We start from the raw sequence: 57,671 nt of genomic DNA on the forward strand, positions 1-57,671 counted from the left end.
GAATCTACAACTTTACGTCCATTTTTAGCATTAATAGACGCTTGTTGTACCCCTTCAACGGCAACTGAAGTGCTTTCAGAAATTTCATTAATGGTCAGTACCATTTCTTGAACCGATGTTGCCATCGTGCCTGTATGATCGGCTTGAACATGGAATTGCTCAATTACGTGTTGTAGCTCGTTATGCATACTAGACGTACTGTGAGTGAGCTGCTTAGACTTTGTTTGTGAACCAGAAATCAACGCTTCAAACTTATCTAATAACATATTGAAATGATTGCCAATAACTGAAAGTTCGTCTTTCTTGGTTAAGTTGGCACGCAATGACACATTGTTGGTTCGAGCAATCTCTTGAATGGCGAGGAGTAGATTCGCCACCTGTTGGTTAATAGTGCGCGAAATTTGGAAGATAAACACAAAAATTATTAAAACCACCAATGATGTGACCGTTATTTTTAGTGTTGCTATTTGAGCACTTGATTCGTTGGTTTGCGCTTCTAACGCCTCGGAAAATGCCTTGAATTGTTCTTCTACGGCATGTGACAAGTTACGCGTATCGCCAAGTAATCCTTCGTTATATTTAAGGCCGATCATTTTCGCCTGAGCGATATAACTTCTGGCTGCGGCGATCAGAGCTGTCGCATTGTTGGGCAACAAGTCAGGTGAGAGCACTCCTTGCGATACAGCGTTATCAAACTGGGACAAATTAACCAGTTCATCGCTCGATAAAGAAGGGCGAAGCGAGTCAAGTGCTTTGTTGTAGGCGCCAACAAGCTTTTCATTGCTAGCCAGTCCCAGCTGTTGATAAGCTTGCACCAGTTTATTAAAACCAGCTTGGTAGGCAGTAATATCGCGGCGCAGCTGTTGGCTAGAGGGGAGATCTTGTTCTTTTACAATAACAGCGAGTTTTTCTTCAAGATCGAAGAAAGTCTGTATGTTTTTGTTGAATCGGTCCAAATATTTTACGTCTTTCCTCAATAAGAAGTCTTTTTCGTTTCGTCGCAAATTCAAAAGCCGAATCTCTAGATCCGCTACTAATAGGCTGGCTTGATGGAGTTGAGAAGTGGTTTGGGCAAATTGCATGGTTGCAAAAACAATGGTTATGACACCAAATATGGCTACAACACCTAATGAATACAGTTTATTCTTGATATTCATAAGATTACCTTAGTTCGTTAATATTATTCATTGATTGGTATTAATCCAGATAGTAGTTGTTATTTATAGATGTATCAATTATCTCGACTCATTCTGCCCATGAATTTAAGTTAAATATCGAACTAGTTCGACTAAGAGAAGTAAATTTTGGAACGCATAGAAAAGTATCACGCATTAATATTTGATATGGATGGCACCTTGATTGACACCATGCCAGCGCATTTGCATGCATGGCGCTCGACCGCCGAGCATTTTAACTTTCCGTTTTCTCAGCAGTGGTTACATAGTTTAGGTGGGATGCCGAGTTATAAAATCGCGGCAGAGGTCAATGCGAAGTTCGGCTTAAACTTAGATCCTAAGCAAGTGTCACGTTTCAAAATGGCGGCGTTTGCTGCTATCGAACAACCGGGTGAGTTAATCGCTTGTACGTTGGAGGTCTTTGAGCATTTTTATGGTAACAAGAAATTAGCGGTCGGAACGGGAAGCCAGCGCGATAGTGCGATCAGGTTACTGACTATGAGCAACTTAATCGATAAACTCGATGCGGTTGTAACGGCCACGGATGTTGAACATCATAAGCCTAATCCCGACACATTTTTAGCAGCGGCAGAGCTTATTGGTGTAAAACCGGCGGATTGTGTGGTATTTGAGGATACTAAGCTTGGCTTACAGGCAGCGCATGCGGCTGGAATGGACTGCTTTTTGGTTGAAGCTAACGAGCTAGTGTTTTACCCACTAGAAAAATAATAAGAGCCGCGCAAGCGGCTCTGTATCATTAGCGATCCCAATAGGCTTCTTCAAGGCTATCTTCTCGCTCTGGTAGAGCTCTTGCGAGGCGAGGAGAGTGTTGGGTTAATACTTCATAGCTGACGCGGTTGGCGTACTTACAAATTTGCGACAACGACGAATAAGTCAGATATGGCTGATCGTGTTTCGATGAGTTTGGAACATTAACCTGATGATGGCTGTTGGCCGCCATATCATGCAATAGTGCAGACAGCGCTGCATCGCCCGCGCCATTGGTGTTCTTAATTTCCAAGGGACCACCGAGATACGGGCCAATGTGCGAATACACTTTTACTGGCGTTTGACAGTCAGCTTTGCGCATTGCACGACTAAATTCATATTTATTAAACTCAGGAATATTACCTGGAAGCAGCGGCAGCTCGGTTTCACGTTTGACGCTCTCTTCGGTGTAACCAGCCATGTATAAGCCAACCGCACCTGCAGTACAAAGCACCAGATCAACCCATTCAAGTGCTTTATCCGCAGCAAGTAGAGGATCTTTCTCTCCGGTGAGAGCTTCACTTTCTTCTTCGTTCATGGCAATAATCGAGATATTGTCCTTGATGTAATCTTGCCACCACTTGGCGTTTCCTTCGATCACCCATTTAGTACCTAACGTCAGAACAACAGGTACATTTTTCGCGTTGGCAATCTCAATGGCACGTGCGACCGCTTTCGGCATTGGATCTTCAGGTTTACCACGCATTAGATAAGAAGAAACCACTAAGGCTGAGGCTTTATCAAACACTTCTTCAGGAATGCTCTCAGGATGCAGTTGGTTCATGTGACCTTCGTTAATCGCGAAAGTACGTTCTCCGTTTTCAGAAATCAGGGTGTAGCAACGGCCAATAGACCCTTCAACCATTTGCAAATGGTTAAGGTTCATGCGCGAAGAGGTGCGACATAAATAGCGGTAAGCAAATGAACCCACTTCAATATTACGAGACATGACGCCGAGTAGCACAGACTTGCTATCAGCAAGAACCGAGTAGTTGTGCAAGGTATTTCCAATCGTGTCGCCAGGGTATTGGTGAGTGATTAGCTCGCGCTGAACAAGTTCTTCATATAACGCATCGGCTTTACTTTCTTCAAGAACCAGCGAATGGCCTTTACTCAGTTCATATTTGTTAAGAAATTCATCATCAACACGTGCTTCGATATCAACGATAGTTTGTCCTACACCCACGACAATAGGTCGATAAAGTTTTGGGGTCTGCTTGATCTGATTGACGAGTGGATCACGGGCGTGAGTAGGGAAGTAATGCTTAGATTTGCGCTGTCCGGGAAATTTCATGTTTAGAATAGAGTGAGAAATTTTCCCGGATGATATCACAAAAATGAAATGGTGCTTTCATATTTATTACATCAAAAGATGCCGATCATGTATCGACATCACTAAGATGTTATTTTTCACCTAGATACGAACCGTATGCTTTAGTGCCCCAAAGTGGAACCGTCGACAAGCTGTGTTTGAAGCTGCCAGAGGTCTCTTTAGTAGAGTAAGACAAATACATAATGGTCTGGTTTTCAACATCAAGAATACGGCGAATTTTCATGCTCTTGAAAAAGATACTTTTCGACTTCTTGAAAACCACTTCACCATCGTTTGACTTGTCGATTTTTGCAATCATCTCTGCTGTGATCTCGCCGGTTTGACGACAAGATATTGAGCTATCACTTGGGTCTGCAAAACTGAAATCGGCTTCAATTGACGCCACATGACAAGTTACGCCAGTGACGATTGGGTCTTGCATATGATTGAGCTTGATGTCCTTCATCGTGAAAAGACCTAGGCTGACGTCTCCCACTTCGTCGCCTGAACACCCCATTAGCGCGGTTACGAGAGTTGTGGCTATCAATACCTTTTTGAACATGATGGTTTCTCCAGATGATTATGAGCTTTGTTTTGTGCTCACTATATCAGGTTTTAGATACTGATCGACCTATGATGACTAAAAGACTTGTGACCTCAAGTGGTTATCGAGTAAGCTTCCAACACACTTCTTGAATTTTCAACAGGCTTAATTCCTATCATGTCGATACCTAAGATCGCTGAAATCAAAAACCAATGGCTTTATCAGCAAGTGGAGGTTGAATTTCCGACCAAAGAAAGTATCGCAGGAATGGCATTGTACAAAGACGACCTTTCTCACCGTGAATTTGTCGCTTTGTCATCCGATCAACCTTTGAGTAATGAGTTTAATCAGGACGATATTTTCCAAGTCGACTTTCATCGCTTAACCGTGATGTTTGCGTTGCTTCAAGCCAGTCGTTGGTCGCAAGAGCGTGAACAAGAGCTGATAGTTGAATTCCTTACTCAAATAATCTATTCACCGCCGTGTAATTTGTATATTGGATTCAGACAGGGTGAGCCAGTTGCGGCGGCGATCGTCACTTATGCTGATGAAAGCTTGTTGATCTCTGATCTGATCGTTAGCGCACACAGCGAAACGAGTGAGCAAGGATTTGTTGCGGCGCTGACCGCTAAGTTGTCAGATATTGTCGAGCAGGCTAACCAAGTTTTGCTTGAGGTGAGGCGTTAATCCATTCTCCTGCGACTGTTGTGCTAAATCGATCCCAGCCAAACAGTGATTTAGCCTAAACTTCTGAGCTTGAAACCGTGGATATCCAACAAACTGTTAAGCACATCATTTCATTGTCTTGTTTGTATCTTATTATTTGCTAACGGCAATAGATAGGATAATACGGATGACTGAGCCTCGGGCTAAATGCGTGATCTTCGATTGTGATGGAACACTGGTCGACAGTGAAAGACTGTGTTGCCTTGCTTTGTGCGCCACATTTAAAAAATTCAACGCCACACTAAGCATGGATGAAGCCATCAAACACTTCGAAGGTGGCAAGTTGGCTGATATTCTTAGCGCGACCAAGCAACGTCTCGCAGTAAACGTCTCTATAGATAAGCTTGAGCCGGTATATCGAGAGATTTTAGATGCGCTATTTGAACAGAAGCTTAAGCCGATGGATGGTGTGTTCGAGCTGCTTGATTATTTGCAGCGCCACGGTATCGAATATTGTGTGGCCTCTAATGGGCCGAAAGTAAAAATTAGACGAAGTTTAGAGCTCACCGGATTATTGCCTTATTTTGAAGACCGGATATTCTCGGCATTTGATACCAACAGTTGGAAACCTGAACCAGATTTAGTGCTATACAGTGCAATGACTATGGGGTTTAGGCTTGAGGAGTGCATCTATATTGATGATACCCCAAAGGGCCTTGAAGCAGGGATCCGAGCGGGTGTGAAAACCGTGCAATTAGTCGGTCTTAACGATAAAGGCCACGACCAAGCGATGCAGACCATCGACAATTTGCGGCAGTTAGAGCAAGTGCTTTAGCAAAACAATCTACACACCTAGTGGCACTGTAGACTGATAAACTTAATAGACTTGGTGCGATGCGTTAATTCAGTCGGTGCAGGGGGGATTTTACTTACGCTTTCAAAGAATGACCCGCATTCTGCACACAACATATTATCGCTTTCCGATAGTAAATATTCTTGGCTACCACATAGCGGGCAGCACAAGGTTGTTTGTTCGGTAGGGTTACCATTCATAGTCAAATTCTCAGCAGCAAGATAATAATAATCTAATCGTTAATTATTTTTAGCTTAGGCGAATCCAATGCCTAGCTTTTAATCATTCTATCTTAGTCTAATCGCATTCTAAAAAGTGCGTTTCACCGAGAATTAACTCAAGAATGGGAAGCAATTCATATATTAAAAAATGCTTATATACGTTACTTTTATGTTAACTGTTAAATCAATCTGCCCGCGAGTCACGCGGGCAACAAAAATCGAACTTAAGTACGTTCGGCCAAATACGCCGTGTAGTCGGGGATCTCGATGACCACTTCTTGCTCCATTAAATCCGATTCAATGATGAATTTAGCGGTCGCGCGATTGGTCGCGACAGGAATATTCCATACACTGGCGATGCGCAGTAGTGCTTTTACATCAGGATCGTGCGGAACGGCATTGAGTGGATCCCAAAAGAAAATAAGCGCATCTATTTTACATTCAGAGATCAGCGCACCAATTTGTTGGTCGCCGCCCATCGGACCACTAATCATGCTTTTGATTGCAAGCCCAGTCTCTTTACTCAGCATATGACCAGTTGTGCCAGTTGCGTAAAGAAAGTGCCCCTGAAGCTTATGTTTATTTTCTGTCACCCAGCGCAGTAGCTCAGGTTTGTAATTGTCGTGCGCAACAAGGGCGATATGTTTGTGTGCAGGTAGAGTGCGCGTTGTTTTTTCCATTTATAATTATTCCTAATTGTTTTCGTTATAGACGTAAAAGGTAGGTCGGTACTCTGAAGGTGATAAAGACTCGGAGATCACCTCAGGATTAAGTCGCAGTGGTGTTAGTGGTTCAATAATCGGCGCTGCTTGTTTTTCATATGGCAGGTCGCGTAGGTAATGGACCGCTTGTCGTATTGACAAACGACCTTGCTCAACCATTTTGTCGCTTGGGGCAAATTCTACCCGACTACGCAGTAATCCTCGGTAAACCCCGTGACTTAAGTAGGTTGAGACCAAACCAATTGACCCGCTGTTACCACTGCTTCTTAGTTCGCTGATAGCGGCTTCAATCGCGACGGCACTGCCGACAATGTAGCGTACATTGTTAACATCAATCGCTTGCTGAACAAGGTTACGTTGTAACTCCTTGTCATTGTCAGCCCAGTAAGTATCACTTACCACAATATCACTGTCTTTAATCGCTGCATAAAAGCCTTGTATCACGGGCTTGGTTCCACCGCTAGATTGTGGTCCGGGCAACAAGACAACAGAGGTAATACCGCTACCAGATGGGTGTTGGCTTTTTAAATACTCACCGGCGTAATAACCCATCCAATACCAATCGACACCAACTTCGCCCTTGACGATGGATCGATTGGATTTATCTGTAATGAGTTTATTCACGGTCGCGAATACGGGAATATCGTTGACCTCTTGACGCAGCGTGGTGGCAAACACATCCGGTGCCACTGTGCCGAGTATGATCGCGTCGGCTTGCCATTGGGTGCACAGTGCGAGTTGTTCTCTCTGTTTATCAATATTGGGGTAGCCACCTGCTTCTAACACGCGCAAATCAACACCTTGCTTACGCGCTTCATCAACCATACCGTAATTAACCGACAACCAATAGGAATCTTTCAGGTGTGGATAAACGGCGCAGATACGCTCGGCGGCATTTGTTGACACGGCAAAACAGGTCAACAGTAAGGTTGCCATTAGTCGAGAGTATAATTTAGTTGTGAAGATCAAAGGCATGCAGTAATTCGTTGGTAAAGGCAGCATAAACACTGCAAAATATAACCTATTATCGAAAAGTTAAGAAGTGATGAATCTCAATGTTACTCGCTAAAGCCAGTATTGGACGTAAGTTATTACTGGCCTTCCTTGCTATGGCGCTACTGGTGTTAACATCAGCGCTAATTGGTGTGTTTGGCTTTAGTTCGGTGGCGAAAACGGAGCGCAATGTCGTTAACTCAGCTATTCCGTCGATGCTAGAAGCGCGACAGGTATCTGTATTGAGCTCAAAAATCATCTCTTCGGTCCAAACGTTATCTAATGCAAAAACAGAAGTTCAGCGTCAACAATCGGGTAAAGAATTGTTTAACCGATTGGAGTCGCTATTAACGCACATTAAACAACTTGGCTCAGACTCATTCGACTCTGAGTTGCTGGCAAGGCTTGAGAATAACGTACAAGGTGTCATCGATACCTTAGCAAAACTGGGGATCGCAGTAGAGAAACGCTTAGTGTTAAATCAACATCTTGTCGTGAAAACCGAGCAACTACGTGATTTCGCGCAAGAGCTGGAGCAGTTAACTCGCACACAAGTTGCAAATACTTCAACGATTGCGGTTGCCAATGTGACCCATATTTATTCTCTGCTCGAACAGCAAGATGTTGAAGATGTTTATCAAGCACTCGATGCCTTGGTTGAAGTCGATCTCGACCTTGCAGAACGTTTGCACGAATTTCATCTGTTGGCATTTAAATTACTCAATCATATTGAAGAAACACGCACAGTGTCGGATATCAATCGTATCCGTACTATTGCCGATGAGTTCAAACACAACCTCAAAATTATGACACGTCGCGTGAACGCGGTTGAAGATCCGACGCGATCGATGCAAATGGTTGATTTACTCGTCAAGCTGCAATCACACTCGGACGTGTTTGATCTGCTTGTGCGTCGCGATGAAAATGAGCGCAATGCTCAACAATTAATGAAAGATACCTTGACGCAATTTACCACGCTCAACACAACAGTAAATAAGCTGGTTGATGAGTCGAATTTGGCCACAACGCGTGCGGTCGACGAATTAAAAACCACTCTCGACTACGCACAATTAACGCTCACTATTATTACTGTATTAGGCATGGTGATCGTCGTTTTGATCGTTTGGAAGGTCGTCTATGTCTCGGTCGTAAAGCGTCTTGCGGAGTATTCCTACGCGCTACTGTCTATTGCCAAAGGTCAGTTGCAAGTTGAGTTGAACATTAAGGGCAACGATGAGCTCGCGCATATGGGCCACGCGATCATCACCGCGAGAAACACCGCGAAAGCACTCAAGGTTGTTGCTGAAAGCGAAACAAAAGCGAAACGAGAGCTCCAAGAGCATAAAGAGCATTTGGAAGAATTGGTTGCAGAGCGAACTCAGCAGCTACAGCTGGCGAATTTACGTTTGAATGAAGAAGTTGAAAATCATGCACATGCTCGCAGGGCCGCAGAGCAAGCCAGTCGAGCTAAAAGCGCTTTCCTTGCCACCATGAGTCATGAAATCCGAACGCCTATGAATGGTGTGTTGGGCACCGCACAGTTGTTGAAAGATGCCGGTCTCAACCCCCAGCAAAGTTATTATGTTGATGTGATCAATCGTAGCGGAACTCACTTGCTGGCCATTCTTAATGATGTGCTGGATTATTCAAAAATCGAAGCTGGTCATTTAGAAATACGCCCAGTGAATTTTAATTTGTATGCGCTTATTGATGACATTACCCGTCTACATGATGGACGTGCGCAGGAAAAATCGATTGAGCTTAGTAATCTGATAGAAAGCGATGTTGCCAAGTTTTGGCTGGGCGATGTTAATCGAATTAGTCAGGTATTGAACAACCTCGTCGGTAATGCGATTAAGTTTACTGAAGGCGGTCATGTAGATCTCTATGTCGCATGTGATCCACAGGTGCCGCAAAATATTACGTTTGAAGTAAGCGATACGGGGATAGGTATCGCTGAAGAAGCATTGCCGACGTTGTTTGATGCTTTCACTCAAGCCGGACCGAGCCACGCGAGCAAAGGGGGGACGGGACTAGGGCTCGCAATCAGTAAGCGAATTGTAGAGGCAATGGGCGGGCAACTTTATGTTGAGTCAACACGCCATAATGGCAGTCGTTTTTGGTTTACTGTGCCATTGCAGTTAGGTGAAGAGGTACGAGAGGTTGAAGTACTCCGTGACTGCAGCATTAAAGCAAAAGTGCTGCTGGTGGAAGATAACCCGGTAAACTGCATGGTCGCAGAAGGTTTTCTTAACAGCATGGGACATGAAGTTAAAACCGCTGTTGATGGTGCCAGTGCGAAAGAGATGTTTGCCCGTGAATCATTTGACATTGCATTGCTTGACATCAATCTGCCAGATTGCAATGGTGTAGAACTGCTTGCAGAACTTAAACAGAATGAGAAGAGTGGGAACATTAACAGGGCAATACCAGTGATTGCACTCTCAGCACATGTTTACAACGAAGAAGTAGCAAGTTATTTATCGGCAGGATTTGATGGTTACCTGGCCAAACCTATTGATAAAAGTGCATTGTGCCAGCTTATTCAAAATAGTTTGGATGGCAAAAACTTACAGTTGGAACAAGATCGTCATCAACCAGTCAATGTAGAGGTGCCAACTGACACTGAGATCATTAACCCCAACGTGGTATTGGCGGATTTACAGGTGTTGGGTGAAGATAAAATGCGTGACCTTATTCAGTTGTTTGAACACGGGACAACGCAGATCTGCGCCGAGTTACAGTATGCTTACGATAATGGCAATGAACAGCAGGTCATTCAATTGGCGCATAAACTTAAAGGTTCTGCAGGCAGCCTAGGTTTGGGTGCGTTGTTTCAATTGTGTTTGAACATTGAGACGGCGTCACACCCTTTGAAAAGTTACCACGATCAGCAACACAATTTGCGCGAGCTTGTTTTTGCCTCTTGTCAGGCTTTACACAAAACATTAAACACAGAGGTTGAATGAATCATTTAGAGTCCAAACAACTGGTAATGAACCCCATCACCGCGAAAGATTGGTCACTGTTCGAAAGACTGCATCAAGATGATGAAGTGATTCGCTATGCTTTTGATAAACCGACGACTGACGAAATTCGTCAGCGTTTTGAATCGCGTTTGCCTGTATGGCGTTGGCCAGACAAACATTGGTTGTGTTTAGTGATTCGCGAGAAGACGACGGGAGAGGCGATTGGTGTGACGGGATTATGTGTTTCTGAACAAAACCAACAGCAAGTGGAAGTCGGCTATCTTTTGCTGCCAGAGTTTCATGGTAAAGGCTATGGGACAGAATCTCTGATCACGCTTATCCAACATGCAGCAAATCAACTACCGATAACAATCGTTAACGCCATTGTCACCGATGGTAATGTCGCTTCATGTAAAGTTCTTGAAAAAGCGGGTTTTTCTCTCAAAGAGCGAGAAAAAAATGCTTATCAGATTGGCGGCAAGTATTACGATGACCTGATTTATTGCTATCAGGTTTAATCAACAATGTCAGACCACGGTTAGGTGAACTTTTATTAACCTATGATCGTATTTTGTTGCGCTAAGATGGTAAAAAAGCAGCGTAAGCTGCTTTTTTACTTAGAGCTGAATTAGTGTTAGCTAATCGCAAGCTCAAGGATTTTGCGACTTTGGGTTAAATCAATCGCTTGATTCTCACCTAAAGCGACCATACCGTGTTGCTCTAATTGCTTAACAACAGTATCAACCGCTTCCTGCTTAGTACCCTGATAACCATTAAACTGAGTATCGACACCAAGCGACAAGTAGAATGCCTCTATTGCTTTAATGGTCTCTTCAGCTAGATTGTCAGAGTCAGCAAAGCCAAAGACATTTTTGCCCATTTGCTCAAGTTTGGCTTGCTTCACGGCAAACTGATTACGCAATAGCGAAGGTTGTACAATAGCCAATGATCTCGCATGGTCGACTGCCCAAAGAGCGGTAAACTCATGGCCGATCATATGCGTTGCCCAGTCTTGCGTAACACCCGAACCGATCAGACCGTTTAGAGCTTGGTTCGCTGTCCACATCAGGTTAGCGCGCCATTGATCGTTATCACGAGCGTCAAATTGTTCACCCAGTGTCTTTAAGTTACGCAATAATGCTTCAGCATAACCGTCTTGAACCATTGCACCGTGGTCAGTGGTCAGGTACTGCTCGCACACGTGTACCCACGCGTCAACGATGCCGTTGATCAACTGCTTTTCAGGCAACGTTTTCATTACATCAGGGTCCATCACGGCAAACTTAGGCTGCACATGAGGCGTCATAAACGGAAGTTTATCGTGAGTTTCAGCTTTGGTAACCACCGCACCCATATTCGACTCAGAACCCGTCGCGGGTAGGGTTAGAATTGCGCCAATTGGAATGGCTGCTGTCACTTGGTGTTTGCCAACCATAATGTCCCAGCCGTCACCGTCATATTTTGCGGCAGCGGCGACATATTTTGAACCATCGATAACAGAGCCACCACCAACAGCAAGAATAAAGTCAATGTCTTGTTCTTTGGCGATCGCGACAGCTTTGTCGAGGGTTTCTTTGGTCGGGTTTGGCTCGACACCAGAAAACTCAGACCATTGATGATGAGCAAGTGCTTGGCTGACTTGGTCATAAACGCCATTGCGTTTGATAGAGCCACCACCATAGATCACCAAAACTTTCTGATCGGTTGGAATCACCGATTCAATCGTTTTGATTTGGCCTTGACCGAAATGAATTTGTGTTGGATTTACGTAGGAAAATTGCATGGTAATTTTGCCTCTTGCTTCCGTGTTGGAATGTATTGTTTAACTTCATTATGCATATTAGTCTTGACTTTGGTCTAGATAAAGGTCAATTTCTCTGAATGTTTTGCCTATTTCTATTTTTTAATGAAAGAGAGTATTTACTTATGTCTTTGGCTGATTGGATGAAGCTCTATGTTGAGCAAAAAAATCTATCGAATTTAGAAGGGATCACCACGACGGAAATCGACGGCGTTCATTTCTACCGCAGCAGTCAAGGTAATCAACGTCAGCCTTTCGTTTATCAATCCGGTTTGATTGTTTTGGGCCAAGGGACTAAAAACATCTATCTTGGTAACCAACCTGTACATTATGGCCCCGATGACTATTTAGTGGTCGGTGTACCTATGCCGCTTGAGTGTGAAGCGATCACTGATAATGGTGAACCTTTGCTAGGATTGAGTATTGATATTGACGCACAAGTTTTACATCGGCTAGTTAATAAGCTTGAAACGCGAGGTTGCTACAATCCATGTAAAGACTCAGGAGCTAAGTCAGGTTTAAAATCAGTCGCAATGGACAATGAAATGCTCGATGTGTGTCAACGTTTAATGAAAGCGCTGTGTAACCCTATAGAGGCTTCAATCTTGGGCGATAGCTTAATGGAAGAAGTCACTTTTCGTGCGCTGATGAGTAAAGAAGGACACGTATTGTTTGACTTGGCGCGTCATGAAGGTCATTACGCGCGCGTGGCTAAAGCATTAGATTATCTGCATAGGAACTACACCAATACAGTCACAGTGCAAGATCTTGCCCAAACCGCCAATATGAGTGTTTCCGCGTTTCATCAAGCATTCAGAAGCGTCACATTGGCGTCACCGATTCAATACATTAAAAAAGTTCGTCTCAATAAAGCGCGTGAGTTAATTCAATTAGAAGGTGTAAAGGTGGGAGATGCGGCGCGTTTAGTCGGGTACAACAGCACATCGCAGTTCTCGCGTGAATTCAAACGTCATTTCAACTTAACACCAACCGAAAACAGTGTTGGTTAAAATAGGGAAATGGTTTTTAACACTCTTACTGTGTTTTTTTTCTTTAGTTTGAGTAGCATAAGCAAAGAGAATTATTCTCGTTACCCCTATAGGAGATCTAGTCAATCTTCTAGCTATAAGCCTCTTTATGTTGAAATGAAGAGGCTTATTTTTTATCGTTCGAATTAAATCGAATATTAGTTATCGATACAAAATAAGTGTGATGTTGTTGCAAATGAGATCACTCTGTTTGCGAGGCATTTTGGATTGTCACGATTCTTATCGTGTTATTTTCTCGATCTTATCTAATGTTATTTCACGAAGTGTTTTAAGTGTCCAATACGAAATTGAACAAATTTAATATTTCTAAACAATAACTTAAGGATAGAACAAAATGCATAAGTCAAAAGTGAACATGGCTAAGAGAGTTTTTACTCTGAGTACGCTTAGCGCATCGTGTTTGATGGCGTTCAACAGTTACGCAGCGATTGATTGCACCCCATTGGGTGATTGGGACTCAGCAACAATTTACAACACGGGTGATCAGGTCACACATTCAGGTCAAGCGTACCAAGCGAATTATTGGACGCAAGGAAATGATCCGCTACAAACCTCAGGTGAGTGGGGACACTGGAAGAATCTAGGCAGTTGTGACACAGGGGCGTCAAACCAAGCCCCAACGGTCAATTTAACGGCGCCATTAGCCAACGCTGCTTTTAGCGAAGGTGAGGTAGTGACACTATCGGCCGATGCGCTAGACACAGATGGCGAGGTGGTTAACGTTGAGTTTTTACTTGATGGAGTGGTGGTTGCACAAGCGAATAGTGCACCTTATGTTTCATCATGGGTTGCTAGCGTGGGCTCGCATCAAATTAGTGCAGTGGCTACCGATGATAAAGGTGCAACCAGTGTATTAAGTAGCGTTGACATTCTTGTTGATAGTGCAACGCCCGGTAACGAAGCTCCGAACGTTGAGCTTACTTTGTCTGCAACAGTTGTTGATGTCGGCAGTGTGGTTACCTTATCGGCCAATGCCGTTGACAGCGATGGCACCATTGATAAGGTTGATTTCTATGTTGCTGGCACACTAGTCGGCAGCGCAGCGGCAGCGCCTTATCGTTTAGACTACACCACCACCAGTTCTGGCACTGTGTCTGTTTATGCCAAAGCAACCGACAACGTAGGGGCGAGCACAAACTCGGTATCTGCAAGTCTCAAAGTTAATGGCTTACCAACGGTGTCAAACTGTCGCCCTGATGGCTTGTATCAAACTCAAGGTATTGATGTCCCTTACTGCACTACCTACGATGAAGAAGGTCGAGAATTAATGGGCGCCGATCATCCAAGGCGTGTCATTGGTTACTTTACCAGTTGGCGTTCAGGAGACGATCCTCAAGCGGCATATTTAGTCAAAGATATTCCATGGGAACAGTTAACACACATCAACTATGCCTTTGTTGGCATAGGTTCTGACGGTAAGGTTAACCTAGGTGATGTGAATGATCCGAATAACGCCGCAACGGGTAAAGAGTGGCCAGGGGTAGAGATTGACCCTACATTGGGTTTCAAAGGCCACTTTGGTGCGTTAGCGACCTACAAAAAACGTTTTGACGTCAAGACACTTATTTCTATTGGTGGTTGGGCTGAAACGGGTGGTCACTTTGGTGCAGATGGTAATCGTGTTGCTGATGGCGGCTTCTATACCATGACCACCAATGCTGACGGTTCAATCAACCATGCCGGTATTGAAAAATTTGCTGCATCAGCGGTTGAAATGATGCGCACTTATCAATTTGACGGCTTAGATATCGACTATGAGTATCCGACCTCTATGGCTGGCGCGGGAAATCCATACGATAAAGATTTCATGGAACCTCGTCGTCAATACTTGTGGGCATCTTATCAAGAGTTGATGAAAGTGCTGCGTGAAAAATTGGATGTTGCTTCAGCGCAAGATGGTAACCACTACATGCTGACTATTGCCGCACCATCATCGGGTTATCTGTTACGTGGTATGGAAACATTTGATGTCACGAAGTACCTCGACTACGTCAATATCATGTCTTACGACTTACATGGCGCTTGGAATGATCATGTCGGCCATAACGCAGCATTGTACGATACAGGCGAAGACTCAGAGTTAGCCCAATGGAACGTTTATGGTACGGCTGCATATGGTGGCATTGGTTACCTTAATACTGACTGGGCTTATCACTATTTCCGTGGCTCAATGCCAGCGGGCCGTATTAATATTGGTGTCCCTTACTATACGCGTGGTTGGCAAGGCGTGACGGGTGGCACCAATGGCTTATGGGGACGAGCCGCGCTTCCTGATCAAACTCAGTGTCCACAAGGTACCGGTGAAGGCGAAAAGAACAATTGTGGTAACGGCGCAATAGGCATTGATAACATGTGGCACGATACCGATCCGAAAGGTAACGAAATGGGGGCGGGATCAGGTCCAATGTGGCATGCGAAGAACCTCGAGAACGGTATTTTTGGTTCGTATGCTCAGGCGTATAATCTTGATCCTGTCAATAATGCCGATGATCGTTTAGTAGGGAACTATTCTCGCCACTATGACAGCGTAGCCGTTGCGCCTTGGCTTTGGAACGCAGAGAAGGGGGTATTCCTTTCTACCGAAGATCAAGCATCGGTATCGGTTAAAGCTGACTACGTTATCGACAAAGAAATTGGCGGCATTATGTTCTGGGAGCTGGCGGGCGACTATAACTGTTATGTACTCGATGCGAACGGTCAACGTGGCGCGGTTGATACCACTGAGCAAGCGTGTCAGAGCGGTAACGGTGAATACCACATGGGTAACACCATGACCAAAGCAATGTACGACAAGTTTAAATCAGCAACTCCTTATGGCAATAAAGTTGCAACCAATGCGATTGCAAGTGAAACGGTTGATATTTCTGTGGCAATTGGTGGCTTTAAAGTCGGCGATCAAAACTACCCAATCAATCCGAAAGTGACCTTTACTAATAATACTGGTCAAGCCATTCCTGGTGGGACTGAGTTCCAATTTGATATTCCGGTTTCGGCGCCAGACAATGCCAAAGATCAATCCGGAGGCGGGTTGGCTGTCATCGCATCGGGTCATTCACGATCAAATAACGTTGGTGGTTTAGACGGTACGATGCACCGAGTTGCGTTCAGCCTTCCGGCATGGAAAGAGTTACCCGCTGGTGGTAGTTATGAACTCGATATGGTGTATTACTTGCCAATTTCGGGACCGGCCAATTATTCAGTCAATCTCAGCGGGGTCGATTACGCCTTTAAGTTCGAACAACCGGATTTGCCTGTTGCCGATTTATCTGTAGGGAACGGTGATCCTTCAGGCGGTGACAACGGTGGCGATACCGGCGGAGATACTGGCTCTGGTAGTGTGACACCTTGGCAGCCTGGTGTCACTCAAGCGACGAACGGTGAAACCTATTCGTACAACGGTAAGTGTTTTGTCGCGCAAAATAGCCCAGGAACGTGGGAGTCACCGACTCAGTCAAACTGGTTCTGGAATGAGGTTCCTTGCTCGTAACACATTTGCTCGTAACTGGTAAATAAACACACGGCCTTGGTTTATCCAAGGCCTTTTTTTGCGGTATTAGAACTGGTAACTCTCAGGAACAACAACAATGCCGCTTTCTGAAATGTGGAAGCGTTTCGCGTCTTCGACTCGATTCAATCCAATTTCTGTATGCGCTGGGATCTTGACGTGTTTATCAATGATACAGTTAACTAATTTACACCCTTCACCAACGTTGACACTGTCAAATAAAATACTGTCTACGATCGTTGCGCTGTCTTCAATCTGCACGTTGGATGAGATAATTGAGTGTTGTACTGACCCGCCTGAATTAATCACACCACTGGCGATGATCGAGTTAATAAAGATGCCTTCATTCCCCGTCGCCGAAGAAACCGTACGCGCTGGCGGTAGTTGAGCTTCATAGGTTCGAATCCCCCAATTGGGTTGATACAGATTCATCGGAGGAACGGGTTCAAGTAAATCCATATTGGCTTGATAAAATGAATCTATCGTGCCGACATCGCGCCAATAGCAATCGCGCGCCACACGCCCTCGATCAGAGCAGAAGTTGTAAGCATAAACTTGTTGTTCATCAATTAGTTTTGGAATGACGTCATTGCCAAAATCATGTGACGATTGTTGGTCATTAGCGTCTTGGCGTAGAACCCGACGCAGGGTGTCCATTTCGAAGATATAAATCCCCATCGACGCTAAACACTTTTCACTATTATTGGGCATAGGTTGAGGTGACTGGGGCTTTTCACTGAAAGTTTCTACCCGATTTTGCTCGTTGATCGACAACACTCCGAATGACGACGCCTCTTTGAGAGGGACGGCCATCGAGGCGATGGTCAGTTTGGCGTCATTTTCAATGTGAGCCTTTAACATTTCGGCGTAATCCATACGATAAATATGATCGCCAGATAGGACAATCACATGTTTCGCCTCACTGCGTTCCAGTAACCACAGATTGTGATAGATCGCGTCCGCTGTCCCTTCGTACCATTTACCACCACCGCGCATTTGTGGAGGAACAACGGTGACAAACTCCCCGAGCTCTGGATTGAAAATAGACCAGCCATCGCGGAGGTGTTTTTGTAATGAGTGCGATTTGTATTGGGTCAGTACGAGAATTTGACGTAGCCCTGAGTGAAGGCAGTTAGTAAGGGTAAAATCAATGATGCGATATTTGCCCCCAAATGGAACAGCTGGTTTGGCACGGTCATCAGTTAGGGGGCTTAATCGTGAACCCATACCGCCAGCTAATATAACGGTGAGTACATCTTGCATGAGTATCTCCATATAGCGCGTCGAGGAAGGAATGTAGGTATTAAGCGTAGTTCAAGAATTGAGCCAACAACAAAACGACCTTGGCATAAGGGATAGAGCCAAGCGCAGTGAAAGCACTGATACTTTATGGTGCACTCGCCAGTGCAGGCGCACCAAACTTAAGCAATAGTATCGGCTTCGCTGGCTGAAAACACTGAAACTTGATTGCGACCGAGAGATTTTGACTCGTACAAAGCGATGTCGGCGCGTTTGTAGGTCTCTTGCGCTGAGGCTGAGATCTCTGTTAGTCCCACACTGATCGTGATGTTGAGTTCACTTTCTAAATTAATGGCGATGCGAATTCTATTTAACACCATTTCCGCTTCGTTCAATTCAGTGTGTGGCATAATGATCGCAAATTCCTCGCCACCAATACGAGCGACAAGGTCGGTTTCCCTGAGATGATGTTTTAGGCTAAGGGCTACTTCTTTAATGACCTCGTCACCCTTATCGTGACCATGTTTATCATTGATGCGTTTAAAGTGGTCGATATCAATCAAAGCCAAGGTCGAGGTTTCATGCTTTCTATAGCGTTTAATTCGAGAGACTTGAACTTGCATCTCTGAGTCAAATTTGCGGCGATTCCACAAGGAAGTCATCGAATCTTTCTCACTCAGTTCGCGCAAGCGATCTTCGAGTTCTTTACGATGTGAGATATCAACAAAAGAGGCAACGTAGAACTGAATCGTACCACGGCGGTCTTTAACGGTTTGGATTCTCAATATTTCTGTGATCAGTGAACCGTCACGACGTTTGTTGACCACTTCGCCTTCCCAAAGGCCTTGCTCTTCTAATACTTTCCACATGTTCATGTAGAACTGTTGTTGGTGTTTTCCTGAGGCAAATACGGAAGGTGGCTTGCCTTTGACATCGTTAAGGGTATAACCACTTACGCGAGTAAATTCGCTGTTGACCTGTATGATGCGGTTATTGCGGTCGGTGATAACAACGGCAGACATGCCGTTCATTGCTGCGCGGGCTATCTTACTGTCTAAACTATTTTTAATGTGGTTATGATTCCACGCAACGAATGTAAAACTGAGTAAAAACAAGATAATGAAGATAAAAGTGGCTTGAATGTAAAGATCTCTACTCTCTAAATCGGTGAACGCTTGAGCTTGAGAAAAATCGGTAGTAATGAAAAAAGTCAGTTTGTCGATGTTTTCAATATCGTCAAACATTGCTGTAGTGAAAGAGATCCAATTTTGGCTTGAACGAAAGGTGCCTGAATCACGCTCATTAATCATCTGCCACAGCTTAGGGTATTGCAGTGCTATGTTGGCTTGTTCATTGGCGGCAATTAAGTGGCCCATAATCCCCTGATTATTTGGAGACATAATGTAATAGCCATCTTTGTTGACAATATTAGGAAGATAATCGCTATTGCGTTTATACGCTAACCCGCGGTAAATACGTGTAAGATCAAGGTTCGCGATAAAGTAACCCGTGCGCTTGCCATTGCTCGAAAGCGGGTAGATCACCCGATAGGCTGGAGTAAATGGAGTGGTAATCTCCCCATATTCCGACTCAAGGTCAATCCCAAATTCACCCACTTCATCATTAGTTAATGTTTGAGCGTATTTAAAAAAGCTTCGATCTCCTTTAAATTGCAACTGTTGTAACGGGACGATTTCATCATCATTTTGGCTACTGTTGACCCGCACAACTTCCATTCCTTGCGCGTCAATAAAACGAAGATGGGAGAAATAACCTTGGGTACGAACAATGAGTAACCAAAAGTCTTGCAGCGCTTGGATGTTCTCTTGGTTTGGTTGTTGTAACACCTTATCTAACATACCGTTATTAGATAGATACTGTAATGAGGTGGAGACTTCTGTCAACGATGTTTGCAGTTCAGCTTTTGAGTACTCGAGCTTGTTACGGTTGAGCTGCTCGACGTATTGCTGCGTTTTAGTATCAAGTTGGTTGAATTGAGTATAAAAATAAAGAAATGGAACAAGTGCCAAAATAGAGAATACGACTAGGAACTGGAAAATGAGTTTGTATTGGCTTTTATTCATTGGGAAATAATCAGTTATTTGGCAGCAATATCAACATTATCTTAACTAAAATAGATTTAGATTGCTGTGAGCACGATTGAATATTGTGCGGTTAACCACGGTGGTTGTTGATTTGTGCTGGTACAGCCCTATTAGAAGTAAAAAAAGAGCACCTTCATAGTAAAGGTGCTCAAGCTAACCATCGGGGGACGAGGTCAGTTAAACGGTAGCCGTTGTTGCTTGTTTAGCGTCTGACTTATTCTTCAAGAACGCGTAGCCAAAGCCAGTTAAAGCAGTACCTGCCGCTATCGCAACTAAGTACATGACAACGGGCGTGATTGCATTTGGAATCAACAGAACAAACAAGCCGCCGTGTGGGGCCATTAATTTTGCACCAAATAGCATAGACAGAGCACCAGTTAGTGCGCCACCAGCCATACAAGCAGGGATGACACGCATTGGATCTTTAGCCGCGAATGGGATGGCACCTTCAGAGATAAAACAAAGTCCAAGTACAAACGAGGCTTTACCTGCTTCACGCTCACTTTGTTCAAATTTGTTTTTGGCAATAAATGTCGCCAGTCCCATACCGAGTGCCGGAACCATACCCGCAGCCATAATGGCAGCCATAGGTGCATAAGTTTGAGATGCAAGTAAACCGACGCCAAAGGCATACGCCGCTTTGTTTACCGGACCACCAAGATCGAAACACATCATTGCACCAAGCAACACACCCAACATGACTGCGCTGTCTGAACCCATATTATTAAGGAAGTCAGTTAAACCGTTCATGATGCCAGATACTGGGCCACCAACAACGTAGATCATGACAAGGCCAGTAAAAAGGGTTGCAACGAATGGAATGATCAAAATGGGTTTTAATGCTTCCATCGATTGTGGAAGACTGACTTTTTCCGCCAAGAGTTTTGCCGCATAACCAGCAATGAAACCAGCTGCAATACCACCTAGGAAACCAGCACCTGTTGAGCTCGCTAACATACCGCCAACGAGACCAGGAGCAAGACCTGGGCGATCCGCGATAGAGAAGGCGATGTAACCAGCAAGAACAGGGATCATCAGGGCAAACGCAGAACCACCACCAATCGTCATCAGAGCTGCGGCGAGAGTACCTTCTTCTTTAAAGGCTTCAATACCAAACACAAATGAGAGCGCAATGATCAATCCGCCAGCAACAACAACAGGTAGCATGTGCGAAACGCCGGTCATTAGATGTTTATACGCACCTTTATTCTCTTCGTTAGCGGTTGAACTAGCATTGCCAGTGTGTTGATAAACAGTTGCTTGTTCGAATGCTTTATCCATCTCTTCAGACGTTTTCTTGAGCGCAGGGCCCGTCTTGGTACGGTACATCTTTTTACCGTTAAAACGATCGAGAGGGACGTCGATGTCGGCGGCAATAATCACTAAGTCTGCTTCGGCAATATCTTGATCGCTAAGTTGGTTTTTTGCGCCAACTGAACCGCGAGTCTCGACTTTAATTTGGTGACCTCGACGTTTACCTTCTTCATTTAACGCTTCTGCTGCCATAAAGGTATGGGCAACGCCAGTTGGACATGCGGTGATCGCGACTATCTTTTTGCTACCACTGGTCGTCGAGGCTGGCGTGTTTTCAACGGTAGTAGCTTGCGCTAATACCTGTGCATCTTTGATCGCTTGTTGCAAACATTGGGTTGGGTCGGCGATGACTTTATCAATGCTGACTTGGTATACTTTCTTGCCAACAAAGCGTGATGTATCGACTACACGGTTAGCGGCAATCACGATCACTTCTGCATTATCAATCTCGCTTTGACTTAGCGTATTTTGTGCAACCACAGTCGATTGACATTCAATAGCTGCATTCCAACCAAGGGAAGCAACGGATTTTTCGAGTAAACCTGCAGCTAGGATGCTATTGGCAACCCCGCTAGGGCAGGCCGTAATAATGGCGATATTCATAGTGGTAACCTTTTGTTATCTAATTTCCGTTATGACTTGATGCTTGTCCAAGGTCGAACACTTTGGTTGCAAGCGTTACTTGTTCCAGCTCTTGTTGACTGGTTAGGCCTACACCAACTTGGCTAACTGCGATGGCAGATAGCGCAGTGGCGAAGCGCAGTAATTCGTGTTTTGGCATGTTTTGCATGTGTCCCCAGCACAAGCCAGCGACCAATGTGTCTCCTGCACCAACGGTACTGACCACATCCATACGTGGAGGTTGAGCGCGAATCCATTGCTGTTCATTTAGCCACATCACACCATCAGCACCCATTGAAACCACAATGTTTTCTATACCGCTGGTACTGAGTTGCTCAGCGGCTTTCTGGCATTCTTCCGGGCTAGACAAGTGCTGACCGAGCAGTTCGCTTAGTTCTTCATCATTGGGTTTAATTAGCCAAGGCTGGGCAGCAATTCCTGCGTGCAAAGCGGTTTTACTGCTGTCGAATAACACCTTTTTGCCTTGAGAGCGCAACAACTCGATCCACGCAGCGCATTGTTGAGGAGAGATGCCTTGCGGCAAGCTACCAGCAAAGACAAAATACTCATGTGACTTAGCAAGTTGCAGCAGTTTAGCTTCAAACTTGGCTGCCTCACCAGCTGTGACTTTAACGCCAGGAAAGTTAATGTCACTGACCTGACCACTAGACTCAACCAGTTTGACGTTAATGCGCGTCGCACCTTCAACCTCAATAAAATGATTTGTTGCACCGATTTGGTTAAACAGCTGGTGGAACAGTTCGGGGTTATCCTTGCCTAAAAAGCCGGTTACAGTGACTTGAGCGCCAAGATCGGCAAGAACTTTTGCAACATTGACGCCTTTACCTGCCGCGCGTAAATTGCTTTGGTTGACCAAACTTACTGTGCCCACATTTAGCGACTCAAGGCTACCAGTAAGATCAAGGGCAGGGTTTAGAGTAATAGTGACAACACGCTTAGTGTTTACCATGGTCATATACACCTCTCAACCTTCACCGAGACCAGAATTAATCGCGCAACCAATGGCCTCAAGCGCCTGAGCTGCATCATGCCCTTCTGCAGTAAATTGCAGTTGATGGCCATGTTTAACACCTAGAGCAATGACCTTCATCAGGCTCTTGGCGTTAACCGCTTTGCTATCGCCATCGAGGTTCGCAACGCGAATGTTAGATTCAAATTTCTTGGCTTCTGCGACTAACATCGCGCCAGGGCGAGCATGTAAACCGTGAGCGTTTTTAATTTTGAACGTGGCGATATTGTCAGTTGATTGATCGCTGCTACTGTGTTCAACCACTTCGCCCTTAAGCAGAGCAATTAATTGTTTTGCGTTGGCATCAATTAAGCTTTGCTGCTTTTGTTGGAACACAAGTTCAGTAATCCGTTGGAGAACGTCTAGGTGGGCATTATTGCAGGCAGCAAACGCGATAAGCGCGTGAACTTTTTGCCCTTGGTATTCACAATCATTGATCGTAGAAACAAAAGAGAGACCAGTGCGCAGAACGTGTTGATCACTGCCAATCAGCCATAAGCCCTTGCCAAGGTGAGTGGGCGACTTGGTCACAATGTCAGCAACGAAGGCATTTTCAGCGCAGCCAGTATTTTTAAGTAGGCTGCCGGCAACGGCGCACATTTGCACCATGTCACTGGCTGGGAACTGAAGCTGTATCAATGAAGCATCAAACTCAGCTTCAAATTGAACATCGCCGTTGAGTAGCGCGATAATTTCTTGCTCACTTTTTGCATCGCGTAAGCGCTGTTCGACACCATCGGCGCTAAGAACCTTCGTGAGCTGTTTTAAAATGCCTAAGTGTTCATCTGATTTGGCCGCAATTCCAATTGCAACATAAGCGACATTGCCGTCACCCCAATCAACACCTTGAGGAAAGTGATGAACGGCAACGCCCGTGGTGTTGACCATATTTCGAGTATCAGTGGTGCCATGGGGAATCGCAATGCCATTACCAAGAAAAGTCGAGTTCTGATTTTCACGATTCAACATACCGTCAACATAACCTGATTGGACGAGGTTCTTATCGGTAAGACTGCTTGCTATACGTTTGATTGCATCGAACTTGTTATCGGCGGCTTGCGACAACGTGATATCGCTTGTGTCTAATTTAAGCATGGGACTCTCCAGCTTGGTCAATAGTTATTCTTCTAAGTCTCTGCTCGTTAAGCAGGCTTAACTTCTGCTGTTCGTTCTAATCTTTACTCAGCCGCTAATTAACGGATAAATAGTTGGCTGAATCGATTCAGCAAAAGACTAAAATATATTGGATTCAGTCGATTGGCGTCCTAATGATTGAACTAGGAGTTGTAAGCTGACTAATCGCGGTTTATTGACTTCGATTAGTGATTCGCTTCACCATTTTGATTCTTGCTGAATCCTTTCAGCTTTAATACTGAATCGTTTCAGCCTATAATTCAACCCAAGCTTGGATCCTAATGTTTGTTCTATGATCCGGCGCACAGAACAAAGGTTGACGATATGACTCTTGATGAAATCGCCAAATTGGCTGGCGTTTCTAAAACGACCGCAAGCTATGTAATTAATGGCAAAGCGCAAAAGTACCGAATTAGTGAAAAGACGCAGCGTAAAGTAATGGCTGTGGTGAACGAATATAATTACCGCCCAGACTTGGCTGCAAGCACGTTACGTGTCGGACAAAGTCGATCATTTGGACTGATTATCCCTGATCTAGAAAACACCAGTTACGCCAGGTTGGCAAAACTCCTAGAGCAAAATTCGCGCTCGGCGGGTTATCAAATCTTAATCGCCTGTTCAGATGATGAACCTGAAACAGAGAAAAACGTTGTCCAGGCATTAGTCAGTCGCAAAGTTGATGCCTTGTTTGTTGCCAGTGTGATTCCCGAAGCGAGCGACTATTACCTTGAGTTACAGAGTCGGGGAACGCCTGTTATCGCACTTGACCGTCCACTTGATGATGAACATTTTTCGTGTGTTATTAGTGAAGATTTTAGCGGGGCGTACGATCTTACTCTCTCGGTGCTTAGTGACACTAAAAAGACGGTGGGGCTGATTGGTGCCTTACCTGAATTGAATATTTCTCGAGAACGGGAGCTGGGCTTTAGATCGGCAACGTCAAAGTATGGCGTTAATACTCAGATTCGCTATGGTGAGCACTTTAACCGTGCCGATGGTGAGAAAGTGTTTGAACAGTGGTGTGAGGAAAATATAATGCCTGATGCCATAGTAACGACATCATACACACTCCTTGAAGGCGTACTTGATGCGCTAGTGAAAAAGCCGGAACTGATGCATGGGCTAAAACTAGCGACTTTTGGTGATAATCGGTTACTCGACTTTTTGCCGACCAAAATTAATTCATTGCCACAGCAATTTGAACTGATTGCTGACAGTGCGATGGAACTGGCGTTGAATGCCGCCGCTAAAAGATACAAACCTGGTATTGAACTGATTCCGCGTAAAATTGTTGTTCGCTAAAACAAGCAGCCCCAGCCAATGGTTGGGGCTGCAAATTAGTATATGATGTGTGTTAGTACTGAAAGCGGACAGACATCGTGATCTGTGGACCATAAAGGCCATTGTTACGCGTTTCTGCCGACAAAGAGAGTTGCTGCGTTGAATGGAAACGCACGCCAGCATGGACAACAGAAGAATCGTCATTGCGACCGATACGGCCTGTTAGTTCGACTTGATCCGTAATCCAGATGCGACCACCAATATTAACCTCAGCTTGAGTTTCACTTTCTCCACCAGCTTCTTCAGTAAACTTTACTTGATGGATAAGGAGTTGGCCATAAACGTCGGCAAACTGATTAACAGGGCCATTGAAACCAACCCCAGCAGCAAAATCGTAATCTTTATCGAACTGAGTGTCGGCGCGAACGACAAAGTGTGAATTTTCAGTAAAAAATGTGCTGAATTCTACGCCGGTCATCTCTGGGCCCACTGCGGTGCGAACTTCGAAATAGTTGTAATTAAAGTTATTAGCTTGTGCGCTACCACTGATACCCAAAAATGCTAAGGTACTGGCCAAGATGGTGTTTTTCAAAAGAAGTCTCCGACTCGCAACAATAAATTGACTAAAAAATTTGGCTTGCAATAAGCAAGCCAAATGATAGCGTAATCGGCGAGTGAAAACAGGCTTTTATAACAGTTGAAGTCGATCAACCTCAATTTCTGGTGTATTTCCACCCTCGTACTCACCGAACAAGCGCACTTTACTGGTTTGATCTAACGGTTGATCGAGTACAATGTCATCATCAAGTTCTACCTGAATTTCTCCCTTACCGTCCGAGAAAATATAGGTATCCCCTTTGATTTGACGGAGTAAATTACCTTCCACCACGACATGTTTCTCGGTAAACATACTGGTATCTTCTAATAAAGAAGCCACAGAGCTCACTTCTACCGGACCATTGTATTGTACGCCTTGAGACGCGTGGTCATTCTTTGCCATTGCAAGACCTGGAGCAAGAATGATGCTTACTGCTGTTGCTAATAGAACCTTGTTCATTGTGTTCTCCTTTATTGACTCTAATTCGTGTATCGGGTTGTTTGATGGTGCTATTAGAGCAGGGTATTTGTGAACCAATGCTGAGTGATAAGTTCATATTCCATTCATATTATTGAGTTATTTCGCTCAAATTCGTTATTATGTCAGCCTAAACAATATCGAAGACATTTCCATGAAATCTACTCACCAAGCATTAATGGTTCAAGGCACTACCTCGGATGCCGGCAAAAGCGTGTTAGTCGCAGGCTTATGCCGTGTGCTCGCAAGAAAGGGCGTAAAGGTTGCGCCTTTCAAGCCACAAAACATGGCACTCAACAGTGCAGTGACTGCTGACGGAGGAGAAATAGGTCGTGCCCAGGCGGTACAAGCATTAGCGGCCAACCTCGAACCAAGTGTCCACATGAATCCAGTGCTACTTAAGCCAAACAGTGATATGGGGGCGCAAGTCATTTTTCAAGGTAAAGCGACTACCACGGTTGATGCTATTGGCTATCAAAGTTACAAGCAGGTTGCGATGCCTGTGGTGATGGATTCCTTTAATCAACTTCAGTCTGAGTTTGATTGTATCGTTATTGAAGGCGCAGGCAGTCCAGCAGAAATTAACCTGCGCGAAAACGATATTGCCAATATGGGATTTGCCGAGCAGGCGGATGTCCCGGTGATTATCATCGCGGATATTGATCGTGGTGGAGTCTTCGCTCATCTTTATGGCACCTTAGCCCTGCTATCAGAGCAAGAGCAGCAGCGGGTTAAAGGTTTTGTGATCAATCGATTTCGCGGCGACATTGGCTTGCTTCAATCAGGATTAGACTGGTTAGAGCAAAAAACGGGTATCCCGGTTATTGGTGTCTTACCATATTTGCATGGTTTCGATTTGGAAGCAGAAGACGCGATTAATGCTGCACAAGTGGTTGCTGAGAAAGCAAAACTCAATGTTAAAGTACCAGTGTTGCCAAGAATAAGTAATCACACCGACTTTGATACATTACGCCAAAATCCAGATATCAACCTTACTTATGTCGGTAAAGGCGAGCGCTTAGACGGCGCTGATCTTATTATTTTACCTGGCTCAAAATCGGTTCGTAATGATCTCGATTATCTCCGTAGCCAAGGTTGGGATCGTCAAATAGAGCGCCATTTGCGCTATGGTGGTAAAGTGATGGGAATCTGCGGTGGCTACCAAATGCTGGGCAAATGGATACATGATCCATTAGCGATAGAAAGCGCGGCGGGTTCGACGCAAGGTTTAGGTTTTCTTAATGCTCATACGACACTTGCCTCAGAGAAAACTTTGACCAATGTATCAGGCACGCTCACTCTGGATGATCAGACGTTGTCGATCAGCGGTTATGAAATTCATGCTGGTATTACCGAAGTAAACGCAAGCCAGCCGATAACACTGAATACCAATACCTTAGATGGTGCGATAAGTGACTGTAATCAAGTATTTGGTACTTATCTACATGGTATTTTTGACGACTCGCGCGCCGTGACGGCGGTGGCTCGATGGGTGGGTATTGATGATATTGCCCAAGTGGATCATCGCCAGAATCAACAAGATGCGATTGATAGAATAGCGGATGCGATAGAGCAGCACCTAGATCTGAACAAACTATGGCCATAACTCGTTTCATTTTAGCCAGCCAAAGCCGGCACATCGTACTAACAGCACTGCTTGCATTAGTGAGCTTTTCTGCCACCGCTAGTGAAAGATTGCGCATATACGCTGCTTCCTCAATGACTAATGCTGTCAACGAGTTAATTACTCAGTATAAACAACAGCACGAGGTTGAGATGACCGCAGTGTATGGCGGTACGTCGTCATTGGCGCGTCAAATTGAACATGGAGCGCCTGCAGATATCTTAATTGCAGCGAACCAGAAGTGGGTTGATTTTCTGATTAATAGTGACGTGATATCAAGTGACGCGGTCACTAATATCGCAACCAATCAATTGGTTGTTATTAGCAAAAATGCCCTGAAACCATTCGACATTCAGCAATCAAGTGCTTGGTTAGAGGCATTACAAGGCCAGCGCTTAGCGATTGGACAACCTGACGCCGTCCCAGCAGGCATTTATGCCAAACAGTCGTTAGAGCATCTTGGTGTCTGGCCTAAGCTTAATGGTCATTTGGCGCCAACTAATAACGTCAGAGTGGCACTCACTTTGGTTGAACGGGGTGAAACACCTTTAGGCATTGTTTATCAGACGGATGCACTGCAAAGTGACCAGGTAAGAACTGTGGTGCGTTTACCACAAAGCAGCCATAGCACGATTGTATATCCAATGGTGAAACTCACCAATAATGATGCCACGACTCAGTTTTTACACTTTGTGCAAAGTGATGCTGGGCAAACGATCTTATCTCGCTTTGGCTTTTCTGTTGCTACGGAGTTGAAATAGTGCTGTCAGAATACGAATATCAAGCCTTAATGCTCAGCCTGAAAGTCGCAGGTTATGCGTTGCTGTGGTTGATTCCAATAGGTATTGGTTTTGCTTGGGTGTTAGCACGCAAGCAGTTTATTGGTAAAAGTATTATCGATAGTGTTATTCATCTACCTTTGGTGCTCCCACCGGTGGTTATTGGCTATCTGCTACTCATTTCAATGGGACGCCAAGGCTTTCTAGGAAGCTGGTTGTACGATCAATTTGGGTTGGTGTTTTCTTTTAGTTGGAAGGGGGCGGTACTGGCTTGTATCGTCGTTGCACTGCCACTTATGGTTCGTTCAATTCGTCTCAGCTTAGAAAATGTCGACACTAAACTTGAACAAGCCGCTGCCACTTTGGGGGCATCGCCACTCAAAGTGTTTTTTACCATTACTTTGCCATTAACCCTGCCTGGAATCATTACGGGCAGTATGCTCTCCTTTGCACGCAGTCTTGGTGAGTTTGGCGCAACGATAAGCTTCGTCTCAAATATCCCCGGAGAGACGCAAACAATTCCATTAGCAATGTACAATTTTATCGAAACGCCAGGAGCAGAAGCGCAAGCAATGCGCCTATGCGTTATTTCAATTGTTATTGCGCTCGGTTCGTTGATGCTCTCTGAGTGGTTGACTCGCGCAAGCGCCCGTCGATTAGGAGCGCGCTTATGAGCAAACTTACGATTCAGTATCAACAAACACTAGGCACGACACAATTTGATATTGACCTTTGTTTACCTCAACAGGGAATTACCGCGATCTTTGGCCGTTCTGGGGCGGGGAAAACCTCGTTAATTAATGCCGTTGCAGGGTTAGCGACCCCGACAAGTGGGCGAATAACAATAGGTGATGTCACCTTATACGATTCAAGCCAACACGTTAATGTACCAACCTATAAACGCAATATTGGCTATGTATTTCAAGATGCACGTCTATTTCCTCACTTTAACGTCCAAGGCAATTTAACCTATGGAGTTAAACAAGACGATGCACAACATTTTAATGAAGTTGTCGAACTGCTCGCGTTAAAGCCACTGTTACAACGATACCCGAGCGAGCTCTCTGGAGGTGAAAAGCAACGTGTTGCTATAGGCAGAGCGCTACTTTCAAAACCACGCATATTGCTCATGGATGAACCGTTAGCCTCATTAGATTTACCTCGCAAGCGTGAGGTGATGCCATTTCTTGAGCAATTGGCTAAAAGCGTACAGATTCCAATCCTTTATGTCTCTCATAGCTTGAACGAAGTGCTGCGCTTGGCAAATCAATTAGTCGTGATTGATGGTGGACAAGTGGTCATTTCCGGCCCAATAGAGCAGGTGTGGTCGTCATCAGCGATGAAGCCTTGGCAGGGATTTTCTGAGCAAAGCACTCTGTTTGACGTCTGTATTGTTGGTCATAATGACGATTATGCCTTGTCACAAGTAGAATTAGCTCCAGATACCGCGTTATGGGTACAGAAAGTTGAAGGGGAGATTGGTCAACCAATACGCTTGCAGGTGCGTGCCAATGATGTGTCGCTTATGCTCGATAAGCCACAACGAACGTCCATCCGTAACGTTCTAAAAGGGACGATCTCACACATCGAACTTCATAGCCACGGCCACGAGAGACAAAGTGTCGAGGTCCAAATACGATTGGCCGTAGACTGTTATCTCAAAGCTACGATCACACAATGGGCGAAAGAGGATCTGCAACTAGACGTAGGGGTAGAGGTTTACGCGCAGATTAAAGGGGTAAGTGTCACCCAACGCGATATGGTTTTAAGCCAATAAAAACGCCGCTGATCAGCGGCGTTGACTATTACTTGGTATAAGTAAAAACGGGTAAAAGTAAAAACAGTATTACTTGGCAAACACGTCAGTAAAATCACGTTTAAGAATAGGATCACGACGCGCTTTTTTGATCTGTTTGACCATATCTTTGACACAGTTGTGCAGCACTTGATCAAGTAGTTGGGTACGGTACTCTTCTTTGTCTTGTTCGGACATCTCTTTTGGTAGGTTCAGTGTTGGGAACTCTTCCATCACATTGATACCAGCAAATGCCTGACTCACTGAAATGAGTGCATGAAACTGTTCAAAGTTGTCTAATACATTTTGTGCACTGTTTGGTAACTCATTCCAGGCTTCACGAACGGCTTCTTCCGAAACTTCATGGATTGACGTCACCATGTAGTGCATAGCTTCTGGGACTTCGTCAAATTGAATTACCTGGCGAAGCTCTGCCGAAACCTCTGCTAGATCTACTTTTGTTTGCTCTGTTGGATTAACGTCAGACATGTAAATTTTCTCTTAAAATGTGTATGTATCGGCGCTATCGTAAAAAAACAGCCATAAAAGTCAACCATCGTTGGATGATTATCATAAGGTGGAGTATGCTTTTGAGTGTTGCTTACGTTTAGTTTTGTGTTTGAAAATCAAATTACTAGACGCTTATAGATAGTATATATAACCGAATTCAGGGTAGAGAGCGAGTGGAAATAGCCGGTTCTTCGATGAAAATCTTATTGGTTGATGATGTTCAGATGGAAAGAATCCAGCTGGCAATAAGACTGAAACAGTTAGGGCACTCAGTTGAAATGGCCGAGTCGGGGGAGCGAGCTCTCGCACTCTATCCTCAATTTGAGCCTGACCTTATCCTACTCGATGTGACCATGCCTGATATGGATGGATTTGAAGTGTCGCGCAAAATTCGTCAGCGTTTTCCTGATTGGGTGCCGATTATCTTCCTCAGTGGCCATGATGAACCAACCATGATCGCGACTGCGATTGAAGCGGGCGGTGATGATTACTTGATTAAGCCTGTAGATAAAATTGTTCTCAATTCCAAACTTATCGCGATGCAGCGAATCGCGTTTATGCGTCGTGAACTTAAGCAAAAATCTGCTGAACTGGTCAAAGCCAACGCGGAGCTAGAAAAGTTAGCCCAAGAAGACGGCTTGACCAAAGTAAAAAATCGCCGTTACGTTGACCAGAAGCTGCAAGAAATGATCGCCTTACACGGACGTCATCAATTGCCTTTAAGTATTATTTTGCTCGATGTTGACCGCTTCAAGCTTTATAACGATAGTTATGGTCATATCGAAGGTGACAAGTGCTTGATCGAGATTGCCCAGCTATTAAACACACTGTTTGTGCGTAGTGGCGAAGTGGTCGGGCGTTATGGTGGCGAAGAGTTTGTTGTATTGTTGGGTCATAGTGATGCAGACAAAGCCAAACAAGACGCTCAGCGAATACAAGATGCCTTAGAGCAAGCTAATATGCCCCATGAATTCAGTGATGTTGCGAGTTTTGTGACGGTGTCACAAGGTGTATTGACCCTCGCTTCTCCGACGGGTCGAGAGCAGATATCCGATATCTACAAGCAGGTCGATGACAAGCTTTACAAAGCCAAATCCGATGGACGTAATCGTTTTATCGTCTGACCCAAGCTCATTCTTTATTGTGTCAAGATGATCAATGACCAATTACGTTAAGCCAAGCAGACTTGGTTACGTCCTGACTGTTTAGCTTTATAAAGCGCACTGTCGGCACTTTTGAGTACCACAGAGACCTTACGTGATTCACTACTGTCAGCGACACCAATGCTGATGGTGACATTAACGTGGTTGGTATTTTTACCTGCTCCGCGAATTTTACTGCCTTGTTTGTTGCTCTTTGGTCGTTTGTCTTGATTGCGTAAAACCATATCGTAAGACTCGATCGCAGCACGTAATGACTCTAGGTGTTCTTTTGCTTGAGCGGCGGTCTTTCCTTTGAACAAGATGGTGAACTCTTCACCGCCATAACGATACACTTTGGCTTTACCGCTCACTTGTTTCAGTTTGGTCGCGACCAATTTCAACACATCATCACCAGTGTCGTGGCCATAGGTATCGTTAAACGACTTAAAGTGGTCAATATCTAGCATAGCAATGGTAAAGCGTCGGCCAAGGTGTTTTAAATCAGACTCAAGCGCTAAACGGCCCGGAATCTCAGTTAAGGTATCCATAAATGCCAACTCATAGCTTGCTGATAGCAAGTAGATCAGCAGTAATATCCCGATCAAAGAAAATAGAGTGCTTGAAATATAGGCAACGTCGAAGAAGATGAAGGTAGCCGATGACAGTAAAGTGGCAGAATAAACCACGACATCGATAATCTGATTGCGATTGAGCACACAGATAGCAGAGATCAACACCATAGCTAGCGAATAAATGACTAAAATAAAAGGCAGTTTTGAAACCTGCGGCAAAACATAAAGATATGTTTCGTTTATATTGTCGAATCCGCCTTCATAAAAATAGGTCAGGGTGACATAGGACCAAAGCAAGAGCATAACGATGATTGCGCCATAGACGATGAATGAACGCGAGAATAGGTTAGAGTCCTTGTAGGAGTAGACTAAAACCAATGCGATAGGCAAAAGTCCAGCAAGCAAAGAAAGCTCAAGAATGGTAGTTCCTGATGAAAGAGGGCTTTGCAGCCGTGTTTGAATCAGCCAATAGGAAACAAATAATGCGCTTGCTACCATTGCAATACGACTTTGTTTGAAGATATGTCCGAGTAGAATCGCAATCGCCAGTAATACAAACGGAAGATTGCTCACGATGCCCAAGTTGGCACGTGTCAGGTCAATGACGTTGTCGATACCAAGTCCGATAAACGCCATGAGCATTAATGGAAACAGCAAGCGGAACCAATTTGTAATAACGATCGAAAACGACATTAATCCTAGCCTGAGAATACGAACAAATCGTTAAGAATACTTTTATTTGATGAATTTCCAAGCTTTTTACTAAACTTAAGAGTGAAAATTGATGACGTGGGTAATTTGCAGGCAAAATAGTCGTTGAAGTGGTGTCTGCGATGGCTGTATTTATCGATTTGGCAAAAATAATTTTGGAAAAAAGTGTCACTAAAGGAGCAGGTGAATATGCAAATAAGTGTAGACGTTCATAACTATATGGAAACGGTGGTGGGTCAAGAGTTAGCGAAACCTGAGTATGTTGACTTTTTCGACAATGAACAATTAGCCGATTTAGCCTGCTTAGCGTTAAGCCAATTAAGACCTGTATACATTCGTTACGACATTGATTTTCTCTCTGCGCTTCCTGAAGAAAGGTTAGTGACGCTAAAAGAGTACGCAGCCACTGCGATTGATGCTGCCAAAACAATGATTGTTGACGATCGTCGTAAAAGTCGCAAAGATGAAGTGCCTGTTGTATTTAGCCGTCAGGCATTCGATGATGATGTGGAACTTGAATGGTTTGAAAAGCCAATTCTACAGAAGACAAAATAACAATTTAGGAGAAGTACGTGGGACTTTTTTCTCGCTTGTTTGGTAGCAGTAAAACTCAACCCCAACCGCAAGTAGAGCCTGTTGAATATAAGGGCTTTCTGATATATCAAGAGGCGTTGCCTGAAGGCGGTCAATATCGTATTGCGGGTCGCATTACTAAGCAGCTGGGTGAAGAAACAAAAACCCATCGCTTTATTCGTTCTGACGTACTTTCTAGTCAAAGCGATGCCAATGAATTTATGCTAAAAAAAGCACAGATGTATATTGACCAAATGGGTGACAACATTTTTCAATAGATCCTTGTCAAATTGATAGACATCATAATTTTTAGAACCATTAGCCGCTATGCTGATGGTTCTTTTTTATTTTGGACGTAACATAATCTATTGTTTTTACGTAATTTTACCTATACTGGTTTGACCTCCGTTCTGTTAAAAGAGTGTTGTTAGGTAGTGAGTTCAGAAGCACAATAATCGATTACCAATGGTTATAAGTAATGATATTTTGTGTTTTTGTTACAAATTACTTGAAGTATCGGAATACGTTGGATAAAAACAGAACAATCATTGTTGCGAATAGTCAAGGAATAGCTAATGCAAATTGGTGTGCCAAAAGAAATACTTGCGGGTGAAACGCGAGTGGCTGCATCGCCAAAGTCGGTTGAGCAGTTATTAAAATTAGGTTTCGAGGTTAATGTCGAAAGCGGAGCAGGTGAATTAGCAAGTTTTGACGACTCTGCGTTTACTGATGCTGGAGCGAAGATTGTCTCTACGGAAGAAGTTTGGAATTCGGATATTATTCTGAAGGTCAACGCACCACTCTCAAATGAACAACATGATGAGATTGCGTTACTTAAAGATGGTGCTAGCTTAATCAGCTTTATTTGGCCTGCACAAAATCCTGAGTTGATGGAAAAGCTATCAACTAAGAACATTAACGTAATGGCAATGGACGCCGTGCCGCGTATTTCTCGTGCTCAAGCGCTAGATGCGTTGTCTTCAATGGCAAACATTGCAGGTTACCGTGCGGTGGTAGAGGCGGCTCATGAATTCGGTCGTTTCTTCACAGGGCAAATTACCGCAGCAGGTAAAGTACCGCCAGCCAAAGTTTTGGTTGCAGGTGCGGGTGTTGCTGGCCTTGCGGCTATCGGCGCTGCGGGCAGTTTAGGTGCGATTGTTCGCGCATTTGACGTTCGTCCTGAAGTTAAAGAACAAGTTCAGTCAATGGGAGCTGAGTTCTTAGAGGTCGATTTTAAAGAAGAGTCGGGTTCAGGCGATGGTTATGCCAAAGAGATGTCAGATGATTTCAATAAAAAGGCTGCTGAGCTTTATGCTGAGCAAGCAAAAGATGTTGATATCATTATTACCACGGCATTGATTCCAGGCCGTCCCGCGCCAACGTTGATCACCAAAGAGATGGTTGACAACATGAAAGCGGGCAGTGTGATTGTTGATTTGGCTGCAGCCAACGGTGGTAACTGTGAATACACGGTTGCTGATAAAGTGATCACCACAAAGAACGGCGTCAAGGTTGTTGGTTACACGGATATGGTTGGTCGTCTGCCGACTCAATCATCTCAACTGTATGCGACCAACATTGTTAACCTACTTAAGTTATTAGCTAAAGAGAAAGACGGTAACATCAACATCGACTTTGAAGATGTCGTTTTGCGCGGCGTTACGGTTATCAAAGAAGGTGAAGTGACTTGGCCTGCGCCACCGATTAAAGTTTCAGCTCAACCAGAGCAAAAACCGGCAGCGAAAGTTAAACCAGAGCCGAAAGTAGAGCAACCAACGTCTCCAATTAAAAAAGTGGCAGGTCTTGTCGCAGCGGTGGGCGCCTTTGCTTGGATTGCCTCGGTTGCGCCAGCGGCATTCTTATCACATTTCACCGTATTCGTGCTTGCTTGTGTGGTTGGTTACTACGTTGTATGGAACGTCACTCATGCATTGCATACTCCTTTAATGTCAGTGACCAATGCGATTTCTGGCATTATCGTGGTGGGTGCATTGCTGCAAATTGGTCAAGGTAATGGCGTTGTTTCATTTTTGTCGTTTATTGCCGTGCTAATTGCCAGCATTAATATTTTCGGTGGTTTCACCGTCACCAAGCGTATGCTTGAAATGTTCCGTAAAAATTAGGAGTAACAGGGAATGTCTGCAGGATTAGTACAGGCAGCTTATATTGTTGCTGCTTTATTCTTTATTATGAGCTTAGCGGGTTTGTCTAAGCAAGAGTCTGCTCGGTCGGGTAACTACTACGGCATCGCAGGTATGGCTATCGCATTGATCGCAACGATCTTCGGCCCGGATTCGCAAGGGTTTACTTGGATCATTATTGCGATGGTGATTGGTGGTGGTATTGGTATCCACTACGCCAAAAAAGTTGAAATGACAGAAATGCCAGAGTTAGTGGCAATTTTGCATAGTTTCGTCGGTATGGCCGCAGTGTTAGTGGGCTACAACAGCTATCTTGATGCACCCGTTGCAGCAACACACGCTGAACACGTTATTCACCTTGTTGAAGTTTTCCTTGGCGTTTTCATTGGTGCGGTTACATTTACAGGGTCGATAGTGGCTTTTGGTAAATTGCGCGGTATTATTTCGTCTTCACCAATGAATCTTCCTCATAAACACAAACTTAACTTGGCAGCGATCGTTGTTTCAACGTTGTTGATGCTGCAGTTTGTTAACGCGGATGGCAGTGTATTTGCGTTGATCGTGATGACTCTCATTGCTTTTGCATTCGGTTATCACTTGGTGGCATCGATTGGCGGTGCAGATATGCCAGTGGTCGTTTCAATGTTGAACTCCTATTCAGGTTGGGCTGCAGCGGCAGCAGGTTTCATGCTTGCAAACGACTTGTTGATTGTGACAGGGGCGTTGGTCGGTTCATCAGGTGCGATCCTTTCTTACATTATGTGTAAGGCGATGAACCGCTCATTTATCAGTGTGATTGCTGGTGGCTTTGGTCAAGAAGTGGTGATCTCATCGGATCAAGAGCAGGGTGAACACCGTGAAACATCCGCTGAGGATGTCGCTGAAATGCTTAAGAACTCGACGTCTGTCATCATCACACCAGGATATGGTATGGCCGTAGCTCAAGCGCAATATCCAGTGCATGAAATTACCGAAAAACTACGCTCTCAGGGTATTGAAGTTCGCTTTGGTATTCACCCTGTTGCGGGTCGCTTACCCGGTCATATGAATGTTTTGCTCGCTGAAGCTAAAGTACCTTACGATATCGTACTCGAGATGGATGAGATCAACGATGATTTTCCTAACACAGATACTGTGCTAGTTATTGGTGCGAACGATACTGTTAACCCAGCAGCGCTCGAAGATCCAAATAGCCCTATCGCAGGCATGCCAGTACTGGAAGTTTGGAATGCGAAAAACGTAGTGGTATTCAAGCGTTCAATGAATACTGGCTACGCTGGTGTACAAAACCCATTATTCTTTAAAGAGAATACTCAGATGTTGTTTGGTGATGCAAAAGAGAGCGTTGATGCGATCTCACGTGCTTTGTAACATCAAATAACCTTATAAGAAGCCAGCATCTTGCTGGCTTCTTTCATTTCATCTGTTACATTTCTGACATTGATATCACATTCGATTTTATATTTTTGCAATAATGCTTTACTCTAAATCATAACTTACTGATTTAATGAATTTTTGCATTTGACTAAGAAAACGATAATAGCATGGCTATTTGGCTTCGCACTTTTTAGCACCAGTGTCTTAGCTCAATCATTGCCGGAACGTATTGATAAGTTTGTGGATCTTTTTGATCAAGTAGACGCGACGGTCTCTTACGACATCCGTAGTTTACAGTCAGATTATCCCACTCGTCTCCTTACGCCTGAATCTATGTTGCCGCAGACGTCTTCTTATCCGTTAAAAGATATCCAGCGATTGTACAAGCTTGCGCAAAATTGTACTGGTAAGTTGCCTTTAAGTCCGTTGATCACTGAACCATTGGTATTCACTCGCGCGATGTGCAAAGGCAGTAAGTTAAGTGATAAATGGTTTGCACGTAGTGCACTGATTCATCCTGGCGGGGGGACTTACGCAAGCCGTTATGTACAACTTCACCCAGAAAAGCTCGATGATTTGCAGCAATATATGCACATAAAAGAGCGATCTTTAGCACCGAATAACACCTTATTGGGTCGGTTGCAGAGAATGAGTGAAGACTCGATCATCGCTTTAATCTCAGGGTCAAGCATGTTCATCGAAAGCGGTGAACTATGGCTGAGAAAAAACGACAATTACTTGCTCTATCCTGACGCTCAATGGCGGGATAATTTAAAAGCAGCAGGGTTGATGTTTACGCTCAAAAGTGAGTCGAATGCCTGTTTTATTCAGCGTGGCAATTTATGCTGGGATGTAGAAGATCAATCCGATATCTTGCGCATTTCGATGGTAGTCCTAGTCATCGCTAACATATTATTGGTGATTGGCTGGTCAGCATATCGTTGGAATACCAAACGACAAGAGATGAAAAGTCGGATGTTGGTGCTGCAAATTCTCACCCATGAATTGAGAACACCAATTGCCAGTTTGTCGTTAACGGTTGAAGGTTTTCGCCGTGAGTTCGAAAAACTGCCAGAGTCGGTATATGATGAATTTCGACGTTTATGTGAAGATTCCAGACGCTTGCGCCAACTCGCTGAAGCAAGTAAAGATTATTTGCAATCGGATAATAAACCACTTGCGACCGCTTGGGTTCCATCAGTAGCAGAGTGGCTTGAATATAAGATGGAACAAGAGTTTGATGACAATGTTAAGTTTGTCATCAATAAAGATAGTGCTGCTAAACTTAATGTTTATTGGTTAGGGACATGCATTGACAACTTAATTAGAAACGCCGTTAAATATGGCGTGGCGCCTATTGTTGTCGATGTAACAACGGAAAAACAAAAAATTACGGTTAAAGTGATGGACCAAGGTGAACTGACGGCCAAAGATTGGCGTCAAGTTCGCAAACCGTTTGTAAGTAAAAGCGGCCTAGGACTTGGCTTAACAATTGTCGAGTCGATGGTCAGTAGGATGGGTGGTAAAATGTCCTTAGTTGGTCCACCGACAACGTTTATTTTGGAGATACCTTGTGAAACAGACACTGCTTCTCGTTGAAGACGATAAAAACTTAGCGGATGGGTTGCTAGTCAGCCTTGAACAAGCGGGATACGAATGTTTCCATGCCGAAAAGATCGCTGATGTTGCGCAATATTGGGATAAGGCCGACTTGGTCATTCTCGATCGTCAATTACCAGATGGCGATTCAGTACAGCACTTAGTCGATTGGAAAAAAATCAAAGACGTCCCTGTTGTACTATTAACCGCTCTAGTGACAGTAAAGGATAAAGTTACCGGACTTGACGCTGGTGCCAATGATTACTTAACTAAACCGTTTGCAGAAGCTGAATTATTTGCTCGAATTCGCGCTCAACTTCGTGCGCCTGAAGGGGAACAAAGTGATGATTCGCGCGTGGTTACCGAGCATTTGGTTATCGACAAGTCTACTCGTGAAGTGTTCTATAACGATGAATCGGTGACATTAACGCGTACCGAATTTGATCTGCTGTTGTTTTTAGCGAGTAATTTGGGTCGAGTATTTACTCGTGATGAGTTACTTGATCACGTCTGGGGCTACAATCACTTCCCAACTACTCGTACGGTTGATACCCACGTATTACAACTTCGCCAAAAGCTGCCCGGTCTTGAGATCGAAACGCTTCGTGGCGTTGGCTATAAAATGAAGGCGTAATGGTTAAGCCATATTTATTAATAGGTGCGCTAGTGATTAGCGCGCCAATCAACGCAGAGCAAGTGCCGTGGTTTGATACCAACTCGCCGCTGACTCAAGCGCACAAGCACCTTTTGAACAATGATTTACCCGCTATGTTTGGATCGTTGGTAGAGGTGTGGCAGCTTGAAGATAACCAGACTATTACACCACACCTCAATGATCTATTTGTTCAATCCCTTGAAGTAGATTGCGGTAAAGGTTTTGCCAACAAACCATTACCACAGTGGTTAAATACGGTCGTGGTTCGGCGTACCGATATTCAAAGTCCTGGCCGGGACGCATATCGAGCGATAGTCGAAGCGGCTTCAAGCAAAGAGATTACAGACATCAGTTTAACTAAATGGGTGTCAAAAGAGCTTTCAACGGACAACACGTTTACCGTCGCAATTTCACCCAACGACGATGATTTACAAATATACTCCAAGCGATATAACCTAAATAGTCGTGTCGATATGGGGCTTTATCGCATTGATATTACCGCGGCCGACCAAACTTCTTGGAGTTCTTGGCTAGTGCTAGGTGAACCCTTTTCGTCAACAGTCGTTCGGTGGAACGCGAAAGCGGAATGGCGCGTTGAACGTAACGCATTACTCAATCCGCACTGTCCGCTACCTAAACTGGATGTTTCTATCTATGATTATGTCGATGGCAATTACATTCAAGTGGCGAATGAGCGATATGAATCCGACTATCCTACATCAATCGATAAAATCACCATCAATCCTGGTCGTTATGTCCTAGCGGTGTCAATCAACAGCCAACGTTGGCAGGGGCCGATCATCGTTGAGCAGTCGCAAATAATTAGTAAAACGTATGATGTTTCAGTGGAGGAATAACTAAAGATAATAGACAATAGGTCGATATAAGCCCATGGAACCTAAAAGTTTATATCGATATGGAAAATAAAATTAAACTATTAACACTTTCTATTGCGCTAGCGACCACATCAGCGTCTGCAGCTAACTACGCTATCGAAGCACGTGGTGATGCCATGGGTGGTGTTGGTGTAGTATCGGCAAACTTCTTAACCGCCCCATTTTATAACCCTGCCATTACCGCTATCTATCGTCGCAACGATGATGTCGGGATGATCACACCAAGCCTTGGTCTTTCATATAGTGATGAGCATATGATGGTTGATGATCTTGATAAGGCGGCAGGATTGATTGATAGTGCTATCGGTGGTGATTACTCTAATATTTCAGAATTAGAAACGACATTAGCCGCACTTGACGGTGATATCGCCAAGCTAGAATTTGGTGGCGTGATTGCATTTGCAATTCCTAACCGTTTCATCGCTGCAAATCTAGTTGGTAAGGCTTATGCCGAATCTTTCGCACAGACCGACGTTTATTCTGGAGCAAATAGCTCTATAGACGCCGCACTCAACCCTGCAATTAATGCTGAGCTTAGTGGTGTAAAAGCAGTTGGGGTTGGTGTCACCGAAGTTGGCTTATCGCTAGCCAAATACCAAACTTTCCTTGGTCAGCATATTGCGTTTGGTATTACCCCAAAATTGCAGCGTATTTATACTTATGTATATCAAGCCAATATAAATAATTACGACATAAAAGATGTACGCGACAATGGTACTGGTGAAACTATGTTCAACATTGACGCGGGTTTCCTTTGGTTTTATGGGCCACTGCGTGTTGGTATTGCAGCAATGAATATCGTTTCACGTGATATTACGACTCAGTCACTTCCTGGCTCTACGGTTACTTCGCAAATTGATGCCAGTCAAAGCCGTACATTTTCACCTGTTAGCTATGATTATCAAATGCGCCCCCTTTATACCGTGGGTGTGGGGTTAATCGGTGATTACGCTTCGTTAAGTGTCGACTACGATCTGAACGAAGAGGAGCGCTACACCAATTTCAATGACAATACTCAAATGGTAAGAGTCGGTGGCGAGATCGACATTTTGCGCCAGCTCAAATTGCGTGCGGGTTGGAACCGAAACTTAGCCTATGATGATCTCGACGATACGATAACTGCGGGTATCGGTCTTTCTCCGTTAAACCTTTTTCAACTTGATATCGGTGCAAGTTATACCAATGAAAATTCTATGGGTGCTTATATCAACTTCCTAACCAGTTATTAATCTGTGCAGTTAGGTTAGTAAGGCTAGTCATTAGCTAAGATTCGTACTATAGTCGGCTGCTAAATGTTTAGGAGCCTTTTTTATGTTTGACGATTTACCGCAACTCTCTCACCAAGAACAACAAAAAGCCGTTGAAGAAATCCAAAAGTTAATGGCAGAAGGGATGAGTACCGCTCAAGCGATTAAAGTCGTTGCGGAAAAAATTAGAGCGCAAGCCGCTAAACAATAGTAAAGACTAATTCTCGACTAGAAGAGCGCTGCGGTGCTCTTTTTTTATACCTGTCGCCATATAGCGCACTATAACTGAATAGATCTATGACAAAGTGAAAACGCAATAGGTGAGTAGGGCGTAAAAACAAACGTGACACTAACAGATGCAAATTATGTAAGAGTTTTGAAAGTCTCAACAACTAGGTTGCAACTACAACAAATCCATTCAAATACAGTAACTTATCGCAATATTTTATTCTGGCCAGTTCATCTTGAGCGCTTGTTATGTAATTTAATTACATAATGGTAACTTCCGGTAGCAAGTGCTCACTACATGCCAGATGATTACTCTGCATGGTGATGCGGTAACGAATGTGGGTCACTTGTGTAATGCAATTGTCAAAGAAACAACGCATTTGTTCATATTTAAGTGGAGTCATGCTTTCACGGTTGTGTGGGGGAAATTTGGCAGTTTTGAAGTGGGTTACTTGCTGCCAGTTTGTCACGTTATAGAGCCAACAAATAATCAGCTTGAACTGGCTAGAGTTAATCAATTTAGACGAAATAGAGTTTAATGCGATTTAGAGGTTAGTATAAAGTGATAAACCGCTTAATGTTACAATGTCACCTAAAATGAAATCTGATAACGTAAAGTATCAGGGTTGGCATCTAACCACAAAACACGATCAATATCATGATTTAAAGATTCGAGAATGGTTTCGGCATACCAGCGGTATTCAAAGCACATCATATGAACGACCGTTTCTTCAGTTAATGTCGCATTATCTATAAGCGTATACTGCTTACTACCGTATACGCGCTCAAGAGCATCCCGTGGTGATGCAGCTTCCACTAAATAATAACTTTGCCAATCCGTGACGCTATAGAGGTTAAATTGCTCGTTAGACAAAACTGACTCCTTTATATGCTAATATCAGCAGCATAACCAAATTTTCATAACGATAAAGCCATTCGGCCATTTCGCATAAAACAATTCGATCGAGACAACATTATATTTACGAGGTGAATAAGGGTATGCCTAATGATTGGCAACAAACCCTTAGATTCATTGATTAATAATCAGCAGCAACAATTAACAATAATCACATCCTGGTTAAAGGCCCATACAAAACGATCGAGTCAGCGATGGATAAAGCACGAGAAACCCTGGATGTAACCGTGTTCAGAGCACCATTTTAATCAACACCTAAGTGCGTATTATGTATATTATGGTAAATAAAGAATTGCAAGTATAGAGCTCAAACGAGCTCTATTAAGACTAACACTTCTGGCACTTTATCTAGTGGCTATAAACATAGTGATTAAACATAAGTGCATTTACCATAAAATACCTAATAAACAGTTTGATAATCGAAGATTACAAACTCTTGATTAGATTAACCTCCGGCTAATTTGACGGTATAACCTTTCTTTTCTAGCAAGGCTTTGATTTTGTCGCGAGCATCACCCTGAATTTCGATTGTGCCATCTTTGATCGAACCACCACAGCCGCACACTTTTTTAAGTTCTGCGGCTAAAAGTTTTAGTGCAGCGTCTTCAATATCTAAGCCAGAGACTATGCAGACCCCTTTACCTTTACGGCCTTTGGTTTGACGTTGGATACGGACGATACCGTCGCCTTTTTCGCGTTGAGGTTTGCTTTCTTCAGGTTTGATGCGGCCTACATCAGTGCTATATACAAGAGTCATATAAATTACTTACTTTTTCTGTTGCTGTTGAGCTTTCTGCTTTGCAACCAAGTATGCCTCTATATGCTTCTGAATGGCAAGTTTTCCACCTTTGATTAGTCGACCATTAAAAAAACAGTACCAAGCGTTAGGCTCACCGCTATCGTTCTTAATCGAATAACCATGAAAGTTTTCTTGTGTCGGCTGACCTTCAGATTTTTGAGTGTTGGCTAATGAGTTGAACTCTTTCGGATCGATAATAGAGGCAGTATCGCAAAACCAATCAATACTTTTCTTTACTGCCGCCATGTTACCAGACAATAAATGATTCTTTATTTGTACTTGCCAGATTTCAGTTGAATTCCCAGCAGTTTTTAGGGTAAACCCTCGATACGTTGCAGCGGCCATAAGCATTATTATCGTTGTTATAAGTTAGTTTAATAGTAATTGTAAATTGCTCATTATCAAGTATATTTATGATATATTTTTTGGTTATAGTGCATGATAATGAGAAAAAGTGTTCGCGTCATCACATCTAAAGAGAATCGTATTCAATTTACAGAGAGATTTAACCGGCTGATTTCTCTTGAAGATATAAATTTATTAACCGATAGCCAGTATTCTCATAATTCGTTGTTAGCGATGAGAAAAGACTGGAACTTGTTTGTCGACTTCTGTTCATCTAAAGGTGTGTGCCCTTTACCTGCATCAACAACGGCCATCAGGCTTTTTTTGCAACGGGAAGCAAAGCAGCGTAAATATGCCACTCTTAAACGTTACGGCGTCACTCTGTCTTTGGTACATAAGTTATTGGCCTACCCGGATCCTACCTCAAGTACGGTAGTGCGAACTTTACTAGCTCAGTTACGAATCGAGAAAAAACAAGATGCTACGGTAACCACCGCTTTTTCTCGCAACCATCTTGAAAAGCTAACTCAGAAATTGAACCATTCGACCCATCCAGTTGATGTTCGAAATTTGGCGATCTACTACTTGATGTTTGAATGTATGCTCAAACGTTCTGAGCTTAAACAACTGTTTTATGAGCAGCTTGTCGTCGATGAGAACACGATACACCTTCAAATGGGTAACGAGCGTTACACTTTGTCAGACAGTGCGTATCAGTTTCTCGACAATTGGTTACAACTACGTGGGGTGGCCTCTGGTGTCCTATTCACTGCCATCGACAAACACGGTAACTTAAGTCGAATGCCGCTCGACGATTCCTCTATTTACCGGATATTGCGCACCGCGAGTGATAAGCTCAAACTCAATGTGCAATTTTCCGGACAATCATTGCGCGTTGGTGCAGTTGCAGATATGGCTGACAAAGGTGTTAAGGTCAAAGACATTCAACACTATGGTCGATGGCAAAGCGCTGCGATGCCCTATCAATATATTGGTAATAGAACACAAGCAGCGGCAGAACGAATGGTGTTTAAGACATTTAAACCTTGGGATTAAAGTGACCGGCGTACACAGTCGGCAAGAAAATGAGCAAAGTTATGGCCATTGTTCTCTAGCATTTTGGGGAACATGGAAATTGGCGTCATTCCTGGGAACGTGTTGACTTCGTTAAGGTAAATTTTACCTTCAGGTGTTAGAAAGAAGTCGATACGAGATAAATGTCGCAAACGCATTTGCGTAAATACTTTTTCAGCACTGATTTGAATGATTTCACGTTGCTGGTCAGTTAAGTGCTCAGCCTCGATTTTGGTTGTCGAATGGCTTGATGCGCTGTACTTTTCTTCGTAGCTGTAAAATGTGTCTCCCGGTGCGATAACTTCACCTGGCTTACTGATATGAAGCTGACCGTCAAATTCATACGCTGCAACCTCAAGCTCGCGTGGTTTCACTGCCTGTTCGACTAGTACTTGGTCTGAGTAGCCAAATGCATCATCCAATGCACTTTGTAGTTGCTCTATTTTTGTGACCTTGTAACACCCTACTGAAGATCCTTGACGTGCCGCTTTAATAAAAATATGTCCCCATTTTTCAAAGGCTTGCTTAGTTTTCTCTAAAGCTTCAGCCTTGTTTTCTGAGAGGAAAATATAAGGAGTATTCGGGATGCCAAGCGCGTCGTACCAAAGCTTTGAGGTGATTTTATTAAAGCTATTAGTGCTCGCCTCTGGTCCGCAGCCAAGGTAAGGAATGCCAGAGAGCTCAAGCATCGATTGGATGTCGCCTGTTTCACCTGGAAAACCATGGATACATGGCACTACAAAGTCGAGTTTCGTTGAATCTTGGTTAGTATTAATTGTGCCTGAGTTAGTGTCGAGATACGCGAGCTCACCTTCTGCGGTGTACCAACCGTCAGGTTTCATCTCGATGCGTATAACCGTAAATTCAGGAATCAGAGAAAGCTGGGATTGTAGGAAGTTGGCCGAGATAAGAGAGACTTCATGCTCAGAAGAGCCGCCACCGCAAAGAAGCAAGATTGTCGTTTTTGTCATTAAGAGATCTTTCCGTGATACAGCAGAAGAAATATTGCGTCAATAATAATAGAAACCGGGATAAGTTTCACGGCTTTGACTAATATATTCCCATAGCCTTGGTCAAGTGGCTAACTATTAGACAACAAAAAGGGGCGTAACGCCCCTTGATTTAATTGAGTTTATTCAATGTTGGATACTGCGAGTTCTTAATGTCATCAATACTCTTGACGAAAGGTTTAAGAGATTGGAACTCTGACGGTAACTCACTGATGGCTGCTTTTGCATCTGTGCGTGTCGCGTAATCTCCGTATAACACGGTATACCACTTCGTGCCGTTAACGACTTTGTAGTTTTCCCAAATAGGTTGGTTATCTCGCGGAAGCTTACGTGCAAAGTGGTCAACTTTTGTTTGAGTACCCACTGCTACCACTTGAATGGTAAAACCGTAGCGAGGGTTCATTGCCTTTTGTTTTGCTGTCGGTGGAATGATGGCCACCGCAGGTTTACTCTTTGGTGTCACCTTAGCCATCGGTTGTTGCTCTGAAGACATTTGAACTACCTTTGGCTGAACATTGTCTTCAACGATAACGTTAGTCGTTCCTTGTTGTGATACAACGGGCTGCTCTACCTTCGCTGTTTTGTATTCCTCACGATGACTTTCTGAACTAACGTCTGTGACGTAGTCGCTCGATACACAAGCTGAAAGCACCACTGATAAGCCAACAATCGCTACTCTTTTCATGAAATCTTCAAATGCCTTTACTAGAAATTACTGTAAATCATGCCGTTTGATAGACGGATAATCAACCCGACATTTTAATTATATATCAATACTCTGTGACAGAAGACACAAACTTAAGTGGATCATCAGTGATCTGATTAAAACTACATCGAAATCGGTGAGAATTCTTGTCCAAGGTTGGTTACGATGTTAACCATAAGTCCTACTGGAGCGACTGTATGAGTCAACTCAACCACCTGTTAAGACCACGTTCTGTTGCGGTGATTGGCGCGTCGACTAAGCCAATGCGTGCTGGCAATATTGTGATGAAAAACTTATTGCATGGCGGCTTTGAAGGGGCAATTATGCCAGTCACGCCAAACTATGATGCAGTTTGTGGAGTGCTTGCCTATTCATCGATTGAACACCTCCCTATCATTCCTGATGTCGCGATCTTATGTACTCATGCTAAGTACAATCAAAAGATTTTTGAGCAGCTGGCCGATAAGCAGGTTAAAACCGTCATTGTACTTTCTGCTGATATGCATTTTGCTAATGATGATGGTGAAAGTATTCAATCGGCATGTTTAAAGATTGCTAGGCAAAGCGGCATACGTATTTTAGGCCCCAATAGTTTAGGTTTAATTTTACCTTGGGCCAACTTCAATGCTTCTTTTTCTCCGGTAACGGCAAAGCGCGGAAAAATCGCGTTCATCTCTCAATCGGCCGCGATGTGTACGACGATCCTCGATTGGGCTAACGACAAGAATATCGGTTTTTCTGCTTTTATATCGATCGGTAATGCTCTCGATATTGATTTTGCTGACCTGCTCGATAAATTGAGTACGGATTCTCATACCGAATCGATACTACTCTATGTAGATACCATCAAAGATGCGCGTCGCTTTATGTCTGCCGCGCGTGCAGCATCGCGTAATCGTCGGATTCTGGTGCTAAAAGGTGGACGAACTCACGCCGGTCGCATCGCTGCGCAAGCACATACCGGGGGCGATAATACCCTTGATATTATTTATGACTCAGCGATCCGTAGAACAGGGATGCTACGAGTAAATAACTCTCATGAGCTTTTCGCGGCGGTAGAAACTTTAACCCACTCAGTACCCTTGCGCGGTGAGCGCCTTGCAATTATTACTAATGGTGGTGGGCCTGCGATCATGGCGGTCGATACCCTACTCGACCGCGGTGGTAAATTAGCCAACTTATCTCAAGAGACACTCGATAAATTGAGTGATATTTTGCCGCCCAGTTGGAGCCACAACAATCCGATTGATATGGTTGGAGACGCTGACCATCATCGCTACGTCAATACACTTAATGCCGTCATGGATGCTGATTGCGCCGATGCGATCCTTATCATGCACAGTCCCTCAGCAGTGGCTCACTCACAACAAACCGCACTTTCGATTGTCGAGACCATAAAAGCTCATCCTCGTCACAAGCGCTTCAATTTTCTCACCAATTGGTCAGGCGAACTCACGGCTAAACCTGCACGCGATATCTTTACTCAAGCTGGTATTCCAACATACCGCACACCAGAAAGTGCTGTCGTCGCTTTCATGCACTTGGTCGAGTATCGCCGAAACCAGAAACAACTGATGGAGACTCCAACAACTGCCGAGCCAGTGCATATTGCCGAGCTTAACGAAGCGAAAAGTTGGATAGCAGAAAAATTACTGGATAAAGATACAGTATCTCTTGATACTCATCAAATAGGTCCCTTTTTACGCTATTTCAATTTCCATGTGTTGCCGACGTGGATCGCCTCTGATGTCAGTGAAGCTGTCCATGTTGCAGAACAAATAGGTTATCCGGTGGCGGTAAAGCTACGCTCACCAGACATTGCCCATAAATCGGATGTTCAGGGAGTAATGCTTAATCTTCGCAACAGCCATGAAGTTGCAAATGCCGCACAAGCGATTTTAGATCGAACCAAGCTCTCCTATCCCTCTGCTCATATCCACGGCTTGTTGGTTCAAGGGATGGCCAAGCTTGCCGGCGGTGAAGAAATCCGTATCAAGGTTAAAACTGATGACACGTTTGGCCCGATAATCCTTATTGGCCAAGGTGGTTCTGAATGGGATGAGTCTATTGATGCGGCTTCTGCTTTACCGCCTCTCAATATGGCGCTCGCCCGTTACCTGATTGTCAGAGCGATCAACAACGGTAAAATACGCTTACAAAAGCTACCTGAACCGATGGATATTCATGGCCTATCAGAGTTGTTGGTCAGGATCTCACAAATGGTGGTTGATTGCCCTCAAGTGCACGAGCTGGATATCCATCCAGTACTGGCAAATGGCGCCAGTTTTACCATCCTCGATGCAGATTTGGTGCTAAAACGCTACGAAGGCGATGCACAACAAAGGTTGGCGATTCGCCCCTATCCAGTTGAATACGAAGAAATCATCACTCTACGAGATGGTGAACAGGTATTGTTACGTCCAATACTTCCTGAAGATGAGCCCCACCATGCTGACTTTATTCATAATGTATCGAAGGAAGATCTCTATAAACGCTTTTTTTCGGATGTCGGAGAATTTAGTCACGAAGCGTTGGCCAACTTAACTCAAATTGACTATGACCGCGAAATGGCGTTTGTCGCCGTAAGCCAGTCTCGACCTGGTAGTCCGATTATCGGTGTCTCACGTGCGCTGATAAACCATGACAATAGCGACGCAGAATTCGCGATTCTTATTCGTTCAGATTTGAAAGGCAATGGATTAGGCAAGGTATTAATGAATAAGGTCATTCAATACTGTCGACACAAGGGAACAACACAAATGTCGGGAATGACGATGCCAACCAATCGAGGTATGTTAATGCTGGCGCAAAAGCTAGGCTTTACGTTGGATGTTCAGTTTGAAGATGGTGTCGCTGACATGGTTTTGCCACTCAACTAGCGTTTATCTCAAGGGGGAGCAAAATGGCTCCCCTTATTTTGATTATATTTTTGCACTCGATTTCCAGTTTTTCATCAAGTATTGAATACACCAAGATTTCGCCTCACCGATTTTATTCCGCTTCCAAGCCAGAATAATATCGATTGGTTGCGGCGCAGTCTCAGTGATGGCGGTGAGTTCACCGGACTCAATCAGCTGTTGTGCTAATTGTTTTGGCAAAGTACCAATGCCTAGGCCAGACTTGAGCGCATCGACTTTGGCAGCGAAGTTAGTCACGGTAAGACGCGGCTGACGTTGGGTTATGTTAACACTGATCGCAGGCTGCTCTCTGGCGGTGTCGGCGATGGCAATAATGCGGTATTTTTCACGCGCTTTATCATCAAAAGCACCGCTGCGTTTATGTACATAATGGTTGCTGGCCGCGACCCATATCATCTCCATACTGCCGATCACTTCTGCTTTCACATCTTGCGGTAGCGTATCAAGTTTGGGGCAAACTAATAGATCGGCGCGACCCGTATTGAGCGCTTCCCAACAACCGGCCAATATCTCTTCTTGGAGTTTTATCCGAGTCGAGCTAACGTTACTCAAATCAGCGACTAAGTTAAAAAAGTTAGGCACGGGAATGATGCCATCATAGGCTAATGTAATATCGAGCTCCCAGCCATTAGCCAAAACACTCGCGTCGTTGACCAACTTCTCTGTCGCGACCAAAATACTGCGCCCTCGCTCCAAAATCAGTAGCCCAGCTTCGGTAAAGCTCGCTTTATGGCCAGAGCGGTCAAAAATCATGATATCGAGTTCTTGTTCGAGCTTTTGAATTTGATAACTCAACGATGATGGTGCTCTATCTAACTCACTTGCCGCTGCCGCAAAACTGCCTCTGCGATCGATAGCATCAAGAATATGTAAAGCTTCCAAAGTGATTGGACTTTGCAAACTCATCCCCTTATTCCAAGAAATTATTGTGACAAACATCACATCGATCTTAACGGTTTGGATATCAATCAATGTAACTAAAAAATCTTATCGCATTGAATTTATTGATATTAATGACTAATTCAATCGATAGAGAACCAAAAACAAAACCATTACGCGAATGCAAACGATAGTAATTATCATTAAGATCAAATAGAATGCCGCCTATCCTAATAACAACGACTTATGGATTAAGGCAGCTCATAATGTATAAACGTTCACTATTGTCAGCTTCAATTGTTTTCGCTTTAACGTCAACCGCATACGCACAAGAGTATGCCCTATTTGACGAAGTTGTGGTATCCGCCACACGAACCAATCAACAACTTCAAGATATTGCCGCTTCTGTTGATGTTCTATCTGATGAAGAGATCGAACACAACATGACTACCGGTGTGGAAGACTTATTTAGGTATACCCCAGGCGTAACGGTGCAAACGAACTCACGTCAAGGTATACAAGGTATAAACATCCGAGGAATGGAAGGCAACCGTGTATTAGTACTGGTTGATGGTGTGGCGCAAAGTAATCAATTCTCTCCAAGTGGCGCTCAAGGCTATAACTTTATCAACTCATCCCGGGTTGATCTTGACACTGACATGCTGAAATCTGCTGAAGTGGTAAAGGGGTCTGCCTCTTCACTCTATGGCTCAGATGCAATTGGCGGTATTGTTGCTTTTGAGACAAAAGATCCTGAAGATTTCCTCAAAGGTCGTGAAACTGGCGGACATGCTAAGTTTAATTTTTCCTCCGCAGATAACACATTCTCTGAGTCGGTCGCTGTGGCTAAACGTTTTGGAGAGCTAGAGGCGTTAGTGGCATATACTCGGCGTGATGGCGAGCAAGTTGAAAACTTCGGCCAGCCTGATATCCAAGACTTCGCAAATAACAACCTGTTAGTAAAACTGCAGTATCAGGTAAACCCTGACCATCGCGTCGAATTTACTGGCAATTATCTGCATAACAGTGGAGACACTCAACTCTTAAGTAGCAGTTACACCAATTACACAGGCGAAGACGTTACCGAACAAAGCCAAATTGGCTTCAAGCACATATGGAATATCGACGCGCGATTTGCTGATCTAATTACGTGGCAAGTAGATTGGCTAGACAAAGACGAAAATGGTCTCACGAATCGTACGTCTAAAGGTGGAAGTATGTTTCTTCCGCCAGAAGGTAATGTTCAGAAAAAAGACTATCTATATTCAGACTCTGGTTATCAACTGGATGCGCAGTTTGACAAAGAATTGAGCCTTGGTGCTTTTGAACATTACTTTGTTTATGGTGCTTCGTTCTCTGATAAGGATATTGATAATATCAATACCGAGTATAATTCGATTTCTGCAGACAAAGTGGTTTATTACGTACCAAGTGCCGCGGAACGAAAATACGGATTATTCCTGCAAGACTCAATAACCTATGACAACTTTACTTTCACGCCTGGATTAAGATTTGACTCTTATGAAACCAAGCCGGGAGATACAAGCAGTAACCCAAGTGGTAATGCGCCAGAAACATACGCGACGTATTCTGACTCTGCGGTGACTGGTCGCCTTGGTGCTACTTATGCACTCAATGATCAAAACAAGGTCTATGGACAGATCTCTCAAGGATTCCGAGCGCCTGATTTCCAAGAGCTCTATTATTCATACGGAAACCCAATGCATGGCTACATCAATATACCTAACTCTGATTTGAAGGCAGAAGAAAGTGTTTCGTATGAACTTGGTTGGCGCCACAATAGCGAACTTTCCAGTTCCGAAATATCACTCTTTTATAGCGACTACGATAACTTTATTGAAAGTCAGGTGGTGCGTAATGACGGTGGTCTAGACATCAATCAAAGTGTCAACATTAACAAAGCCAAAATCAAAGGTTTTGAAGTCGGAAATACCTTCTATTGGGACAGTGTTTTACCTATCAACGGCATCAGTACTCGCATTGCTGGGGTTTACACTGAAGGTGAAGACGGTGAAGGAAAAGCACTCAATAGTATCAATCCATGGAATGCCATTCTAGGGATCAATTATGACGCGCCAAGCGCTGATTGGGGAACCTCGTTGACGCTTAACTACACGTCAAGTAAAAAAGAAAAAGATATCAGTCAAGAGAGTACGACATCGAGCGGTAAATCACTGCCAATTGACAGTGCCACGATTGTCGATTTGACAGCTTACTACTTACCAATGAAGGATTTGACTCTACGAGCTGGCTTATTTAATGTCACAGATGAAGAGTATTATCGTTGGAATGATGTTAGAGGAATCACGGGAACCGAAGATAAGAGTTTAACTCAACCAGGCAGAAACTGGGCGGTTACTGTTAAATATGACTTCTAATTTAAGTCTTTGCGTATCAGACCAGCCGAAAGGCTGGTTTTTTTACATTTAATAATAAATAAAGTTAGATTTTAATAGGTTAAATAAAAAAAACTCCAGTTAAGGAGTTTTTTCAAGCACGAATTCATCAAAAAGATTAACAAAAATGGAATGAATAAGTGGATTATTTAGCTGATGCCATCTCTTTCTTTACCATTACAGCTGCTGCAACGATGAAAGTGATGATTAGACCTAGCTCCATTATAAAACCCTTAACGTAAAGTTGGAAAAACCGAAAAGAAACTGCGGATATTCTAGCACTTAAAAAAAACAATGATAGCCTTTAACGAGATTTTTACGTTTTTTATCGACTCAGATCAAATATCGCTATCAGTCGTCCATTTTTAACAATTTCTGTTACGTTATTCCTCAAGGTATTGGTGAGAATTTTATGCTAAAAACACGTCACTTCACTGTCACTTTACCACCAATAATTTTGTAGGCAGGCGTTCCGCGAACCAAGGTATCGCGTGCAAACTCAACCCCACAGTTAGGGCAAAAACAAGTGATTTCTGTGTAGTCTTCGACGATACGTTGTTTAAAACATTTTACTAACGCCCCTTTACCGCCTTTTCGGTATTTAAACAGTTTGGTTTTACATTTTGCGCAGTAAATTTCAACGGTTTTAGTCGGTTGTTTCTTATTCGGCTTAGCCAAAGTCGCTCCAATAATTACTGTTCTGTTGGCTCTGGTTTTACCCAAACCTTGCTAAAATCGAACCAGCCTAGCGCATTGCATTTTGCGTTTTGTAATGAACCACAATGATCTTTACTTACCCCTAACCAACAATGGAACATTGGGATAAGTTGTTTTTTCTCTACTAGTGATTGACCCAACAATTTGGCTGGAAATGGCGCATTTTCTGTTGCTTGCCACTGTTGAACGACTTGAGTCCAATAATTAAAATCTTGTTCACGGCTTAACGCTTCGATGTCACTGTAATTCAATAGCCACCCTGCCAATGCGTCGTCTCGATTGGTGGCAATTCCCATCGGTTTAATCCAAATATCGACCTCTTCAGTGTTCTCTACTGTCAGTTCATATTTAATTAGCTGCACTGTTAATCCGTCTTGTTTCAATAGAGAATCGATCCCCTTGACTAAAGTTGGAAACATAGGATGTTGAGCATGATAAGCCACTGTCACTGTGCGATAGGCAGGTGGTGTCGCAACTCCTTTGCGGATATGGTGATACCAGCCCGGCTTCAATCCAAGTGCAGGCAATACGCCGAGCTCGACGATTTTGTCTTGCGGTAGTTGCTGGTAGAGGTTTAGGGAGTTTAATCGCTGACTAAAATAGTTGGCCCAATCATCTGATGCCGCTAATCCATTTTTTCTGTTCAGCAGCAATAGGGTACTGCCAGGATCAAGCGCTACCTCGTCGCTGTAATTAACAACTTCAGGTTTGATAGGTTTTGTTAAGCTTGGAAAAACCATCGATGAATAGGCTTCATCGATAACCCAAACTTCAACTCGGTCAAGCAGAGGCCTAAAGCCAAAGTAGCCGTCAAATGCTTGCAAAACCAGACGTTTATCGTCGTTTTGTACGACTCTATACGGTCCGGTCCCGACAGGTGATAAATCAAAGTTCTCTGCCCTACGCTCTTCAGGTAGCACGATTTTGGCGCACGACTCTGCCAATAAAAGCGGTAATTTATAATCATCTAGGCTGAGATGAACATCAACAATCAAATGACCGGGAGTGTCGACTCGCTCAATATGGGAAAATAGTCGCTTATGTTTCAATTTACTAAAACAATCAACAATCATCTCTGTTGTAAGCAAGTCTCCATTATGAAAACGGACACTTGGACGAATGTAGAAACGCCACTGACGCGGATTCAACATTTCCCAGGTATGGGCCAGGTCAGGTTGCAGCATTTCTTGCTCATCAAGCTGGGTTAAGCCACTGAAGATCTGTTGGGCAATGTGCAGTTCAGAACGACGCATCTGAATACTTGGGTTGAGGTTAGTTAGCGGTCGATAATAGGGTAACCGCACTACCTGCTGCCCTTCTTGATGAACCACGCCAAGATAACTTTCAACCACTTGCGCTAACTTGGCGCTGTCATTATCAAGTACTTTTAGCGCTTGACCAATTTTACCCTCTTCGAGATAACGACGAGCCAGCGCCTCACTCACATCTGAGCGACTACGCTTAAAAATCAATTGAGAGAGTTTGCCGCGACCTGGCGCTGGGTGCCACTCCAGCCAACCTTCTTCTTCCATTTTATTGAGAACAATGCGTGCGTTACGACGAGTACAAAATAAAATGCCGGTGATATCTTCTAGTTGCACACCACTGTCTTGGCCTTTGTAGTGTTCAAATAGGGTTTCAAATTGGACACGTAAACGGGGACTGCTCATAAAGAGGAAATCTCAATTGATATACTATGAGTTTAATTTTCCCCGTTTAGATGATGTTGATCAAGTGCTGTCGAAGATTATTGTATCTTGAGCCCAATTTGAGTGGCGAGTTCGTTTAATTGCTGTTCATTATCAAGTTTGATCGACCAAGTGGTTTCACTGCCATGGGCAGCAATGACATTGGCGCCACGTCCAATTAGAGATAATGCATCGATTTGAGCTTGTAAAGACACCATGTGTGCACCGTCAAGCTTGATAACGACCTCATGCGCAGAGGCAATCACCTTTCCACCGCTAAATGGAATAATCATACTGCCGCCGCCATTGTAGATGCCGATTTTTTGTGTTTTTTGATTGCGATGGTTAATCGACTAGTGCAGACGAGTCGTCCACGTTCATCTGTGATGTTGATTTGCCACACTTGTGTGGACACGCCCAGATGAATAGGTTTGGCAGTTCCAATTACTTTACCACTGCGCATCGAGCGGACATGGTTGGCATTGATATCAAGCCCTACGCAATAGCTGTCTTTATCGACACAGAAGTTGGCAGCTAAAGACCCCAGCGTTTCGGCCAGTACAACCGATGCTCCACCATGTAACATACCTAAAGGTTGGTGAGTAAACGAACAGACGGGCATGGTGGCCGAAATATAATCGTCACCAACGTCACTGTAGATGATGTTTAGGTGTTCAATAAGGGTATTTTTAGAGGTTTGATTGAGCGCGTCTAAGTCAATCGGTCGTTTCCAAATAGTCATCTTGTTTCTCGTTGCTATCTTCAGTTAACAAGGATTGTAACCTAATGTTATCATTGACCCATTGTCAAATTGCACTGGAAACGGAGAATTCAATGCAAATCTGGTTAAAGATGACCACCATCGCCGCGTCATTGGCGATCGCGGCGTGTACTTCGTCTCCTACGGGGCGTCATCAATTATTGTTATTTTCGAACTCCGATATGAACAGTTTAGGCGCGCAATCATTTGAACAGATGAAGCAGCAGCAAGCCGTGAGTCAAGATGAACATAAAAATGCTTATGTACAGTGTGTGGCGCACTCGATCACTCAACATGTGCCTCAGTTACCCGGATTTACGAGTTGGGAAGTGGTGGTTTTTGATAGTGAACAAGTCAATGCGTTTGCGCTGCCCGGTGGCAAAATTGGCGTTTACACGGGGCTTCTTGATGTGGCGGTAAATCAAGACCAACTCGCGACGGTGATTGGGCACGAAATTGCCCATGTTTTAGCGGATCATAGTAATGAGCGCCTATCACAGTCGCAATTGGCCAATGCAGGCTTACAGCTAACCAATATCGCATTAGGGTCTACTGAATATGCACAATATCGTAATGTCACTATGTCTGCGTTGGGGCTTGGTTTGCAATATGGAGTGCTGATGCCATATGGTCGGACGCAAGAGTCAGAAGCGGATATTGTTGGCCTTGAGTTGATGGCTAAGTCGGGCTTCGATCCTAAGCAAAGTATTGAGTTATGGAAGAACATGGCCAAAGCATCAGGCGGAAGTCAGCCCCCAGAACTATTGTCTACTCACCCATCGCACCGAACTCGTATTCAAGACTTATCGGCCAAGATTAACGCGTTGCCAAATTACAACGTACCAAGACCCAAATGCTAAATCAGTTAAAATCAAAAAAGGGAACCTCGGTTCCCTTTTTTACATTCTGCAATCAACTCACGACTAGGTGCCAAGAATTAACAGAGGTAAGCGCAAAAGTTCATCGCCAGTTGAAGCAAAGAACCAAATAATACTAATTAAGCCAGCCACAAGACCGACGTACCAGATTGCTGAAATAATTTGACCATACCTGTCTAAAGGTAATAGATGGCTGTGGTGGCGTCCTCTCCATTCAATGACGACTTCTAACATCCCCATAATCAACAAAAAGCCAAACAGTGTTAAGCCCAATGAATAGCTCAGTACAACGCCGCCTGCCGCCGCTGCGGTGCACAAAGCAATACCAGCAATGCTGT

At 44.0% G+C, this 57,671-nt stretch carries 52 protein-coding genes (2 of these 52 cut by a window edge); 26 read left to right on the plus strand and 26 right to left on the minus strand.

Features of this window, described 5'->3' with window-relative positions:
* On the minus strand, window positions 1-1,157 hold the 5' portion of the coding sequence (locus tag BS19_RS15515) for a methyl-accepting chemotaxis protein (protein WP_038176503.1). Its footprint begins 607 nt before the window's first position; the window shows 1,157 of its 1,764 coding nt (coding positions 1-1,157); the start codon lies at window positions 1,155-1,157; its stop codon lies beyond the left edge, outside the window.
* Window positions 1,158-1,301: 144 nt separating this feature from the next.
* On the opposite strand from BS19_RS15515, the gene BS19_RS15520 reads away from it, so the two are divergent.
* Window positions 1,302-1,904 carry a beta-phosphoglucomutase family hydrolase gene (locus BS19_RS15520; protein ID WP_038176505.1) on the plus strand — a complete coding sequence of 201 codons (603 nt, stop codon included), beginning with the start codon at window positions 1,302-1,304 and terminating at the stop codon, window positions 1,902-1,904.
* A 28-nt stretch (window positions 1,905-1,932) separates the two neighbouring features.
* Here the strand turns inward: BS19_RS15520 and BS19_RS15525 are convergent, their stop codons facing one another.
* Complete coding sequence (locus BS19_RS15525; RefSeq protein WP_038176507.1) at window positions 1,933-3,237, minus strand: inosine/guanosine kinase; 1,305 nt, start codon at window positions 3,235-3,237, stop codon at window positions 1,933-1,935.
* 109 nt (window positions 3,238-3,346) lie between these two features.
* Window positions 3,347-3,817, minus strand: coding sequence for a CreA family protein (locus BS19_RS15530; protein WP_038176508.1), 471 nt, complete (start codon window positions 3,815-3,817; stop codon window positions 3,347-3,349).
* A gap of 159 nt (window positions 3,818-3,976) precedes the next feature.
* On the opposite strand from BS19_RS15530, the gene BS19_RS15535 reads away from it, so the two are divergent.
* Both BS19_RS15535 and BS19_RS15540 read left to right on the plus strand, forming a co-directional pair.
* The gene (locus BS19_RS15535) at window positions 3,977-4,486 is read left to right on the plus strand and encodes a hypothetical protein (RefSeq protein ID WP_038176510.1); all 510 of its coding nucleotides are present in this window, start codon (window positions 3,977-3,979) and stop codon (window positions 4,484-4,486) included.
* Window positions 4,487-4,652: 166 nt separating this feature from the next.
* Window positions 4,653-5,300 carry an HAD-IA family hydrolase gene (locus BS19_RS15540; protein ID WP_038176512.1) on the plus strand — a complete coding sequence of 216 codons (648 nt, stop codon included), beginning with the start codon at window positions 4,653-4,655 and terminating at the stop codon, window positions 5,298-5,300.
* Between the two features lie 463 nt (window positions 5,301-5,763).
* Here the strand turns inward: BS19_RS15540 and BS19_RS15545 are convergent, their stop codons facing one another.
* Together BS19_RS15545 and torT are read right to left on the minus strand one after the other, a co-directional pair.
* Complete coding sequence (locus tag BS19_RS15545) at window positions 5,764-6,219, minus strand: methylglyoxal synthase (RefSeq protein WP_038176514.1); 456 nt, start codon at window positions 6,217-6,219, stop codon at window positions 5,764-5,766.
* Window positions 6,220-6,231: 12 nt separating this feature from the next.
* Window positions 6,232-7,197 (minus strand): TMAO reductase system periplasmic protein TorT, encoded by a 966-nt coding sequence (gene torT, locus BS19_RS15550; protein WP_245609296.1) that lies wholly within the window; start codon window positions 7,195-7,197, stop codon window positions 6,232-6,234.
* Window positions 7,198-7,316: 119 nt separating this feature from the next.
* Between torT and torS the strand changes: the two genes are divergently transcribed.
* Window positions 7,317-10,223: a TMAO reductase system sensor histidine kinase/response regulator TorS gene (gene torS, locus BS19_RS15555; protein WP_038176516.1), complete on the plus strand. Its 2,907-nt coding sequence runs from the start codon at window positions 7,317-7,319 to the stop codon at window positions 10,221-10,223.
* Window positions 10,220-10,741: a GNAT family N-acetyltransferase gene (locus BS19_RS15560; RefSeq protein ID WP_038176517.1), complete on the plus strand. Its 522-nt coding sequence runs from the start codon at window positions 10,220-10,222 to the stop codon at window positions 10,739-10,741. Before torS ends, BS19_RS15560 begins: the two co-directional genes overlap by 4 nt.
* A 116-nt stretch (window positions 10,742-10,857) precedes the next feature.
* On the opposite strand, the gene BS19_RS15565 is transcribed toward BS19_RS15560, so the two are convergent.
* On the minus strand, window positions 10,858-12,006 hold the full coding sequence (locus BS19_RS15565) for an iron-containing alcohol dehydrogenase (protein WP_038176518.1): 1,149 nt from the start codon (window positions 12,004-12,006) through the stop codon (window positions 10,858-10,860).
* Window positions 12,007-12,149: 143 nt separating this feature from the next.
* Between BS19_RS15565 and BS19_RS15570 the strand changes: the two genes are divergently transcribed.
* Together BS19_RS15570 and BS19_RS15575 are read left to right on the plus strand one after the other, a co-directional pair.
* Window positions 12,150-13,034 (plus strand): AraC family transcriptional regulator, encoded by an 885-nt coding sequence (locus BS19_RS15570; RefSeq protein WP_038176519.1) that lies wholly within the window; start codon window positions 12,150-12,152, stop codon window positions 13,032-13,034.
* A 373-nt stretch (window positions 13,035-13,407) separates the two neighbouring features.
* Window positions 13,408-16,560: a chitinase C-terminal domain-containing protein gene (locus BS19_RS15575; protein WP_038176521.1), complete on the plus strand. Its 3,153-nt coding sequence runs from the start codon at window positions 13,408-13,410 to the stop codon at window positions 16,558-16,560.
* Between the two features lie 66 nt (window positions 16,561-16,626).
* Here the strand turns inward: BS19_RS15575 and glgC are convergent, their stop codons facing one another.
* The 5 genes from glgC to fruB form a co-directional block, all read right to left on the minus strand.
* Window positions 16,627-17,853 carry a glucose-1-phosphate adenylyltransferase gene (glgC, locus tag BS19_RS15580; RefSeq protein WP_084186032.1) on the minus strand — a complete coding sequence of 409 codons (1,227 nt, stop codon included), beginning with the start codon at window positions 17,851-17,853 and terminating at the stop codon, window positions 16,627-16,629.
* 146 nt (window positions 17,854-17,999) lie between these two features.
* Window positions 18,000-19,901: a sensor domain-containing diguanylate cyclase gene (locus tag BS19_RS15585; RefSeq protein WP_038176524.1), complete on the minus strand. Its 1,902-nt coding sequence runs from the start codon at window positions 19,899-19,901 to the stop codon at window positions 18,000-18,002.
* A 198-nt stretch (window positions 19,902-20,099) separates the two neighbouring features.
* Window positions 20,100-21,839: a PTS fructose transporter subunit IIBC gene (gene fruA / locus BS19_RS15590; protein ID WP_038176526.1), complete on the minus strand. Its 1,740-nt coding sequence runs from the start codon at window positions 21,837-21,839 to the stop codon at window positions 20,100-20,102.
* A 19-nt stretch (window positions 21,840-21,858) separates the two neighbouring features.
* Entirely contained in the window at window positions 21,859-22,833 is a 975-nt protein-coding gene (gene pfkB / locus BS19_RS15595; protein ID WP_038176527.1) for a 1-phosphofructokinase, read from the minus strand.
* Window positions 22,834-22,842: 9 nt separating this feature from the next.
* The gene (fruB, locus tag BS19_RS15600; RefSeq protein ID WP_038176528.1) at window positions 22,843-23,982 is read right to left on the minus strand and encodes a fused PTS fructose transporter subunit IIA/HPr protein; all 1,140 of its coding nucleotides are present in this window, start codon (window positions 23,980-23,982) and stop codon (window positions 22,843-22,845) included.
* A gap of 363 nt (window positions 23,983-24,345) precedes the next feature.
* Between fruB and cra the strand changes: the two genes are divergently transcribed.
* Window positions 24,346-25,323, plus strand: coding sequence for a catabolite repressor/activator (gene cra / locus BS19_RS15605; protein ID WP_038176529.1), 978 nt, complete (start codon window positions 24,346-24,348; stop codon window positions 25,321-25,323).
* A 52-nt stretch (window positions 25,324-25,375) separates the two neighbouring features.
* On the opposite strand, the gene BS19_RS15610 is transcribed toward cra, so the two are convergent.
* Together BS19_RS15610 and BS19_RS15615 are read right to left on the minus strand one after the other, a co-directional pair.
* Window positions 25,376-25,894 (minus strand): hypothetical protein, encoded by a 519-nt coding sequence (locus tag BS19_RS15610; RefSeq protein ID WP_038176530.1) that lies wholly within the window; start codon window positions 25,892-25,894, stop codon window positions 25,376-25,378.
* A gap of 96 nt (window positions 25,895-25,990) precedes the next feature.
* On the minus strand, window positions 25,991-26,359 hold the full coding sequence (locus tag BS19_RS15615; protein WP_038176532.1) for a YgiW/YdeI family stress tolerance OB fold protein: 369 nt from the start codon (window positions 26,357-26,359) through the stop codon (window positions 25,991-25,993).
* Window positions 26,360-26,531: 172 nt separating this feature from the next.
* On the opposite strand from BS19_RS15615, the gene BS19_RS15620 reads away from it, so the two are divergent.
* Genes BS19_RS15620 through modC form a run of 4 tightly spaced genes read left to right on the plus strand, consistent with a single transcriptional unit; the run spans window position 26,532 to window position 30,557 of the window.
* Entirely contained in the window at window positions 26,532-27,983 is a 1,452-nt protein-coding gene (locus tag BS19_RS15620) for a cobyric acid synthase (protein ID WP_038176534.1), read from the plus strand.
* Window positions 27,974-28,762 carry a molybdate ABC transporter substrate-binding protein gene (modA, locus tag BS19_RS15625; RefSeq protein ID WP_051686555.1) on the plus strand — a complete coding sequence of 263 codons (789 nt, stop codon included), beginning with the start codon at window positions 27,974-27,976 and terminating at the stop codon, window positions 28,760-28,762. The genes BS19_RS15620 and modA overlap by 10 nt, the downstream gene beginning before the upstream one ends.
* Window positions 28,762-29,454, plus strand: coding sequence for a molybdate ABC transporter permease subunit (gene modB, locus BS19_RS15630; RefSeq protein WP_084186033.1), 693 nt, complete (start codon window positions 28,762-28,764; stop codon window positions 29,452-29,454). The genes modA and modB overlap by 1 nt, the downstream gene beginning before the upstream one ends.
* On the plus strand, window positions 29,451-30,557 hold the full coding sequence (gene modC / locus BS19_RS15635) for a molybdenum ABC transporter ATP-binding protein ModC (protein WP_038176539.1): 1,107 nt from the start codon (window positions 29,451-29,453) through the stop codon (window positions 30,555-30,557). The genes modB and modC overlap by 4 nt, the downstream gene beginning before the upstream one ends.
* Window positions 30,558-30,626: 69 nt before the next feature.
* On the opposite strand, the gene BS19_RS15640 is transcribed toward modC, so the two are convergent.
* Window positions 30,627-31,064, minus strand: coding sequence for a DUF3069 domain-containing protein (locus BS19_RS15640; RefSeq protein ID WP_038176540.1), 438 nt, complete (start codon window positions 31,062-31,064; stop codon window positions 30,627-30,629).
* A gap of 215 nt (window positions 31,065-31,279) precedes the next feature.
* Here BS19_RS15640 and BS19_RS15645 point away from each other — a divergent pair, with 215 nt between their 5' ends.
* Complete coding sequence (locus BS19_RS15645) at window positions 31,280-32,209, plus strand: GGDEF domain-containing response regulator (RefSeq protein ID WP_038176541.1); 930 nt, start codon at window positions 31,280-31,282, stop codon at window positions 32,207-32,209.
* Window positions 32,210-32,256: 47 nt separating this feature from the next.
* Here BS19_RS15645 and BS19_RS15650 read toward each other — a convergent pair whose 3' ends face one another.
* The gene (locus BS19_RS15650; protein WP_038176542.1) at window positions 32,257-33,492 is read right to left on the minus strand and encodes a GGDEF domain-containing protein; all 1,236 of its coding nucleotides are present in this window, start codon (window positions 33,490-33,492) and stop codon (window positions 32,257-32,259) included.
* A 207-nt stretch (window positions 33,493-33,699) separates the two neighbouring features.
* On the opposite strand from BS19_RS15650, the gene BS19_RS15655 reads away from it, so the two are divergent.
* The 9 genes from BS19_RS15655 (at window position 33,700) to BS19_RS20030 (ending at window position 42,209) form a co-directional block, all read left to right on the plus strand.
* Window positions 33,700-34,065, plus strand: a complete 366-nt coding sequence (locus BS19_RS15655; RefSeq protein WP_038176543.1) for a late competence development ComFB family protein — start codon at window positions 33,700-33,702, stop codon at window positions 34,063-34,065.
* A 17-nt stretch (window positions 34,066-34,082) separates the two neighbouring features.
* The gene (locus BS19_RS15660) at window positions 34,083-34,361 is read left to right on the plus strand and encodes an HlyU family transcriptional regulator (RefSeq protein ID WP_038176545.1); all 279 of its coding nucleotides are present in this window, start codon (window positions 34,083-34,085) and stop codon (window positions 34,359-34,361) included.
* A gap of 297 nt (window positions 34,362-34,658) precedes the next feature.
* Entirely contained in the window at window positions 34,659-36,206 is a 1,548-nt protein-coding gene (gene pntA, locus BS19_RS15665; protein WP_038176546.1) for a Re/Si-specific NAD(P)(+) transhydrogenase subunit alpha, read from the plus strand.
* Window positions 36,207-36,218: 12 nt separating this feature from the next.
* Entirely contained in the window at window positions 36,219-37,595 is a 1,377-nt protein-coding gene (gene pntB / locus BS19_RS15670; RefSeq protein WP_038176548.1) for a Re/Si-specific NAD(P)(+) transhydrogenase subunit beta, read from the plus strand.
* Window positions 37,596-37,760: 165 nt separating this feature from the next.
* Window positions 37,761-39,200 (plus strand): sensor histidine kinase VxrA, encoded by a 1,440-nt coding sequence (vxrA, locus tag BS19_RS15675; RefSeq protein ID WP_038176803.1) that lies wholly within the window; start codon window positions 37,761-37,763, stop codon window positions 39,198-39,200.
* Complete coding sequence (gene vxrB, locus BS19_RS15680; RefSeq protein WP_038176550.1) at window positions 39,175-39,834, plus strand: response regulator transcription factor VxrB; 660 nt, start codon at window positions 39,175-39,177, stop codon at window positions 39,832-39,834. Before vxrA ends, vxrB begins: the two co-directional genes overlap by 26 nt.
* A complete protein-coding gene (locus BS19_RS15685; RefSeq protein ID WP_038176552.1) occupies window positions 39,834-40,712 on the plus strand; it encodes a DUF2861 family protein in 879 nt (292 codons plus the stop codon). The genes vxrB and BS19_RS15685 overlap by 1 nt, the downstream gene beginning before the upstream one ends.
* A 59-nt stretch (window positions 40,713-40,771) precedes the next feature.
* On the plus strand, window positions 40,772-41,980 hold the full coding sequence (locus BS19_RS15690; protein ID WP_038176553.1) for a conjugal transfer protein TraF: 1,209 nt from the start codon (window positions 40,772-40,774) through the stop codon (window positions 41,978-41,980).
* 82 nt (window positions 41,981-42,062) lie between these two features.
* Window positions 42,063-42,209 carry a YoaH family protein gene (locus tag BS19_RS20030; protein WP_084186035.1) on the plus strand — a complete coding sequence of 49 codons (147 nt, stop codon included), beginning with the start codon at window positions 42,063-42,065 and terminating at the stop codon, window positions 42,207-42,209.
* A gap of 609 nt (window positions 42,210-42,818) precedes the next feature.
* Here the strand turns inward: BS19_RS20030 and BS19_RS15695 are convergent.
* From BS19_RS15695 to BS19_RS15705, 3 genes are all read right to left on the minus strand, one after another.
* Entirely contained in the window at window positions 42,819-43,100 is a 282-nt protein-coding gene (locus tag BS19_RS15695) for a hypothetical protein (protein ID WP_038176554.1), read from the minus strand.
* Between the two features lie 487 nt (window positions 43,101-43,587).
* Window positions 43,588-43,899 carry a stress response translation initiation inhibitor YciH gene (gene yciH, locus BS19_RS15700; protein ID WP_038176555.1) on the minus strand — a complete coding sequence of 104 codons (312 nt, stop codon included), beginning with the start codon at window positions 43,897-43,899 and terminating at the stop codon, window positions 43,588-43,590.
* 9 nt (window positions 43,900-43,908) lie between these two features.
* Window positions 43,909-44,286: a DUF3319 domain-containing protein gene (locus BS19_RS15705; protein WP_038176804.1), complete on the minus strand. Its 378-nt coding sequence runs from the start codon at window positions 44,284-44,286 to the stop codon at window positions 43,909-43,911.
* A gap of 99 nt (window positions 44,287-44,385) precedes the next feature.
* Between BS19_RS15705 and BS19_RS15710 the strand changes: the two genes are divergently transcribed.
* Entirely contained in the window at window positions 44,386-45,342 is a 957-nt protein-coding gene (locus BS19_RS15710; RefSeq protein WP_038176558.1) for a tyrosine-type recombinase/integrase, read from the plus strand.
* Here the strand turns inward: BS19_RS15710 and BS19_RS15715 are convergent.
* Both BS19_RS15715 and BS19_RS15720 read right to left on the minus strand, forming a co-directional pair.
* Window positions 45,339-46,331 (minus strand): D-alanine--D-alanine ligase, encoded by a 993-nt coding sequence (locus BS19_RS15715; protein ID WP_038176559.1) that lies wholly within the window; start codon window positions 46,329-46,331, stop codon window positions 45,339-45,341. The two genes, BS19_RS15710 and BS19_RS15715, sit on opposite strands and share 4 nt — an antisense overlap.
* A gap of 151 nt (window positions 46,332-46,482) precedes the next feature.
* Entirely contained in the window at window positions 46,483-47,055 is a 573-nt protein-coding gene (locus BS19_RS15720) for an SPOR domain-containing protein (RefSeq protein WP_038176560.1), read from the minus strand.
* A gap of 218 nt (window positions 47,056-47,273) precedes the next feature.
* On the opposite strand from BS19_RS15720, the gene BS19_RS15725 reads away from it, so the two are divergent.
* A complete protein-coding gene (locus tag BS19_RS15725; RefSeq protein WP_038176562.1) occupies window positions 47,274-49,955 on the plus strand; it encodes a bifunctional acetate--CoA ligase family protein/GNAT family N-acetyltransferase in 2,682 nt (893 codons plus the stop codon).
* 42 nt (window positions 49,956-49,997) lie between these two features.
* On the opposite strand, the gene BS19_RS15730 is transcribed toward BS19_RS15725, so the two are convergent.
* Entirely contained in the window at window positions 49,998-50,894 is an 897-nt protein-coding gene (locus BS19_RS15730) for a LysR family transcriptional regulator (protein ID WP_038176805.1), read from the minus strand.
* 245 nt (window positions 50,895-51,139) lie between these two features.
* On the opposite strand from BS19_RS15730, the gene BS19_RS15735 reads away from it, so the two are divergent.
* Window positions 51,140-53,272 (plus strand): TonB-dependent hemoglobin/transferrin/lactoferrin family receptor, encoded by a 2,133-nt coding sequence (locus BS19_RS15735; RefSeq protein ID WP_038176564.1) that lies wholly within the window; start codon window positions 51,140-51,142, stop codon window positions 53,270-53,272.
* 444 nt (window positions 53,273-53,716) lie between these two features.
* Here BS19_RS15735 and BS19_RS15740 read toward each other — a convergent pair whose 3' ends face one another.
* The 4 genes from BS19_RS15740 to BS19_RS15755 form a co-directional block, all read right to left on the minus strand.
* On the minus strand, window positions 53,717-53,968 hold the full coding sequence (locus BS19_RS15740; RefSeq protein ID WP_038176565.1) for a hypothetical protein: 252 nt from the start codon (window positions 53,966-53,968) through the stop codon (window positions 53,717-53,719).
* A gap of 14 nt (window positions 53,969-53,982) precedes the next feature.
* Complete coding sequence (locus BS19_RS15745) at window positions 53,983-55,677, minus strand: SgrR family transcriptional regulator (RefSeq protein ID WP_038176567.1); 1,695 nt, start codon at window positions 55,675-55,677, stop codon at window positions 53,983-53,985.
* Between the two features lie 77 nt (window positions 55,678-55,754).
* The gene (locus tag BS19_RS15750; protein WP_038176568.1) at window positions 55,755-55,988 is read right to left on the minus strand and encodes a DUF3389 family protein; all 234 of its coding nucleotides are present in this window, start codon (window positions 55,986-55,988) and stop codon (window positions 55,755-55,757) included.
* Window positions 55,985-56,437, minus strand: a complete 453-nt coding sequence (locus BS19_RS15755) for a hotdog fold thioesterase (protein WP_038176569.1) — start codon at window positions 56,435-56,437, stop codon at window positions 55,985-55,987. Before BS19_RS15755 ends, BS19_RS15750 begins: the two co-directional genes overlap by 4 nt.
* A 92-nt stretch (window positions 56,438-56,529) precedes the next feature.
* Here BS19_RS15755 and BS19_RS15760 point away from each other — a divergent pair, with 92 nt between their 5' ends.
* Window positions 56,530-57,315, plus strand: a complete 786-nt coding sequence (locus tag BS19_RS15760; RefSeq protein ID WP_038176806.1) for a M48 family metallopeptidase — start codon at window positions 56,530-56,532, stop codon at window positions 57,313-57,315.
* A 63-nt stretch (window positions 57,316-57,378) separates the two neighbouring features.
* Here BS19_RS15760 and BS19_RS15765 read toward each other — a convergent pair whose 3' ends face one another.
* Window positions 57,379-57,671 carry the 3' portion of a site-2 protease family protein gene (locus BS19_RS15765; protein WP_038176571.1) on the minus strand. Its footprint extends 790 nt past the window's final position, so the window shows 293 of its 1,083 coding nt (coding positions 791-1,083); its start codon lies off the right edge, out of view — the gene reads right to left on this strand; its stop codon occupies window positions 57,379-57,381.

Origin of the sequence: Vibrio pacinii DSM 19139, from assembly GCF_000711795.1 — a bacterium.
Classification (GTDB): Bacteria; Pseudomonadota; Gammaproteobacteria; order Enterobacterales; family Vibrionaceae; genus Vibrio; species Vibrio pacinii.

Bases quoted from the DNA above. Each gene is read 5' to 3' on its own strand.
- BS19_RS15525 (WP_038176507.1), bottom strand. From the start codon at position 3,237: ATGAAATTTCCCGGACAGCGCAAATCTAAGCATTACTTCCCTACTCAC.
- BS19_RS15530 (WP_038176508.1), bottom strand. From the start codon at position 3,817: ATGTTCAAAAAGGTATTGATAGCCACAACTCTCGTAACCGCGCTAATG.
- BS19_RS15535 (WP_038176510.1), top strand. From the start codon at position 3,977: ATGTCGATACCTAAGATCGCTGAAATCAAAAACCAATGGCTTTATCAG.
- BS19_RS15540 (WP_038176512.1), top strand. From the start codon at position 4,653: ATGACTGAGCCTCGGGCTAAATGCGTGATCTTCGATTGTGATGGAACA.
- BS19_RS15545 (WP_038176514.1), bottom strand. From the start codon at position 6,219: ATGGAAAAAACAACGCGCACTCTACCTGCACACAAACATATCGCCCTT.
- torT (WP_245609296.1), bottom strand. From the start codon at position 7,197: ATGGCAACCTTACTGTTGACCTGTTTTGCCGTGTCAACAAATGCCGCC.
- torS (WP_038176516.1), top strand. From the start codon at position 7,317: ATGTTACTCGCTAAAGCCAGTATTGGACGTAAGTTATTACTGGCCTTC.
- BS19_RS15560 (WP_038176517.1), top strand. From the start codon at position 10,220: ATGAATCATTTAGAGTCCAAACAACTGGTAATGAACCCCATCACCGCG.
- BS19_RS15565 (WP_038176518.1), bottom strand. From the start codon at position 12,006: ATGCAATTTTCCTACGTAAATCCAACACAAATTCATTTCGGTCAAGGC.
- BS19_RS15570 (WP_038176519.1), top strand. From the start codon at position 12,150: ATGTCTTTGGCTGATTGGATGAAGCTCTATGTTGAGCAAAAAAATCTA.
- BS19_RS15575 (WP_038176521.1), top strand. From the start codon at position 13,408: ATGCATAAGTCAAAAGTGAACATGGCTAAGAGAGTTTTTACTCTGAGT.
- glgC (WP_084186032.1), bottom strand. From the start codon at position 17,853: ATGGAGATACTCATGCAAGATGTACTCACCGTTATATTAGCTGGCGGT.
- BS19_RS15585 (WP_038176524.1), bottom strand. From the start codon at position 19,901: ATGAATAAAAGCCAATACAAACTCATTTTCCAGTTCCTAGTCGTATTC.
- fruA (WP_038176526.1), bottom strand. From the start codon at position 21,839: ATGAATATCGCCATTATTACGGCCTGCCCTAGCGGGGTTGCCAATAGC.
- pfkB (WP_038176527.1), bottom strand. From the start codon at position 22,833: ATGACCATGGTAAACACTAAGCGTGTTGTCACTATTACTCTAAACCCT.
- fruB (WP_038176528.1), bottom strand. From the start codon at position 23,982: ATGCTTAAATTAGACACAAGCGATATCACGTTGTCGCAAGCCGCCGAT.
- cra (WP_038176529.1), top strand. From the start codon at position 24,346: ATGACTCTTGATGAAATCGCCAAATTGGCTGGCGTTTCTAAAACGACC.
- BS19_RS15615 (WP_038176532.1), bottom strand. From the start codon at position 26,359: ATGAACAAGGTTCTATTAGCAACAGCAGTAAGCATCATTCTTGCTCCA.
- BS19_RS15620 (WP_038176534.1), top strand. From the start codon at position 26,532: ATGAAATCTACTCACCAAGCATTAATGGTTCAAGGCACTACCTCGGAT.
- modA (WP_051686555.1), top strand. From the start codon at position 27,974: ATGGCCATAACTCGTTTCATTTTAGCCAGCCAAAGCCGGCACATCGTA.
- modC (WP_038176539.1), top strand. From the start codon at position 29,451: ATGAGCAAACTTACGATTCAGTATCAACAAACACTAGGCACGACACAA.
- BS19_RS15640 (WP_038176540.1), bottom strand. From the start codon at position 31,064: ATGTCTGACGTTAATCCAACAGAGCAAACAAAAGTAGATCTAGCAGAG.
- BS19_RS15645 (WP_038176541.1), top strand. From the start codon at position 31,280: ATGAAAATCTTATTGGTTGATGATGTTCAGATGGAAAGAATCCAGCTG.
- BS19_RS15650 (WP_038176542.1), bottom strand. From the start codon at position 33,492: ATGTCGTTTTCGATCGTTATTACAAATTGGTTCCGCTTGCTGTTTCCA.
- BS19_RS15655 (WP_038176543.1), top strand. From the start codon at position 33,700: ATGCAAATAAGTGTAGACGTTCATAACTATATGGAAACGGTGGTGGGT.
- pntA (WP_038176546.1), top strand. From the start codon at position 34,659: ATGCAAATTGGTGTGCCAAAAGAAATACTTGCGGGTGAAACGCGAGTG.
- pntB (WP_038176548.1), top strand. From the start codon at position 36,219: ATGTCTGCAGGATTAGTACAGGCAGCTTATATTGTTGCTGCTTTATTC.
- BS19_RS15685 (WP_038176552.1), top strand. From the start codon at position 39,834: ATGGTTAAGCCATATTTATTAATAGGTGCGCTAGTGATTAGCGCGCCA.
- BS19_RS15690 (WP_038176553.1), top strand. From the start codon at position 40,772: ATGGAAAATAAAATTAAACTATTAACACTTTCTATTGCGCTAGCGACC.
- BS19_RS20030 (WP_084186035.1), top strand. From the start codon at position 42,063: ATGTTTGACGATTTACCGCAACTCTCTCACCAAGAACAACAAAAAGCC.
- yciH (WP_038176555.1), bottom strand. From the start codon at position 43,899: ATGACTCTTGTATATAGCACTGATGTAGGCCGCATCAAACCTGAAGAA.
- BS19_RS15705 (WP_038176804.1), bottom strand. From the start codon at position 44,286: ATGGCCGCTGCAACGTATCGAGGGTTTACCCTAAAAACTGCTGGGAAT.
- BS19_RS15710 (WP_038176558.1), top strand. From the start codon at position 44,386: ATGAGAAAAAGTGTTCGCGTCATCACATCTAAAGAGAATCGTATTCAA.
- BS19_RS15715 (WP_038176559.1), bottom strand. From the start codon at position 46,331: ATGACAAAAACGACAATCTTGCTTCTTTGCGGTGGCGGCTCTTCTGAG.
- BS19_RS15720 (WP_038176560.1), bottom strand. From the start codon at position 47,055: ATGAAAAGAGTAGCGATTGTTGGCTTATCAGTGGTGCTTTCAGCTTGT.
- BS19_RS15725 (WP_038176562.1), top strand. From the start codon at position 47,274: ATGAGTCAACTCAACCACCTGTTAAGACCACGTTCTGTTGCGGTGATT.
- BS19_RS15735 (WP_038176564.1), top strand. From the start codon at position 51,140: ATGTATAAACGTTCACTATTGTCAGCTTCAATTGTTTTCGCTTTAACG.
- BS19_RS15745 (WP_038176567.1), bottom strand. From the start codon at position 55,677: ATGAGCAGTCCCCGTTTACGTGTCCAATTTGAAACCCTATTTGAACAC.
- BS19_RS15750 (WP_038176568.1), bottom strand. From the start codon at position 55,988: ATGATTATTCCATTTAGCGGTGGAAAGGTGATTGCCTCTGCGCATGAG.
- BS19_RS15755 (WP_038176569.1), bottom strand. From the start codon at position 56,437: ATGACTATTTGGAAACGACCGATTGACTTAGACGCGCTCAATCAAACC.
- BS19_RS15760 (WP_038176806.1), top strand. From the start codon at position 56,530: ATGCAAATCTGGTTAAAGATGACCACCATCGCCGCGTCATTGGCGATC.